This is a genomic window from Photobacterium satsumensis (assembly GCF_050336935.1).
Lineage (GTDB): Bacteria > Pseudomonadota > Gammaproteobacteria > Enterobacterales > Vibrionaceae > Photobacterium > Photobacterium satsumensis.
The window spans coordinates 1,151,847-1,209,517 of sequence record NZ_JAKJSK010000006.1 but is presented as its reverse complement, the minus strand read 5'-3'; the positions used below and the strand labels follow the sequence as shown (position 1 = coordinate 1,209,517).

The 57,671-nt window shown below is 45.4% G+C and carries 50 protein-coding genes and 2 pseudogenes (2 of these 52 cut by a window edge); 35 read left to right on the top strand and 17 right to left on the bottom strand.

Annotated features, from left to right (window positions below; all coding sequences use genetic code 11):
• A protein-coding gene (locus L4D79_RS05655; protein ID WP_428648525.1) for an acyloxyacyl hydrolase crosses the window boundary here: on the top strand, positions 1–82 show its 3' portion. It extends 464 nt beyond the left edge of the window; the window shows 82 of its 546 coding nt (coding positions 465–546); the start codon falls outside the window, past its left edge; it ends in the stop codon at positions 80–82.
• 59 nt (positions 83–141) lie between these two features.
• Here the strand turns inward: L4D79_RS05655 and L4D79_RS05650 are convergent, their stop codons facing one another.
• Genes L4D79_RS05650 through L4D79_RS05625 form a run of 6 tightly spaced genes read right to left on the bottom strand, consistent with a single transcriptional unit; the run spans position 142 to position 9,259 of the window.
• Positions 142–2,283: an ATP-binding cassette domain-containing protein gene (locus L4D79_RS05650; RefSeq protein ID WP_428648522.1), complete on the bottom strand. Its 2,142-nt coding sequence runs from the start codon at positions 2,281–2,283 to the stop codon at positions 142–144.
• Positions 2,280–3,887 (bottom strand): ATP-binding cassette domain-containing protein, encoded by a 1,608-nt coding sequence (locus L4D79_RS05645; protein ID WP_428648519.1) that lies wholly within the window; start codon positions 3,885–3,887, stop codon positions 2,280–2,282. The genes L4D79_RS05650 and L4D79_RS05645 overlap by 4 nt, the downstream gene beginning before the upstream one ends.
• 11 nt (positions 3,888–3,898) lie before the next feature.
• The gene (locus L4D79_RS05640) at positions 3,899–5,236 is read right to left on the bottom strand and encodes a TolC family protein (RefSeq protein WP_428648516.1); all 1,338 of its coding nucleotides are present in this window, start codon (positions 5,234–5,236) and stop codon (positions 3,899–3,901) included.
• Positions 5,237–5,276: 40 nt separating this feature from the next.
• A complete protein-coding gene (locus tag L4D79_RS05635) occupies positions 5,277–7,538 on the bottom strand; it encodes an ATP-binding response regulator (protein ID WP_428648513.1) in 2,262 nt (753 codons plus the stop codon).
• A gap of 6 nt (positions 7,539–7,544) precedes the next feature.
• Entirely contained in the window at positions 7,545–8,882 is a 1,338-nt protein-coding gene (locus L4D79_RS05630) for an HlyD family type I secretion periplasmic adaptor subunit (protein WP_428648511.1), read from the bottom strand.
• 44 nt (positions 8,883–8,926) lie between these two features.
• Entirely contained in the window at positions 8,927–9,259 is a 333-nt protein-coding gene (locus tag L4D79_RS05625; RefSeq protein WP_428648508.1) for an Hpt domain-containing protein, read from the bottom strand.
• Positions 9,260–9,564: 305 nt separating this feature from the next.
• Here L4D79_RS05625 and L4D79_RS05620 point away from each other — a divergent pair.
• From L4D79_RS05620 to dcuC, 5 genes and pseudogenes are all read left to right on the top strand, one after another.
• Positions 9,565–14,325 (top strand): annotated as a pseudogene (locus tag L4D79_RS05620) (tandem-95 repeat protein); the annotation flags it as partial.
• Positions 14,320–15,501: pseudogene (locus L4D79_RS29915) on the top strand (cadherin-like domain-containing protein); the annotation flags it as partial. The pseudogenes L4D79_RS05620 and L4D79_RS29915, both read left to right, overlap by 6 nt.
• Entirely contained in the window at positions 15,481–16,722 is a 1,242-nt protein-coding gene (locus L4D79_RS05610) for a cadherin-like domain-containing protein (RefSeq protein WP_428651714.1), read from the top strand. The pseudogene L4D79_RS29915 and the gene L4D79_RS05610, both read left to right, overlap by 21 nt.
• A gap of 512 nt (positions 16,723–17,234) precedes the next feature.
• Positions 17,235–18,386 carry a beta-aspartyl-peptidase gene (gene iadA / locus L4D79_RS05605; RefSeq protein WP_428648506.1) on the top strand — a complete coding sequence of 384 codons (1,152 nt, stop codon included), beginning with the start codon at positions 17,235–17,237 and terminating at the stop codon, positions 18,384–18,386.
• A gap of 211 nt (positions 18,387–18,597) precedes the next feature.
• Positions 18,598–19,962, top strand: a complete 1,365-nt coding sequence (gene dcuC, locus L4D79_RS05600) for a C4-dicarboxylate transporter DcuC (protein ID WP_428648504.1) — start codon at positions 18,598–18,600, stop codon at positions 19,960–19,962.
• A gap of 464 nt (positions 19,963–20,426) precedes the next feature.
• Here dcuC and L4D79_RS05595 read toward each other — a convergent pair whose 3' ends face one another.
• The gene (locus L4D79_RS05595; RefSeq protein WP_428648501.1) at positions 20,427–21,365 is read right to left on the bottom strand and encodes a DUF3179 domain-containing protein; all 939 of its coding nucleotides are present in this window, start codon (positions 21,363–21,365) and stop codon (positions 20,427–20,429) included.
• Between the two features lie 132 nt (positions 21,366–21,497).
• Positions 21,498–22,289 carry an AraC family transcriptional regulator gene (locus tag L4D79_RS05590; RefSeq protein WP_428648499.1) on the bottom strand — a complete coding sequence of 264 codons (792 nt, stop codon included), beginning with the start codon at positions 22,287–22,289 and terminating at the stop codon, positions 21,498–21,500.
• Between the two features lie 161 nt (positions 22,290–22,450).
• On the opposite strand from L4D79_RS05590, the gene L4D79_RS05585 reads away from it, so the two are divergent.
• A complete protein-coding gene (locus tag L4D79_RS05585; RefSeq protein WP_428648497.1) occupies positions 22,451–23,308 on the top strand; it encodes an MBL fold metallo-hydrolase in 858 nt (285 codons plus the stop codon).
• Positions 23,309–23,496: 188 nt separating this feature from the next.
• Complete coding sequence (locus tag L4D79_RS05580) at positions 23,497–24,465, top strand: DUF4382 domain-containing protein (protein WP_428648496.1); 969 nt, start codon at positions 23,497–23,499, stop codon at positions 24,463–24,465.
• Between the two features lie 37 nt (positions 24,466–24,502).
• Here the strand turns inward: L4D79_RS05580 and L4D79_RS05575 are convergent, their stop codons facing one another.
• Together L4D79_RS05575 and L4D79_RS05570 are read right to left on the bottom strand one after the other, a co-directional pair.
• Positions 24,503–26,287, bottom strand: a complete 1,785-nt coding sequence (locus L4D79_RS05575; RefSeq protein WP_428648493.1) for a DUF1501 domain-containing protein — start codon at positions 26,285–26,287, stop codon at positions 24,503–24,505.
• 5 nt (positions 26,288–26,292) lie between these two features.
• Positions 26,293–27,795 carry a DUF1800 domain-containing protein gene (locus tag L4D79_RS05570; protein WP_428648490.1) on the bottom strand — a complete coding sequence of 501 codons (1,503 nt, stop codon included), beginning with the start codon at positions 27,793–27,795 and terminating at the stop codon, positions 26,293–26,295.
• Between the two features lie 519 nt (positions 27,796–28,314).
• Between L4D79_RS05570 and L4D79_RS05565 the strand changes: the two genes are divergently transcribed.
• The 13 genes from L4D79_RS05565 to L4D79_RS05505 all read left to right on the top strand — a co-directional run bounded on the left by L4D79_RS05565 (position 28,315) and on the right by L4D79_RS05505 (position 36,591).
• Positions 28,315–29,196, top strand: coding sequence for a mechanosensitive ion channel family protein (locus L4D79_RS05565; protein ID WP_428648488.1), 882 nt, complete (start codon positions 28,315–28,317; stop codon positions 29,194–29,196).
• Positions 29,197–29,298: 102 nt separating this feature from the next.
• Positions 29,299–30,492, top strand: a complete 1,194-nt coding sequence (locus tag L4D79_RS05560) for a DEAD/DEAH box helicase (protein WP_428648486.1) — start codon at positions 29,299–29,301, stop codon at positions 30,490–30,492.
• A 421-nt stretch (positions 30,493–30,913) separates the two neighbouring features.
• The gene (locus tag L4D79_RS05555; protein ID WP_428648483.1) at positions 30,914–31,315 is read left to right on the top strand and encodes a GFA family protein; all 402 of its coding nucleotides are present in this window, start codon (positions 30,914–30,916) and stop codon (positions 31,313–31,315) included.
• Positions 31,316–31,328: 13 nt separating this feature from the next.
• Complete coding sequence (locus L4D79_RS05550) at positions 31,329–31,790, top strand: NUDIX hydrolase (protein WP_428651713.1); 462 nt, start codon at positions 31,329–31,331, stop codon at positions 31,788–31,790.
• Between the two features lie 41 nt (positions 31,791–31,831).
• Positions 31,832–32,257, top strand: a complete 426-nt coding sequence (locus tag L4D79_RS05545) for a VOC family protein (RefSeq protein WP_428648480.1) — start codon at positions 31,832–31,834, stop codon at positions 32,255–32,257.
• Between the two features lie 21 nt (positions 32,258–32,278).
• A complete protein-coding gene (locus L4D79_RS05540; RefSeq protein ID WP_428648478.1) occupies positions 32,279–32,638 on the top strand; it encodes an MmcQ/YjbR family DNA-binding protein in 360 nt (119 codons plus the stop codon).
• A 26-nt stretch (positions 32,639–32,664) separates the two neighbouring features.
• Entirely contained in the window at positions 32,665–33,033 is a 369-nt protein-coding gene (locus L4D79_RS05535) for a MazG nucleotide pyrophosphohydrolase domain-containing protein (protein ID WP_428648475.1), read from the top strand.
• A gap of 198 nt (positions 33,034–33,231) precedes the next feature.
• Complete coding sequence (locus L4D79_RS05530) at positions 33,232–33,801, top strand: GNAT family N-acetyltransferase (RefSeq protein WP_428648472.1); 570 nt, start codon at positions 33,232–33,234, stop codon at positions 33,799–33,801.
• 20 nt (positions 33,802–33,821) lie between these two features.
• Positions 33,822–34,217 (top strand): ACT domain-containing protein, encoded by a 396-nt coding sequence (locus tag L4D79_RS05525; RefSeq protein ID WP_428648469.1) that lies wholly within the window; start codon positions 33,822–33,824, stop codon positions 34,215–34,217.
• Positions 34,218–34,251: 34 nt separating this feature from the next.
• On the top strand, positions 34,252–34,716 hold the full coding sequence (locus tag L4D79_RS05520; RefSeq protein WP_428648466.1) for an HAD family hydrolase: 465 nt from the start codon (positions 34,252–34,254) through the stop codon (positions 34,714–34,716).
• A 15-nt stretch (positions 34,717–34,731) separates the two neighbouring features.
• On the top strand, positions 34,732–35,262 hold the full coding sequence (locus tag L4D79_RS05515; protein WP_428648463.1) for a GNAT family N-acetyltransferase: 531 nt from the start codon (positions 34,732–34,734) through the stop codon (positions 35,260–35,262).
• A 129-nt stretch (positions 35,263–35,391) separates the two neighbouring features.
• Complete coding sequence (locus L4D79_RS05510) at positions 35,392–35,931, top strand: 3'-5' exonuclease (protein ID WP_428648460.1); 540 nt, start codon at positions 35,392–35,394, stop codon at positions 35,929–35,931.
• A 237-nt stretch (positions 35,932–36,168) separates the two neighbouring features.
• Positions 36,169–36,591 carry a hypothetical protein gene (locus tag L4D79_RS05505; RefSeq protein WP_428648457.1) on the top strand — a complete coding sequence of 141 codons (423 nt, stop codon included), beginning with the start codon at positions 36,169–36,171 and terminating at the stop codon, positions 36,589–36,591.
• A gap of 49 nt (positions 36,592–36,640) precedes the next feature.
• On the opposite strand, the gene L4D79_RS05500 is transcribed toward L4D79_RS05505, so the two are convergent.
• Entirely contained in the window at positions 36,641–37,099 is a 459-nt protein-coding gene (locus L4D79_RS05500; protein WP_428648455.1) for a hotdog fold domain-containing protein, read from the bottom strand.
• A gap of 376 nt (positions 37,100–37,475) precedes the next feature.
• Between L4D79_RS05500 and L4D79_RS05495 the strand changes: the two genes are divergently transcribed.
• The 10 genes from L4D79_RS05495 (at position 37,476) to L4D79_RS05450 (ending at position 49,646) form a co-directional block, all read left to right on the top strand.
• On the top strand, positions 37,476–38,384 hold the full coding sequence (locus tag L4D79_RS05495) for a DMT family transporter (protein ID WP_428648452.1): 909 nt from the start codon (positions 37,476–37,478) through the stop codon (positions 38,382–38,384).
• Between the two features lie 130 nt (positions 38,385–38,514).
• On the top strand, positions 38,515–38,925 hold the full coding sequence (locus L4D79_RS05490; protein ID WP_428648450.1) for a VOC family protein: 411 nt from the start codon (positions 38,515–38,517) through the stop codon (positions 38,923–38,925).
• A 114-nt stretch (positions 38,926–39,039) separates the two neighbouring features.
• On the top strand, positions 39,040–39,753 hold the full coding sequence (locus L4D79_RS05485; RefSeq protein WP_428648447.1) for a GntR family transcriptional regulator: 714 nt from the start codon (positions 39,040–39,042) through the stop codon (positions 39,751–39,753).
• Complete coding sequence (gene prpB / locus L4D79_RS05480) at positions 39,750–40,622, top strand: methylisocitrate lyase (protein WP_428648444.1); 873 nt, start codon at positions 39,750–39,752, stop codon at positions 40,620–40,622. Before L4D79_RS05485 ends, prpB begins: the two co-directional genes overlap by 4 nt.
• A 153-nt stretch (positions 40,623–40,775) precedes the next feature.
• On the top strand, positions 40,776–41,951 hold the full coding sequence (prpC, locus tag L4D79_RS05475; protein WP_428648441.1) for a bifunctional 2-methylcitrate synthase/citrate synthase: 1,176 nt from the start codon (positions 40,776–40,778) through the stop codon (positions 41,949–41,951).
• An 82-nt stretch (positions 41,952–42,033) separates the two neighbouring features.
• Positions 42,034–44,619 (top strand): Fe/S-dependent 2-methylisocitrate dehydratase AcnD, encoded by a 2,586-nt coding sequence (gene acnD, locus L4D79_RS05470; RefSeq protein ID WP_428648438.1) that lies wholly within the window; start codon positions 42,034–42,036, stop codon positions 44,617–44,619.
• Between the two features lie 12 nt (positions 44,620–44,631).
• On the top strand, positions 44,632–45,849 hold the full coding sequence (prpF, locus tag L4D79_RS05465) for a 2-methylaconitate cis-trans isomerase PrpF (protein WP_428648435.1): 1,218 nt from the start codon (positions 44,632–44,634) through the stop codon (positions 45,847–45,849).
• A gap of 146 nt (positions 45,850–45,995) precedes the next feature.
• Positions 45,996–47,870 carry a propionyl-CoA synthetase gene (locus tag L4D79_RS05460; protein ID WP_428648432.1) on the top strand — a complete coding sequence of 625 codons (1,875 nt, stop codon included), beginning with the start codon at positions 45,996–45,998 and terminating at the stop codon, positions 47,868–47,870.
• A gap of 144 nt (positions 47,871–48,014) precedes the next feature.
• Positions 48,015–48,323: a hypothetical protein gene (locus L4D79_RS05455; protein WP_428648430.1), complete on the top strand. Its 309-nt coding sequence runs from the start codon at positions 48,015–48,017 to the stop codon at positions 48,321–48,323.
• 480 nt (positions 48,324–48,803) lie between these two features.
• A complete protein-coding gene (locus L4D79_RS05450) occupies positions 48,804–49,646 on the top strand; it encodes a (2Fe-2S)-binding protein (protein ID WP_428648427.1) in 843 nt (280 codons plus the stop codon).
• A 2-nt stretch (positions 49,647–49,648) separates the two neighbouring features.
• On the opposite strand, the gene L4D79_RS05445 is transcribed toward L4D79_RS05450, so the two are convergent.
• Complete coding sequence (locus tag L4D79_RS05445; RefSeq protein WP_428648425.1) at positions 49,649–50,470, bottom strand: bestrophin-like domain; 822 nt, start codon at positions 50,468–50,470, stop codon at positions 49,649–49,651.
• A gap of 202 nt (positions 50,471–50,672) precedes the next feature.
• Here L4D79_RS05445 and L4D79_RS05440 point away from each other — a divergent pair, with 202 nt between their 5' ends.
• The gene (locus L4D79_RS05440) at positions 50,673–51,104 is read left to right on the top strand and encodes a universal stress protein (RefSeq protein ID WP_428648423.1); all 432 of its coding nucleotides are present in this window, start codon (positions 50,673–50,675) and stop codon (positions 51,102–51,104) included.
• A gap of 8 nt (positions 51,105–51,112) precedes the next feature.
• Here L4D79_RS05440 and L4D79_RS05435 read toward each other — a convergent pair whose 3' ends face one another.
• Positions 51,113–51,640 carry a GNAT family N-acetyltransferase gene (locus L4D79_RS05435; RefSeq protein ID WP_428648420.1) on the bottom strand — a complete coding sequence of 176 codons (528 nt, stop codon included), beginning with the start codon at positions 51,638–51,640 and terminating at the stop codon, positions 51,113–51,115.
• A gap of 275 nt (positions 51,641–51,915) precedes the next feature.
• Between L4D79_RS05435 and L4D79_RS05430 the strand changes: the two genes are divergently transcribed.
• The 3 genes from L4D79_RS05430 (at position 51,916) to L4D79_RS05420 (ending at position 55,200) form a co-directional block, all read left to right on the top strand.
• The gene (locus L4D79_RS05430) at positions 51,916–54,174 is read left to right on the top strand and encodes a glycoside hydrolase family 3 protein (RefSeq protein WP_428648417.1); all 2,259 of its coding nucleotides are present in this window, start codon (positions 51,916–51,918) and stop codon (positions 54,172–54,174) included.
• Positions 54,175–54,323: 149 nt separating this feature from the next.
• Complete coding sequence (locus L4D79_RS05425; RefSeq protein WP_428648414.1) at positions 54,324–54,806, top strand: NanQ anomerase/TabA/YiaL family protein; 483 nt, start codon at positions 54,324–54,326, stop codon at positions 54,804–54,806.
• 1 nt (position 54,807) lies between these two features.
• The gene (locus L4D79_RS05420) at positions 54,808–55,200 is read left to right on the top strand and encodes a hypothetical protein (RefSeq protein ID WP_428648411.1); all 393 of its coding nucleotides are present in this window, start codon (positions 54,808–54,810) and stop codon (positions 55,198–55,200) included.
• A gap of 162 nt (positions 55,201–55,362) precedes the next feature.
• On the opposite strand, the gene L4D79_RS05415 is transcribed toward L4D79_RS05420, so the two are convergent.
• The 4 genes from L4D79_RS05415 to L4D79_RS05400 all read right to left on the bottom strand — a co-directional run.
• Complete coding sequence (locus L4D79_RS05415; RefSeq protein ID WP_428648409.1) at positions 55,363–55,863, bottom strand: YgjV family protein; 501 nt, start codon at positions 55,861–55,863, stop codon at positions 55,363–55,365.
• A gap of 49 nt (positions 55,864–55,912) precedes the next feature.
• The gene (locus L4D79_RS05410; RefSeq protein ID WP_428648406.1) at positions 55,913–56,563 is read right to left on the bottom strand and encodes a hypothetical protein; all 651 of its coding nucleotides are present in this window, start codon (positions 56,561–56,563) and stop codon (positions 55,913–55,915) included.
• Between the two features lie 75 nt (positions 56,564–56,638).
• Positions 56,639–57,265: a bifunctional 4-hydroxy-2-oxoglutarate aldolase/2-dehydro-3-deoxy-phosphogluconate aldolase gene (locus L4D79_RS05405; protein ID WP_428648403.1), complete on the bottom strand. Its 627-nt coding sequence runs from the start codon at positions 57,263–57,265 to the stop codon at positions 56,639–56,641.
• A 16-nt stretch (positions 57,266–57,281) separates the two neighbouring features.
• On the bottom strand, positions 57,282–57,671 hold the end of the coding sequence (locus L4D79_RS05400; protein WP_428648400.1) for a sugar kinase. It continues 573 nt past the right edge of the window; 390 of the gene's 963 nt are visible here — the last part of the coding sequence; the start codon falls outside the window, past its right edge; its stop codon occupies positions 57,282–57,284.

Here is a 57,671-nt window from a genome sequence, read left to right as displayed (position 1 = left end):
TCACTTCAGTAACGCTAATTTAAAAGAGCCGAATGATGGCTTTGACGTACCGCTCAATTTATCGGTTGGATATCGATTTTAAGGGCAATGGCTAACGGTTAATAATACAGGCAGCCAAAGCTGCCTGTATGACGTTGAAGGCTAGCCTTTCATCGTTTGAATCACCTTGTCTGGGAAGCCGAAATACTTTTGCGCCCCATCATTGTCGAGCAATAAGCAACTGGTGGAGGCCGCAATGTAGGCCTTGTCATTGGTGGTATAGATCACCGTGGCATGAGCCAGCTTTTCTGTAAATAGCTTGTTGATGTACTTGGTGTACTCCTTCTCCCCGCCGACGAAAGGCTCATCGATAATGATGATACCCTGATCGAAACTGCCTAGTCCGAGTGCCATCCGTAACAACTGCTGGACACCATTGGGTAACTGCTGGACAAATTCCGAGGACATCTGTGTTTGTAGCCCCTCTGGTAGCCAAGGGTGCAAGTTGAAGAATTCTATGGTCTCTTCCATTTGCTCCGAGGAGATCACACCATCATGAATAATGAAATTTGATTCCAAGGTGCCATCAAAGATATGCAGTTCGAAAGGAATGTAATTGATGGCTTTTCTATAGCGGAAATTATTGAATTGTTTAATGTTATAGCCGTCTAATAAAACATTGCCTTGATAACGGTCTTCTAGCCCTGCCAAAATAGTCAGCAAGGTGGTTTTCCCCGAGCCCGAGCCGCCGGAAATCGAGATTTTATCGCCGGGCTGAGCTGTGAAAGCTAAGTTGGTTAGTCCCGTTGCTGCCCCTTGGTAGCGGTGGGTAAGGCCAGAGATAGTGACGTTGCCTTTGAACTGACGAATAGGTGGGCTGCTTTCCAGTGAATGACGGTCATCATTCAAGGACATCAGTGCATTGATCTGAGAGCTGGCTGACTTTATTGTTTTGAATTTAGTGATGGAATTATAGATCCCCATAATTGGTCCAAGCGCCTTCCAGACCAAGATGATGATTGCCAGCATGGCTCCGGCATCGGTCTCACCAGCCATCACGCCAATCACTGCGGTGACAATGCTGGCTGTACCGATAGCCTGTATCAGTCCTTGACCCATGGCTTGGATCTTACCATTGGTCACAGATACGCTCTTGGCGTCCTCCAGGCTTTGCTCGTGGGCTGCTTGGAAGCGGGAGCGGATCACCCTGATTAACGGTAGCCCCTGAATACTGCTGATACTTCTTAGCAGCTCATTCCACTGATAAGACACCATGGCGTTGGCACGAGAGCTTCTTGACGTGGCTTGGTTGTAGATATAGCGGGCGTAAACACAGAAAAGCAGCATCAGTACGATTCCTGCTAGCACTGTGAGTGCCGCTGTACCCGAAATAATAGTGATTGCCACAATGAAAATGATCACGAATGGCATGTCGAAATAGCTGAGCGAAGACTCTGCTGTGACCAGCTTCCTAAATTGATCGATATCCTTCAGCCTTGCCAACTGAGAGGAGACGCCAGCGGATGAGGTCATAGAGTAGGGAAGCCACAATAGTTTACTAATGACATTGCGCGATATATGGGTGGCAAGATCTTTGCCCGACGTTGCCAGTATATTCATCCGCATCCGTTTGAAGGCGTATTCAGACAGCGCCAGAAAGACAGCAAATCCTGTTAGCCAGTACAGGGTTGTCTCTGAGCCGGAGCTCAACGCAAAACTGTAGACGCCCATGATAAAGAAGGGTTGCATCGCACCAAGTACGTTAATGATTAAACTCAGTAACAGCAGGCTTTTGATTTCATTGTTGTAGCGATAAAACGCGTATTTTATCCAATTTGATTTGTCCTGAGATTCTGGTGGTGGCTCGCGGAATATTTTCGAGTAGTTTGAAATTTCACACACGGTGCAGCTATCGCTTGTCAGCGGGTGCTCTAGCATCACATTGTTGCGGTAATCGAACAGTTTGGCTTGGCCGTTTTCTATGCCAAGGAAAATGGTGCAGACGTTATCGAACTGGACAAAAGCGGGTGTCGATACATGTTCAAGCTGATGCATTGATGAAAGCTGCAGGATGTTGCACTCGTAATCAAGCCGTGACAAGGTGTCGGCAAAGCTATCAACATCTTGGCTTCTGGGGACAAAGGCATCACTGAGGATCTCTGGCGTTCCCTCCCATTGCAAAGTCACAAGGGTATAGGCCAAACCAAGCAATGTCGGAGATCCTTTATATCGTTCCCTGAACTTGGCAGAGCCAAAGTCGCCCAGCCGTTCTTCGATATTACTAAAATCAATTAATACACTCATGCGGCAACCCTAGAAGCAAGTTTGTGGCGAACCAAGCGGGGATCGAGCGGTCCCAATTTATTACTGACAATAATACAAATGAAGTTGTTGGCTTTGGGCGTGAGACAAGCTAGCAATAAGCGGGCAAACTGCTCGTCATATACCATATCAATATCGTCAATGAGCAATACCGGCTTATTGCTTAACAAGGCCCGAATAATTAGCAGTGCAAAGAGCACCTGACGGGAGAACGGCAGCTGGCTATGGCTTGAAATCTTGGTATAGAAACCGTTTTTAAGGCCATCAATTTTATGCTTGATGGCGAGATTCTCGCAGAGTGAAAAGGCAGCGCTATTGAGGTGTGGCTGGAAACAAGTGAGGTTGTCAATAATTGTCCCTTCGACCAGCGCTGAGTTTTTATCTACCTTAATCACGTTGTTTCGCCAATCCCCATAGTCAATCTCACTGGCTGCCTTGTCATTGATGGTGAAAGTGAGGTTATCGTCATGGCTGTCCCGGGTTAGGCACCTTAGTAGGTGGCTTTTACCACTTCCGCTAGGTCCGGTTAGCAAATTTAGCTGACCTGTTGCCAGAGAAATTGGTGGGATGCCTGATGTTACATCGCTGCCTGATGGGGTGATAGATATTGTGCTGATAACGTCTTCTGTTTGCGAAGTGTGATTGAATGATTCCAGCTCGAGCACTTCAGCTATGCGCTTAACATTCAGTTGATTGGTTCGCCAGCGACTAAGCGTGCGCATGACTTGTTGGTAGGGGGCGAAGTAGCGGTTGGTCAGTAGGATCACTGCCGCCATGACCCCTTGGCTAATCTCCATGTTGATAACTGCTAATGCACAAAGAACGACGACGATTGCAACGGAAAGTTGTTGGATCACGTTAAGGGTTAGATTAAATGACGATTCCAAACGTTCATAGGTAATGCTTTGCTCTTCCCGCTCACTGATCATTTCGACCATCACGCTTTCAATGCGGTACTCCATAGTGCGGCTTTTGATATCCAACGGGTTTGAAACAATCTCGATAATTTTGGAATTTGTCAGTCCTTCAATATCTGAGCGTTGCGAAAGCACGTCGACACGGCGTTGTGATAAATGGCGGGCAGCAAAAAATAGGACAGTGGATGCCGCAATGAGCGCGAACCCCGCCCAGAAATTGATCAGTAGAATAATCAATACCGTGATGGCACTGGTGCCTGTATTGATCATCGCTTTTATGGTTTCACCGCCGAAAAACTGCTTAATATCGGAAATGGTTGCGATACGTTCTAAATATTCCCCCATTTCCAACTGGTTGAAACGCTCAATATTGGCAGCACAGATAGCTAAGAAAACCCGGTTGGTTAGCTGGCCTTCAAAGCGCTTCATTATCACTGAGACTAAATGTTCCTCTTGCCGTTTTAGTTGGTAGTCGAGAAAAATAGCCAGCAAAATGATGGTAAAGAGCAGCATCAGCGAGTTGGTCGACTGGTTTGGCAAGATGCGGTCAAAAATGATCAGGATAGAAAAAGGCAGTACCAAGCCCAACAGAGTCGTCATCAACGTTGAGAACAGTAAATAGAGTTTGTCCAATGGACTTATTTTGCGAGTAAATGGCTGGCTTTTCATTACTTACTCCGTCATTGGACCATCAGATGAAGTGGAATAGGCGATTGGGAGCTGTCGTCATTCATTGGCGACATCTGCTCGGCTATCTTGCCGACCGTTGCCATATTCAGGTTACCGATCCGTTCGTTGAGTTGAATGAGGTTGATGACATAGTCATAGCGGGCACTCTCATAATCTCGGATGCTGCTATACAGCTTGCTCTCAGCTGACAGTAGGTCAGTAATAGTACGCGTCCCTAATTTGTGGGCTTTTTGGATACCGATATATGACGCGTAATTAGCCTGAATAATCGTCGTCAGGCTGGTTAGCGATGCTGAATAATCATTAATGTTATAAATAAACTCTTCAAACTGCTGCTGGCTGACGTTTTTACTATCTTGTAGGTCGATTTCTGTTCGGTCGATATCGACTTTATTTTGTTGGTAGCGATAGTAATCACGGCCACCGTTTAAAATCGGTACATCCAACGTGAGGGTATATACCGTCTCTTCTGTGACGCCTTTGTCAGGATATAGCTTGGCCGATGCATCATTGGTATCGTCATAGGTGTAGCCAATACTACCTTTAACAGAAGGGACGAAAGTCGCGCCAGTTTCCTTTAAGACCTGACGGCTTTTGTTGACCGCTTGCTTGGCAATTAACAAGCTGAGATCAGACGAGTACATAATGTTATTGAGTTCTGTTTGGCGACCCGGGGGAATAGCTTCAAATTGTATGCTTGATTGCAGATCGAAATCAGGTTTTAGAGGCTGCTGAATAATGTTAGCGAGCTCGTTAAGCAATATGCGTTGATCTTTCTTCAGGGTGCGTAGGCTATCTGCGGTCCGCTCTTTTTGCGCTAACACTTCATAACGTTCGGTACCTGCGACATTCCCTAACTCAATATTGCGGCTGATAAGCGTCAACCGGGATTCTGATGACTCTAACTCAGCTTGGGTTGCCCGGATCTGGGCCCGGTTTTTTAAATATTCGAAATAGGCGGTAGCGGCCTCGCGGATAATTTGTTGTCGTGTTTGCTCGGTCCTAAGCGATTCAATATTAATATCTGTCTGGGTGCTTCCATGTGAGTAGATATCCCCAAGGTCAAACAGGCTTTGGGTTAAGGTAACGTTCACACCGTGGCTGTTGTAGCTATTTCTGCTATTGGCCCCGCTGTATTTATGCGTCGTGCCATCATTCCAGTTGGTATTTGCAGACACATTGAGCGAAGGCAGGAAGTTACCTCGGTTTATATCCAGATCATACTCAGTGGCAGCCAAATTAGCTTGGGCGCTACTTAGTGATAAATTGCGTTGCACCGCCACATCGACCACATTGAGCAGATCGGCTGCATTTGCCGTGGCTGCCACAGATGCCCCGACAAAGGCAGCTAACAATGTGCTTGCAGGATTAGCAGATCTTTTTAATCGCCATGTATTTTTTAATAACTTTGATAATTTCATCATTTTTATACGGCTTACTGATGACATAGTCCATTCCTGCTTCAATACATGACTTGTGTTCGCTGGCGCTGGTCAGTGCTGTAGCGCCAATAATGGTGGCGGGGTGGAAGACGTCCAAGTCTTGTTCCCGTTGGCGGATTAGTTTTGTGGCTTCAATACCGCCCATGCCGGGCATGATGCAATCCATAAAGACGATATCCGCACCATGTTCTTTCATATATTCCACGGCTTGCGCACCATCGCTGACGGTATGTGCTTCATAGCCTTGTTTGCTAAGCAGCTTTTTCAATAAAAACTGCTGAACTTTGTCATCTTCAACAATAAGGAAGGCATTTTGTGTTTGCTCGTTGGCTTCCTCAGTGGCTTGCATGGCCTCTGTGAGGTTGGGAACAAGTTCGTAAGGGACGAAAGGTGTAAAGAAAACCCGGTCAACATACTCATGGGTGTCTTGCACCGTACTTGATTCCGACGCGGCTAAAAAGAGTTTGGTCTTGTTGTTCTTTTTCAACCTTGAATGCAAGGTTTTGCAGAAGGACTTGAGCTGAATACCCTTGATCGTGTCGGTAATGATGATCCCATCGAAATCATTTATCCGAGACAAGGATTTAAAAATTTCGTTCGCCGAGCGGATAATTTCAATCGTTGCGCCATATTGCGATAGCATTTGGGACATTACGTCAATTTGCAGCTGCGAATCGGTGCAGATCATCAAGTGTTTATTTTCAAGCGAACGCTCAACGTGATGGAAACTTTTTGGCGTAATATCAATAGCAATACGCAGTTTTTGCATGTTGATAGGTTGCTGAGTGTGGTCATCATTCTGAGGTGGAAGGGCAAGTGCGGACTTCAGCCAGGCTGATTCAAATCGTGTTACCTTGCTAAGGATGGCTTTTGACCACTCATCATTAATACCGCTTTTCTCATCGATTAATTGCCAATTGGCGTTCTTGATATCTAGTAAATTCAATGCATTCGTGGGCAGAAAAACGATTTCAAAAACCAGCCTGGATTGTTCTACCTCATCGGCTGCTTCGGTATGAATATGAAATAAAATATGAGGTTCATTCTGAGCTGATATGGCATTGGAAAGCTGCAAAAACAGTACCCAAAATAAACTGGTTGGGTTGCCTTCTATTTCGCCGGGTAAGTGGCTGCCCAGATGGCATTCCAAGTGTCGCTGGGAGTGTTGGGTTTTCGCACTGAGGTGAACCAATAATTCGGACATTAAGGGAAGGAAGGTGACATTACCAGAAGCCGCGCTGTTACCTCCGGAGATCAGGCGATTATAGTTATCCGCTAGTTCAGATAAGGTATTGGTCGCTAATGTGATATCTCGAGCTAAAACGGCACCGTTTTCACCGGCTTCTTGGGCTATGAGCCTGACCCCGCCTTGGATTGTGTTAGTCATGCCGCGGATTTCGTAACCAATCAAGGCATATAGCTGGCGGTATAAGTCGGCATTGCGCTTTTGCTGTTCAACATCCTGATACATGGTTGAAAGGTTGGCAAAAATACGCCTCTGCTCTGGTGGCGTGTTAATGTCGTTGAGCATTTGAGTGATCTCGTTGGCAGAGATATGCTCAAGTTGGTTGGCAAGCTCACTGACACCTGATTGCACCTGTTTAGATTGGTAACCTTTACGTTTGGTTGCTGTTGCTAGTAGTAACAAGAGAGCGCAAAAAACGAGGCTGAAAATCAGGAAAACCATCATTGAGCGGAAGAAAAGGGTTTGCTGGGCTTGCTGAGCGTCATTGTTGATGGCAACTATCAAGTTTTGCTGTGACGCTTGCAAATCCGGCTGTAGTTGAAGCAGCGTATTTTGCAGTTGTTGATAGTTACTGTTGGCGTTAAATCTGGCAATTGCAAGCTCAAGCTGAGGGTAGAGCACATTGCCGACAAGGCTGATTTTCACTTTCTCCGCTGATGCCGCCTGCTTAAAGTGGGCAATATCTTTTTGCAACGTATCAACTTGCGGTTGGATGGCTGTATTTTGGAGGCAGGAATCAGCTTGGCAACGACTAATCGTTGTCAATAGTGCTTGGGTTGTTCGGGTCAGTTGATGGCTGCTGCTAACCAGTTCTGAATTTAACATGCTGTTATATTCGGTTGTTTGGTTATGCCATTGCAGGCCAATGATCATTTGGCTGCTAACGCCGATCACCATGAATACGGCGATAAATCGAATAGTGGCCTTCCTCGACAATTTCACTGCTGCTTACCTCTCGTCAAATGCATCTTCCATGGCGCTGACCACGGGTTTCAAGGCGTAATCAATCGCGTAGCGTGAACCTGTTTTAATATCAGCAGTAAATTCCATATAGGGTGACAAAGTGTATGTTGCCCCACCGTTTTCTAAGAAGTCTTTCTCAAGCGCTATCTTGGCAATATAAAATTCGTTTTCTTCTTCTTTGTAAGATGAGCGGCTGATGGAGTTGATCGTGCCACTGATAAAGCCATATTTTGCAAAATTGTAGGTATCTAATTTGAGTTTGACTTCTTGGCCGACCTCGACGAATCCCAGATCTTTTTTGGCAATTTTTGCTTCAGCGTGCAAGGTGTTATGGATAGGGGAAATATCGGCGATGCTTTCGTTTGCAGGGATAACCGCAGATTTATAGTTAAAATGAATTTTATCGACAATGCCATCGATAGGGGAGTAGACAGTCAAGCGCTCAACTTTATCGGTATGCTGGGGAAGCTGGGCTTTTTTTAGTGAGAGATCTTTTTCCAGTTGGTTTATTTGGGCTTGGTAACCGGCATTTCGACTGGCGATGGTGTCTTTCAGTTGTTTTTCTAACCGCGTGAACTGAAACTTCTCGTTCATGACGGCTTCTGATAAGTTTTCAATCTCTCTCACCATATTGGCTTCCTGCACTTGCATGTTAAGTACATCGACATAAGAAGCCATTTCCTCTTTGTAGAGGGTTTCTTTAATGTTTAACTGTTTTTCAATCAGGCCAAGCTGTTTACGCGAACTGGTTATGCGTTTTTGCATGGAGTTAATCAGCTTTTGCTTATGTTCAATATCCAGTGCGATTAGGGCTTGATTAGAATTGTTTTTCTGAAATTCTTTTTGCCAAGATTCGGTGTACTGAGTAACAAGCTGCGGGAAAGATGAGTAAGCAGAATAGTCCGGCTCGGTATGGCGGATCAGCGACGCGTAACGGATGATATCCATCTCAAGGCTGGTTATATCAAGTGTTGCGGATTTGAGCTGAGTATTTCTATCGACTGAACGTAATTGGGCAATAGGTTGTCCGGTATAGACATAATCACCGGTTTTTACCAGTATCTGATCAAGGATCCCACCTTCAAGGTGCTGGACCCGCTCAATATCAGAATCAAGCAGTATCTCCCCACGGGAGGAAACGACAATATCAATCTTTGCCTGTGCGGCTAATATGATGAGCAGCAGCACGACGACAAACAGCAGCAGAAGAGATTTGTGCACTGTTGTCATTGCACTTTGGATATATAAGCCATCATCGTTGTCAGCCTCTTGGCTGTATTTGGCCTCCACGAGTGCATGCTTGATATGTTTCTCTATTCCCATTGCATCGACTCCCTGAAGCAATGCTGTATTCAGTAGCGGTGTTATTAATTTGCCAGTGATAATGACTCGACTTGAGAATTGACGTTGGCAACCTCGGCCAGCATGTTGTCTAACAGATCTTTACTCGGTAGTTCACCTTGCTTGCAAAGGCGCTCGATTGTTTCTAGTTGTTGGGATGCATTGTCCTCGCACAGCGTTAGCAGGACGCCTTTTAACGAGTGAACAGCTTGATACAAACCTTCTATGTTGTTGCTGGCATATAGTCCTGTGATCAGCTCGATATCTTCACCATGCTCTGCACTGTAGAGGTCGATGATCATAGACATCATGTCCTCATCGCCATCCATTGCTTCGGTAAACGCACTGTAATCAATCATTTTTCGAATCCTGAGTTTGTTGTTACATCCAAGTCACTGAAAAAACAAAGTTTGATACTAGTAATGTATGGGCTAGGTTGAAGGAGATTACAAGGTGCAATTGTTATTGAATGTTTGATTTATTGATCAATATCTCATCGTGGTAATTCTAGAGGTTTAGTGCTAACTGTGCGCTGTATCTATGTTTTTTGATTTTTTTGAAAAAACCTCGTTAATCACTTGGTAGTTAATCTTTAATCGATCTATTTATAAGTTAGAAAACTCTTATTTGTATAGAAGTACCGACAATTGCACGGAGGCAAATTATGGCTCAAGACAACCAACAGCAGGATCAAGGTAACCCACTTAATGATGCGGTCGAGCATAATGCCACACCCGATGGAAATACTGATGAGCACCGTGCGCAGGACAGGCAAAACCAACAAAATACGATGGCGGCAACAACCGCTACAGGCGCTGATGCGGCAGAACAAAATGACCAAACTAACAATGGTTCACCCGAATCAGCCCCAGAGAGCAGCGAAGACGCTGGCAGTCAGCCAAGCGAAGCAGCCTCCGATAATGGAGGTAATAGCGGAAGCCAAAGGCAATCTGGCAATTCAGATTCAAGTGTTCAGGGTGATACTTCGCAACAAGATGAAGGTGGTGTCGATGGCGGTGGTGCCCCTCAGGCGGTAGGAGGGGGCGCTCAACAGAGAACGCCATCACGGCCTGATGGGGAAGGACAAAATAGAGCCAGTCAAGAGTCAAACGAACAAAACCCGCAAGCTCAGTCGGCTGGTGGCGGTGGAAATCAGGCTTCGAACCAGAGCGTTGAACAAACATCGTTTGATACTGAAACAACCAGTGAGACTTTCCAAGTTGACGTAGCTAATGCAACCAGCAAAGAATTGGTTATTGATGGTGATTTTGATACCGAGACTGTTTCTGAAACTTTCGAAATACAAGTCGACAACGTCAATGATGAGGTTGTGGTTGATGAGCAAGCAATACCGACTTTTGAGGCCAATGAGGATGGTCAGATCGTTCTCAGCGAGGCGGATTTACTCGCCAATGCCAGTGATATTGATGGTGATGATTTAAGTGTACTGAATCTCTCTATCACCAATGCGTCTTTTGAGATCCACATTGATCCGGATACTGGAGAAAGATCGTTTGTTGTTACTCCAGATGAGAACATAAACGGGGAACTGGCGATATCTTTTGATGTGACTGATGGCCAAGGGAGTGAAGTCGCCTCATCAGCCGTTTTGAGCGTGGCTGCAGTAAATGATGAAGTCGATATTGATACCAGCTCGCCGCTTGCGTTCGATACCCAAGAAGACAATCAAATTGTTATTACTGAGGAGCAGCTGCTTGCCAATGCCAGTGATGTTGATGGTGATGATCTTTCTGTGATCAATTTGAATATTGCAGATGCATCGTTCACTACACAAGTTGACCCTGATACCGGTGATAAGTCTTTTGTGATAACGCCAAACCAAGACGTAAACGGCGATTTAACGATCACTTTCGATGTCTCAGATGGGCAAGGTAGTCAGGTTGCTTCAGGGGCGACACTGCAAGTTGCAGCTGTTAATGATGCCGTGATAGCGCAGGACGACTCAAGCCTTGCGGATGGTGATGCACCGTCTATTGCAACCTTCAGTGCATTCTCTTCGGCTGAACCGGAAGCGATTGAAGTAGAAGAAGATGGTCAGTTAGTTATCAGCCCGTCAGACTTGCTGGCGAACGATACCGATGTTGATGGCGATGTGCTGACCATTACTGAAGTAACAGCAACAGACGATACCCACGGCAGTGTTGAGCTGGATGAAAATGGCAATATTGTCTTCACGCCGGATGCTGACTACAACGGGCCTGCCACGTTTACCTACACCGTCACAGACGGTAACGATACGTTTGATACTGCGACTGTCTCGGTTGATGTTACGCCACTGAATGATGCTGCTGTTGTGGGCGAAACGAATATTGATGGTACGGAAGATACCGCAATCATCTTCACTCAGGACATGCTGCTGCAAAATGCCAGTGATGTGGATAGCGATAACCTGACAGCAATAAACCTTCAGGTTGAGCCTCAATACGGTTCGTTGACCGATAACGAAGACGGCACCTTCACTTTTACCCCTCAAGATGACTTCAATGGCGAGGTTCCATTCACCTTTGATGTGGATGACAACGATGGGGCGGTAACCCCGGCCTCGGGCTCGTTGAACCTTGAAGCGGTCAATGATGTACCGGTGTTTGCCGAGACGTCTTACACCATCACCGAAGATGGCTCGATTACCATTTCTGAAGCGTCGTTGCTTGCCAATGTTACCGATGTCGATAATGATGACCTGTGTATTACTGATATCAGTGTTGAAGGCAATGGAACAGTAACCCGAGATGAAGAAAGCGGGGATTGGACTTTCACCCCGGATGCTGATTACAGCGGTGATGCTGCGCTCAGCATCACAGTAAACGATACCAAGGTTGATGCTGTATTTACTGCGCCGGTGACTATTACGCCGGAAGCTGACGAGCCTTCGTTAACCGTATCACTGACCGACATGAGTCTGATTGATTACGGTGTTGGGCAGGATACCACCCTAACGGGGTGGCAGACTGATAACGTCAATAACCATATCGAAATCCATCAGGACTATGTCTACGGTGTCGGTGACAACCGTGGTGGGGTGATTGAGCTGGAAGCCAACCGCGGTGATGAGTCCAACCTCTATACCAATTTGGATGTCAAAGCTGGCGAAGTGGTCACACTTGAATTTGATATGTCGGCACGAAAAGGCTGGGAAGGTGAAGATTCGCAGGTTGATATTTACTTCGAAGGCCAGTTGATTGATTCCTTGGCACCTGAGGATATCGGCTGGAACCATTTCTCTTATCAATTCACCGCGACTACCGATAATCCTAAGCTGGAATTTGACTCGCCGGATGATAACAGCCTGGGCGGAATCCTCGATGCGATAACCGTGGTCAAAGAAGTTGCTGAAGACCAACCGACCCCGCTTAATATTGACGCTGCCTTGAATGACATTGATGGTTCTGAATCGCTGGCTTCCCTGGTGGTGGATGATTTGCCCGATGGCGCAATATTGACCGATGGCGAGAAAATCTTCATTGCTGATGGTGAAAGTAACAGCGTTGATATCAACGACTGGGATCTGAGCCAGCTGACCTTTCAGGGCGGTGAGAACTTCCATGGTCCTGTTTCACTGAATGTGACCGCGACATCAATTGAAGACAGCACGGCAGAGAATGATTCGCCAGAAACAGCCTCGACCACGGCAAGGCTCGACTTCACGGTGGTGCCGGTTAATGACCCGGTCGTTATTGATGAAACCAGCCCGCTGCAATTTAATACCGATGAGGACACCAGCCTAGTTATTACCGAGGCAGCACTACTGGCCAATGCCAGTGATGTTGACGGCGATGATTTATCGGTAGTTAACCTCAATATTGCCAATGCCTCGTTTACTACCGTGGTTGATCCCGAGACAGGCGAGAAGTCTTATGTGGTGACGCCAGATCAGGATGTGAATGGCGATTTAGCGATAAGTTTCGATGTTACCGACGGCGAAGGTAGCCAAGTGGCTTCAGGCGCTATGCTGCAAGTTGCCGCCGTCAATGATGGCCCACAGGTTAGTGAGAACCTGACGTATACCATCGATGAAGATGGCACGATTACGCTGACTCAAGAACAGTTGTTAGCGAATGCCTCCGATGTTGATGGCGACGAACTGACGGCGGAAAACCTTCATCTTGAAGGGGAGGGTGACGTTGAAAGAAACGCCGATGGCTCTTTCACCATCACACCGGCCGAAAACTTCAATGGTGAGCTGAACCTGACCTTTGATGTGAGCGATGGCCTAGAGACCGTTTCGACAGGCTTGGACCTTACTGTCAATGCGGTTAATGATGAGGTTGTTGCTGTAGATGATGACAGTATGTCTGCCCAAGCACCGCAGATCCGCCTTGATGTCGCTCCTGAGAACGGCTCGGTTCAGTGCATGAATGCAGAGGGTGAATGGGAAGATATGGTGGTTGGCCAAGAATATCCCGCAGAAGCCCAAGTGCAGTTCGTCCCTGATACTGAAGAGGTGCAATCCGGTACCCGTGATATTCGGGTAGGAAGCTTTGATAGCGATACCTCTACGACAGTTTTTGATGGTACTGCCCGTGCCGACGACTGGGGGGCTGTTGATGGAAATACTGCCGTTTATCAAGAAGATGGCGTCACCATTACTACAGAAGTTAGCAGTGGCGAACTGACGGCTTGGAATGGTGCGGGTAGTGCTAAAGGGGCCGGGATTGGTAATGGCACCAAGAACGGTTTGAGCGGTGATGAATATCTTACAGTGACGGTCGAGGGGGAGGATGTCAACCAAATCACCTTCCAGCTTGATGGCTTGGGTGGCTATTTCGATGAATCAAGTAGTCAGGCAACAGAAGTCATTATTCAGGCTTATGATGCTGAAGGTAACCTCATAGATAGCCAAGGTGGCTTCCGTGAATCCGGTGAATTCCAAGACACCTATGCATTTACCACTGATGTGCCGGTACACCATTTCACCCTAGGTACAGAGGGAGGCAAAGGGACATATGTTGTTCAGAATATGACCGTCTCCCGAACCATGTCTGAAGATATTCAGATGACAACAATTCAGGGTGATGGCAGTGAGGTGACTAATACCCTGTCTCTGGATCTCAACCACAGTACTGCCGATCAGCCTCTGGATGTCACCGATCAACTTGTAGAGGTACAAGAGGGGATTACCAGCCGGGCAATTGAAGTCGAAGAAGATGGCCAGTTGGTGATCAATGCTGCAGATCTATTAGTAAATGATAGCGATGCCGATGGTGATGTCTTATCTATTACCGCCGTCGAGGCAACGGATGATACCCATGGAACTGTAGAGCTGGACGAAGATGGGAATGTTGTCTTCACGCCTGATGCTGACTACAACGGCCCTGCTTCATTTACCTATACCGTTACCGATGGCAATGGCTCATTTGATACGGCTACGGTTTCTGTCGAGGTTAAGCCGGTCGAGGATATGCCGGTTGCGCCCACCCTGAAGCTTGATGTCGATGAAGATCAAGTTTTAGAAATTGATCCAGCGTTTATCTTAAGTCAGGCGACGGATGCCGATGGTGACAAGCTCTCATTAGAGAGCCTGTTATTGAAGCAACCGTCAAACGGAAATTTGCAGTTACAGCAAGATGGGATGTATCACCTGATCACACCACCGGATTTCAATGGTTTGATTGAATTGGATTATTCAATTTCCGATGGTGATAACATCGTAGACGGTGCCCTCAAAGTCGATGTCATGCCTGTGAATGATGCGCCATTTAATGGTGGTAATGCACACTTAACAACCTATGAGGACGGTGCTTTTACTTTCAAAGCCGAAGATATGCTTGATTTGTTCGGCGATGTTGATGGTGATGAGTTAGTTGTCTCCCGCGTTATTACCGTGGATGGTGAAGATGCAGGAGAGGTAGCGCAAAATGAAGATGGCAGTTGGACCTATACACCGTCTGATGATTATTCGGGTACCGCAGAGCTTCAGATCGAAGTGAGTGATCCCAGTGGGGCGACAACGATACTGGATATGCCGGTCTATATCCGCCCCGTCGCTGATGGTGCGGTGATCACCACAGATCATGAGGGGCCATTAGTCTTCGATGAAGATACGACCGGTTTGCTTGGCCTGAATGTTGATATGCTCGATACCTCTGAGCAATTGAGCCATTTGGTGATCACAGGCTTCCCTGTTGGCTTTGTCGTTTCTGATGGGGAAAATACCATTACAATTTCCGAGCCAGGACAAGTTCTTGATGTAACAACTTGGAGTTTCGATGATTTATCCCTCACGCCCCCCGCAGACTTTTCCGGCAGTTTCTTCATTACTGTTTCTGCCACTACCGCAGACTACGGCGATGAATCTTCCAATATGTTGCCCGAGGCAACAGAAGCCTATGCCGATTTCGATGCTGTTCAAGGTGAGACGCTGCTGCTGACAATGGATGACTTGTTGGAGATGGCTGAGGGATTAGAGGCCGTTGAAGGTGATGAAGTTCAAGGTGTTCACCTCATTGACCGCTCTCAAGGTGAACTGGTTGATAATGGCGATGGTACTTGGTCATTCACCCCTGCTGAGGGCTTTGAAGGGCAAGTAGATTTTGCTTATCAGGTGGACCACAACGGTAGCTTGGTCGATGTACAGAGTAGTATCGCTGTTGCTGCCTCAGATGCAGGCGATATTGATGGTAATGCAGCGCCTTCGGCTGATGCCATTGTGACCACTGAGCTTGGCTCTGGAAATGATTTGTCCTTCACTGATGCCGATATGCTTGCCCAATTGACAGATGCTGATAGTGCTGAGCTTACTATAGAATCTGTGCAATTGGTTGGTGGGCAAGGAGTATTGGAAACCAATAGTGAGGGACAATACACCTTCTCGCCAGCAGAAGGTTTTGCTGGACAAGCGCAAATAGCTTTTGTGGCTACAGATGGTGAAAACAGTATTCAAACTCATTTCAATGTTGATGTAGCCGAGCCGGAAGGCTCAGCATTTATGCTGGATGAAATGGGGTCACTGGAACTGTCTCAGGATGATTTATTAGCTGCACTGAATGTAGGGGATGAATCGACAGTTACTGCCGTTGATTACCATGGTGAACAAGGTACGTTAATAGAAGAGGGTGATGGATGGGTATTCTGGAGTGATGATGACTTTGCCGGTCAACTACCGCTGGAAGTGACTACATCTAACGGGCAAACCTCATCAGTAGAGCAAATCACTCTTGAGGTTGATGAATACCAAGATCCTGAAACAAGTCCTAAGTCGGCACAAGCGGATGACAACTCACAACAGAATGTTGATATCCAAACTACGGTTATCGAAAACGCTGCAGAGAGTAATGATATTTCGGAGAGTGGTGAAGAGGGCAGTGACAGCGATCTCATGGCGGCACCTGGTAGTAACGTTCATTTCGAGGTCCCTGATGATGTGGCAGAAAACCCAGATGTGACACAAGTAGAAATTAGTGAGCTTCCTGATGGGGCGACGATTGCCAATGCATTACTGAATCCTGATGGCTCTTATACGGTAAGCGGTAATCTATCCAAGCCTATTTTGATGAAGTTATCTGATGAGTTTGAAGGTGAGGCGACTATTCAGTTTGAAGGGCAGACCGAGCTAGGAATTGCTGTAGAAGGGGCATCGGCAACCGTGACGATTGAGGTTGATGATGAACATGCCATGCAAGCTAATCAGGGTAACAATGCCAACCAACCAGCGATGCAAGACGAGCGTGGACAAAATGGCGATTGGACCCAAGGGGATAACACCAATCAAGGTGTTGATGTTATGGATGATAGCTCATCATATGATAATGATTCTTCTGGGTCGCAACAGGATGATACGGCAATAATGGATGAGAATATTTAGTTATATACCCAAGTAACTTGAGGTCACTTGGGTGTTTATTTGTAAATGAGCTGTAGTTAATTTATTTAAATAAAAGTAAGCCAGTAGTAATGCTGGCTTATTTTTATCATTTAATAATAATACTTTCTTAAAGATCGATACACTCTGAAATACATTTATTTGTGAGGTGAAAAGTTAAGAAGCGTTTATTAGCTGCGCTATGCATTTTCGGCATGATGAAGCCATATTCGGCATTTCACAATATCTTGGTTAAATATGATTATTCATGTGAATTAATCTTTGGTGTTTGATAATCAAATATTAATAAAAAGTCAGCTAGCTCAGCGATTTAATTATTGCTAATAATCGTATAGTGGCATATTTACTGGATGGTGTTTTTGTTATCATTTGTGATAAACATAACTTTAATTAAAAATAAAATCGCACAAGATAAATAACAATGCTAAAAATGGTGTTAAATATAAAAATAAAACTGTGATGCACTTAAAAAATTCATAATAGGAAACAAAAGAATGACAAACCTTACTCTGATCAAAAGTGCCAATGTTTATGCTCCAGCCCCACTGGGTATCAAAGACGTATTAGTCGCCGGTAACAAAATTGTTGCTATTGAAGATAGCATTAATGTCAGTAATCTTGGTACCGAAGTTAACACTGTTGATGCTGCTGGTAAGCTGATGATCCCAAGTATCATTGATCAGCATGTCCATCTAACTGGTGGAGGAGGTGAAGGAGGTTTCAGTAGCCGTACTCCTTCAATCACTTTCTCTAAACTGATCCAAGCTGGTGTTACCTCTGTTGTTGGCGTAATGGGGACTGATGGGTCTACACGTTCGCCGCAAGATTTGTTTGCTAAGGTTATGGGGTTGCGTGCGGAAGGCCTTTCTGCCTGGATGCATACTGGTTCTTATCAAGTACCGACGGTCACTTTAACTAATAGCATCCGTGATGATCTTGTTTTTCTTGAGCCTGTGCTAGGCGTTAAAATTGCTATTGCTGACCATCGAGGTTCATTTCCGACGACAGATGAACTGTTGCGGATTACGTCTGATGTGCGTATGGGCGCAATGCTCGCAGGGAAGAAAGGTGTTCTACATATGCACATGGGGGGATTGCCAGATCCTTTCAAGCAAATAAACGAGCTAGTAGAACGAGGCATTCCGCACAGTAATTTTTCTCCTACCCATGTTGCGAGAACGATTCCTTTATTTGAAGAGGCTGCGAAGTTTGCCATTGCCGGTGGTGTTATGGATATCACTTCTGGTGGTAGCTGTGCTTTCACAGACCCTGGTGAAGCGGTATTTGCTGCATTGGAAGCTGGCGTTCCAACAAAACGTATTACTATTAGTTCAGATGGTAATGGAAGCATGCCAAAATTCAATTCGGCTGGGGAAATGGTAAATATTACAGCCGCTGCCGTTGACGCCAATATTAACTTGCTTCGTACTCTGATTGACCGTGGCTTAGCCGTGGGACAAGCAAGTGCGATGATGTCAGAAAATGTCGCTATGTCTCTGGGGATTAATAAAGGTGAATTGGCAGTTAATGCTGATGCTGATTTTCTTTTATTAGACGATAACCTCGATATTGATTCTGCATTCTCAATGGGTAAGGCAATTATATTAGGCCGAGAGCAACTTGTTATCGGTAATTTTGAAGAATAACTTAAATGCTTATAATTAGAGCAATATAATACTGTTAATATACAAAGAGCAAGTGGTTTTAATCTTGCTCTTTGTATTGCTGAGATGTTCTCGTGACTTAACTATAAATTTGATGTCAGCTTTTCTCAAGTTAATTATAACAATACTTCCTTGATGCATTAACGTTGTCTATATCTTGCTTCTATATTTAATCTTGTACACGGAGTAAACCATGCTCGCGCTTCTTGCCATTCCAATAGTTGTTACAACTGGTTTTTTCATTATAAAAAAATATAATACCCATGCAGCCTTGTTTACTGCAGGCTTACTAATGATGTTATTAGGTGCACTGGGTGGAAATACAGACTTCTTACCTAGCAATGCAACATCAACTGGCGCTGTGACTTTTGACTTCTTCATCGTCATTAAAGCACTTTCATCATCGACGTTGGCTAACCTTGGTTTAATTATCATGGCTGTCGGTGGCTTTTCAAAATATATGAGCCATATTGGTGCAGCAAATGCCATGGTGGAAGTTGTCACCAAGCCACTTTCAGTCTTTAAGAGCCCTTATGTTGTTCTGGCATTAACCTATATCATTGGACAAATTCTCAATATCTTCATTCCTAGTGCCGTAGGCCTCGCAATGCTGCTGCTGGTCGCACTGTATCCTGTCTTGGTACGGATCGGTTGTACCCCTGCAGCAACAGCCGCTGTACTGGCAACCACTGCTTGTCTTGATTTAGGACCCGGCTCAGGTAATTCAAACCGAGCTGCGGAAGTGATTGGTGTTGATGCTGCTAACTATTTTGTTGCTAACCAGCTAGTCGTTGCGCCAGCAGTGATGGCGGTAATTGCCATTTTGCATTTTTTCTGTCAGCGCTATTTTGATAAGCGAGATGCAGCTGCGGGCGTGAAAGCTGAAGATCTGAAGATTAATGATGAAGAGACACGTAAAGCGCCGATCTGGTTTGCTGTTTTGCCGGTAATGCCTCTGGCGATATTGCTCGTATTCAGTGAGTTTATGATCAGCTCTATTAAAGTCGATGTTGTTACCGCAATGTTCTTCAGTTTGTTTATTGCGATGGTTGCCGACTTATTTGTGAATAGAGATCTTAAAGCGGTAGCTGATTCAATCAAAGTTTACTTAACTGGCATGGGAACAGTCTTCTCAAGTGTTGTCGCCTTGATTATTGCGGCAAATACATTTGTTGTTGGCTTGGGAGCAATAGGCTTTATTGACTTGCTATTAGGTGCGGGTAGTAACCTTGGCCTAGGATATATTCCGATGATGCTGATGATGGTTACTATCATAGGTTTGACGGCACTATTATCTGGCTCGGGTAATGCGGCCTTCTTTAGCTTCTCACCATTAGCCCCTTCGGTCGCAACGACGGTAGGTACATCAACCGCCTCTTTGGCAGTACCAATGCAGTTGTCAGCTGGCTTATTCCGCTCTTTCTCTCCTGTTGCTGGTGTTGTTATCGCTTGCGCAGGTGCTGCAAACGTGTCACCAGTCTCTGTTGTTATCCGAACAGCCATTCCTATGATGGGCGGTATAGTCACCTTACTGCTTATGACTATGATGCTGATGTAACCGACTACAGCGACCAAAGATGAATAAGCCAGCATGTATGCTGGCTTATTCTTTTTCTAGTTTTTATTTTTGTTGAGCAATGGTTCTGAAGGCTTCAGTGGATGGGTTTAGTATTAAAACCGGAATACCACGCGGAAGACTTGTGTCCAGCCCCATAGGCTAAAGCCGATCACGGTTGATAAGAACAATGCAGGAAAAATCATATCAATCATAGTTGTATTACCTAGCTAATTGGCGTTTTTGTGGTTTTATTATCTGGTTTTCTGTCTGTGGTTCAAAGTAAAGCTCTGCTCTGCGTTCTGTTTTTGTGATATGCAACTAGGTTTGTTTGTTTTATGGGCGTTGATGCCTATGTTGTTGCTGTTTTTTTAACCTTTTTAAAGGTTGTGAATGAGTTAATGCATTGTTTGTATTAAATAAACCGACTATGAAAGGTTTAAATGTCTCAATCAACCATGATTACTTCAGCGGGCCTTGAATATTTGAGTGTCTGGATAAAAGGCATACCAAGCGAACCAATATAACAACGTGCTGGTGAGCACTTGCCCTTGGTGGTTTGTTATATGGGCTGATTGACTTTTTTCATCCCAGTGGATGGTGAGTGTTTGTTGTTCAAAATGATAGGTAAATTGGGTTTTTCCCTGTTTCTTCAACTCTGTAAACGGAAAAGCGATGACCCCGTTTTGTCCTTTATATCCCATGACGGTTTCCTTGGTGTTATAGATAGATGGCGCTTGGTTGGCGACAGGGAAATATAGACGTGGCGTGCGGCTGTAGCCCGCATAGGGGTCGTATTGGTAATTGCGTTGATAGCCTGTATTTGTCGATAACACGTCTGTGTGTGGGTGCTGTTGTTGCCACTTTCCCCAGCGTGTCAATGTCAGAGGATATTGGGTTAAGTGCTTCCCGACGGACTGGCCAGATATGGCTGACCCTTTGATTTGCGACCATAGGGACTCAGTTTGATGGTCGTACAGTAAAACGTCGGAATTATAGAGTAAGCCAGATACACCAAACGTCAGGGGGTGGCCATTAAGCGTGGAAGAAAATGCCATCCCCGAGCCGCAAAGCGGGCAATAACTGACAATAAAACGTTTTCCCTCAATTTGATCATTAACGACTTCATGCCAGTTAAGGATCTTGATAGGGTATGCTCGGTACCTCCCATTGATTTCAATGCCGAGTACCGGATCGCTTGCTACCATGAAGTTGGCTTGATTAGCAGAGACAAAATGGGGACGGAGAATCGCAGGAATGCCGTCCTTCCCCGGCCCACCAGACAGTATTTGCTCTGAAGGAACAGATGAGTTAGATAAATTAAAGCCGTTAAGCGATGCAGCCTGCATGCTTAACGGCAAAGTGAAGATAAGTCCGTATAAAAGAATAGCAATGAGCTGTTTCATTTCCCCCTCCAACGCGCTTCAGATATACAGACCGCAGCGAAGAGGGATTCTTTCAATATCCAGCAGGTTTATTTCACATAGCTAGTTACACCACACATTTTGCCGTTATTTGATAGCTAATTCTTTACTATCTTACTCTTTATTGGCAAAGAAGCGCTGGCGGTATTGTTCCGGTGTACAGTGGGCATGGCGCTTGAATAACGTGATAAAAGGTGAAGCTTGATGATAGCCCAGCGTTAATGCGACCTCTTTGACAGAAGCCCCCTTCCTTAACAAGTGCAAAGAATATAAGAACTTACGTCGTTGTCGCCATTCGGTAAAGCTCATTCCTAGCTTGTCTTGGCAGTGCCTGGCCAGCGTACGCTCTGTGGTATGAAGAATTTGGGCCCAGTCCTTCAACGTTTTTTCTGACATCGGCTGGCGCTCTAGTTCATTAAGGATAGGCTTTAGAAGCTTGTCGTTACTTGTCGGGAGAAACTGCTCATGCTCCTTGGCCTGGTAGACTTGATCGAGCAGTACATTGATCAGCCTTTTATCTTGTTCGGACTCGGCGACAGTAAGTTGACGGGCTTTCAGATCATTAATGATCGCTTCCATGATTGGGCTGACCTCCAGTAAGCAAGGGTAATTGGGAAGTGGAGAAGCCAGCGGATGGGTGATATTCATCGAACAATAATTCAGGCTGCGCCGCATGAAGCTCTCATGCTCAATCCCCGCCGGGACCCATACCGCATACTGTGAGGGCGACAGAAAACGTTTTCTTTCAGCCCTAAGCTCCAAAATACCACCGTTGATTATCTGGAGTTGCCCCCACGGATGGCTGTGGCTTGGTGTCGTTGTATTGGGCAAAAAGATTTCATGACCAAAAAATATCTCTGCGGGAGGATTGTCGTTATCGAAAAGCGGCTGGTAAATCTTATTCATCTGTTAGAGCTTAGGCGAGGTCATTTGTAGGTATACAGTATATGCCGCAGGTGTGGAAGGCAATGATTACATTGTTGTTGCTTGTTTAGATCTGAAAGGGTGTATAACAAGGCTAAAATAAAGGGGTTATGACTAAAAATACTGAAGATAGGAGGCCAGTGATGACCGCTTCAATCGAGGCTTTTTTTCATAAGCCGACATCGACGTTAAGCTATGTTGTTTATGACATGGCGGGTGGGCACTGTGCTGTTATTGATAGCGCATTGGATTTTGATTTGTCTTCTGGGGTAGTGAGCACAGAATTTGCCGATGAGCTAATTGATTTTATACGGTCTCACCAACTTCAGGTGGATTGGATTTTAGAAACCCACGCCCATGCTGATCACCTTACTGCTGCCAGCTATATTAAATCGAAGTTAGGTGGAAAGATTGGTGCAGGTAGCCACATCGATGATGTGCAAGCCATCTTTGAGTCAGTGCTTGCGATGGATGATGATCGTAATGCTGGTGGTGTTCACCGCAGTAATAGCTTTGACCATCGCTTTCACGACAAAGAAGAGTTCTCAGTTGGTATGTTAACAGCGACCGTTTTAGAAACGCCGGGTCATACCAGTGACAGTGTCACTTACTTAATTAATCAAAATGCGTTCATTGGTGATACCTTGTTTATGCCTGATTTTGGCTCAGCACGGTGTGATTTCCCTGGAGGAGATGCGAAACAGTTATTCGATAGCATACAAAGAATTTACGAACTGCCTGACTCTACCCGAATTTACGTTTGTCATGATTATCAACCCGGTGGTCGGGAGCTGAAATACCAAACAACCGTGGGAACGAGCAAAGAAGATAATATTCATATAACAGGTGAGACTCCTGAAAATGACTTTGTTCAGTTTCGCTCTGATCGCGATAAACAATTGAATGTACCCAAATTATTGTATCCCGCTATTCAAGTTAATATTAGGGCAGGCCAATTGCCCGAAGCATTCATAAAAATACCAATATCGAAGACATTTTGAAGCCGGTTGGTGGGTTGTCTACATATTAAGACTTGAAGGTATGGTTATTTGAATAATCAAGATTAAATATTTTGATCCATATGATGAAAATGTTCAAAGTGTTTTGTCAGTTAATTGTCAATTCAGCGTTGGTTTATTGAGTTGATAGTTGCTGGCGCATAAAATTGCCTCCAGAAATGGAGAACATCATGTCAATTTATAAAACCTTACCTGTACTAGCAGTGGCTACTTTGCTTTCCGCGTGTGGAAGTGACAGCAGCAGCGATTCTACCCAGTATGCCAAAGTCTCTTTCAGCGTATCCGATGCACCGGTTGATTCGATGTCTGAAGTGGTTGTGGCGTTCGATAAGCTTGAGCTTAAGCATGAGAATGGAAACACTTATATCATCAACGTTGACACTGATGATGAAGGAAATGAGTACCAGCAAATCGACTTGCTTGATTACCAAGGTACAGATGCGGCACTGATTATCACTGAGCACACTCTTCCTGCCGGTGTGTACAAGGAAATGATTGTCCACACTAAGCCTGGCGATATGAACTGGGTAAGGGATGATGAAACCTCCGGTGAGTATGACCTAAAGATTCCAAGCAATAAACTGAAGCTTGGTGGCTTTGAAGTTATTCCAGAAGATGACAACACGGTCCAAGGTTTCACTATTGAATTTGATCTTCGCCAATCTCTAGTCGAGCGCGGAAATGCAGGTAAAAATGGTTATAACCTAAAACCTCATGGTGTGAAAATTGTAGACAACCGTCAAGCAGCATCACTTTGGGGAACGGTAGACTTAGCTTTGTTTGATGCAGTAGATGGCTGCGATTATGACACTGGTAATTTTGTATATCTGTATCCAAAGCACGGTTTAGATAGTTACTTGTTAGTGGATAACTATGATCCATTTGATGATGACTTTAATGGTAACTATCCACCGGAGAGCTCTATTTCACCATATGCATCAGCAGATGTTGATCAGGATGGTGACTATGCGTTTGGTTATATTCCAGCGGGTGACTACACCGTTGCATTTACCTGTAATGCGGTAGACGATGACCCTATTCAATATGATAGTGAAATCAAGATAGCAAACCCAGAAAATCAGCGTCATGAAATTACACTAGATAAAATGCAAGAAAAAATCTTCAATTTTACTCTATAAAAAGAAAGGGCCTTACGGCCCTTTTTTTCTTTCTCTTCTAATTTCCCCATATTTCTATTTCACGGAAGTTATTCCATCCAACCCATTTTCCGCCGGCGGGATCGTTATTACCGTTACAGGTCAGTTGGACATATTTAACATTCGTAGCTGAAACTGGGAATCCGATTAGGGCTGAAGTATTTCCCGGGGTGGTAATATTACTGATGGTTGTATAGTTGACACCATCTTCACTCACGGCGATATCAACAAAGTACTGGCGAATATCCCCTTTTTGCTGCGACCACTTAATTTCTGAGAGTGTTGCCGGGTTCGATAACTCAAGTGTGTAGGTGATGCCGAGGCCATGCGCCGTCCAGCGTGTTGTATCATCCCCGTCGACGGCCATTTCTGGAGTGTGATCAACCCGAGTATCGGATGCGGTTACACCCGCAATAGCCAATTTTGCTGGTAGCACTGGTGGCTCTGTAGCATCCCCTAAGAAACCAAGGTAGCGGCTTGGAAACGGGTTCTCATTGGCTGGGTTGAGGCTTGGGAAAATATAATCGACGCTGTTGTCTGACAACCCAAACCATTTACATAGAGTCGCAGCCATTTGTTCTGAAGAGGTCGACGGAATGAATTTGTTCCCTGTTGCGTCTTGTCCGTCATTGGCAATGAACTCGGGTAATGTCCCGTAGGTCATACCACCGTTGACTGAACCGCCAATGATTAACTGGTTACTGCCCCAGCCGTGATCGGTACCACGGTTACTGTTATTGGCGATGGTGCGGCCAAAGTCCGACATGGTGAAGGTCACGACTTTATCTTGTAGGCCCTCGGCTTCTAACGATTGATAAAACGCACTCAAGGCGGTGTCTATCTGTGCTAGCAGTGAGTCATGCTTACCTGGTTGGTTGAGGTTGCGCTGGTTACTGTGATTGTCGAAACCGCCAAGGCTAATGAAAAACACTTGCCGTTGGTGGTTGAGTTGTTCACTGGCTTGGATCATACGTTTTACCATCCGGCACTGGCCACCTAGGTAACTTGCGGGAATGGTGTCATCTTCTGGGAAAGTGTTCATTACAGCGTCGAGCTCAGCCTGAAAATCAATGACTCCTCTCAAACGGGCAATATATTCTTGTGAAAACGCGGAGCCATAGGGCGCATCCGTCAATTTGATGAAGTTGTTATTGACGGCATTGGAGTGGCCTAGTGCATCCATCGCTCTGACGCCATCACTACTAATACGCAAATCTTGACTGTTTTGCCCACCGAGCAGCTCGTTTCCAGAAAGTGAGAGGCTTTCAGATACTGTCGCAGCTTCATTGGCCAACAGGTCCATCATCATGCCAGCCCAACCGTAAGAGTGGTATTCAGAGGTATTCCAAGCAATTTGCCATGCTGATTGCTGCTTGTTGTGAGCACCAAGGTTTGACGGTTTCTTAACGCTGCCAATGTTCCCTTTATTTGTTGGCTCGAGCAGGGGACCCACATTCACAACGGCTGTGGCTTTATTGTCTGTCATTAATTGAGCGATGTTAGGCATGCTAGCGTTGATGCCGATTGATTGCCCGCTTGCTGTTACCGGGATAGGCAGTATTTCTGAAGCGCTTAGGTGGATATCTGGCCGTGCGTTGACATAATTATCATAGTTAGTGCCGGAAGCTGGCATGATCATATTGAAAGAGTCATTGCCGCCATAGAGGAAAAGACAGACTAACGCTTTGTAATCGTCACTACCTGCGGCAAACGCATTGCTTGGCAGTGTCAGTGATAGAGGAAGGGCGGATGAGGCTGTAGCAATGGCAGAGCCCTTTAAGAATTGTCGACGTGAGATGCTCATAGTTGCTACTCCTGTACCATGAAGTTAGGGGAAATAAGGGCAAAGAACACCATTTTAGGAACAGCCCAATATTTCCTGTCGTGGATGTCATAAATGGAGCCGATTCGCGCCTCAAGTTCAGGCACCATTTCCCCGTGGAGGAAGCGATTTTTGATGAGTGTCATCATTGCTTCCTTATCTTCATTGTTTGCCGCTTCTTCAATATCAACAGGCGCCACATACATTTCTTGTTTGTTATTGGTTTTATTCCGGTCTTGGCCGTAATTAAGTACGGTACGATAAAAGACGTTGCTTATTTTGATGACCTGGCTCCAGTCGATTAATTCCAGCTCAGGTGCCGTTAGGTTTGCCTCGAGCAATGCACCCTGTGGGCTATGATCCGGAGAGTAAAAGTTGAAGACTGATGGTGAGCCGAGTGGGTACTGACCGAACGTGTCAGCGTAGTTCATTGGGTTATAGATGATGTCACCGCTTTTCCCCGGATAGGCATCCATTGCGCGATAAAAATAGGTCATGGCAAGGATAGGCTCACGCACTTTGGCGACATGCAGGTCGTTTTCTTTCAGCACTTCACTGTCGGTCAGGATAGCTGTGATGACTTCGCCGAGGTTACCCCCTGTATTGCGAAAAACGGAAGCCACCCTAGCCACATATTCAGGCCTTGGGTTTGAGGTAATAAAGCGTTTGATTAATAGGGTACTGATAAATGGCGCGGTATTAGGGTGATTGACGAGCAGGTCAAGTACTTGATCGAGCTCTGCTTCAGCACCAACGCCTTCCGGAAGTTCCGTGCCGAGAACCGTCTTGGCTTCCATGTCGTGGGAGTCATCATAGGCAATCATGGGTTTTTCCATGCTGCTACCATCCATGAACCAACCCGTAAATACACGCGCCATATTCTCTATATCATTATCGCCATAGGTTGGAATTGGCTGGTTGTTCTCATCAAGCTTGGGCGTCCCGTCGATATTAAGTTGCTCCAACCCAATCGTAAACAGCTGCATAACTTCTCGGGCATAGTTTTGGTCGGGGTTCACTCCGGTGTGGCTTTTGGGTAGGTTGCCAACCATGGTGAGGTAGTGGCCCATAATCGGAGAGCGGGTTACATGATAAAGTAAGGTTTTGTAGTCACTGAAGGCATATTCGGTAAGAATATCGTAATAGTGGGCCAGCGCTTCCGGGTAGGGAGCCAACTGGGCATCTCGATCGCCAACGACGACTATTTGGCTTAGGGCAAATGCCATGCGCTGGCGTAATTGCGCCCCCTTCCATAACGCGATATCAAACCAAGCGCAAACCCGCATTTCCTGTGTTGTCGAGGAACTTCCACGCTGTTGTGCTTGGTAAAGTGTACGTTCTTTGTGACTTTCATAAGGTTCAGAAAATTGGCTGTTAATCCAACTGGTACGGTTGTCGAGAGTAAGGAATTCTTCAATCTCGCCTTTTTTTATACCCATCGTAGCCATATCCAAGAATCTGGATGCTTGTCGGTATGTTAATCCTTCCATAGATGCTCACCTTGTGATGAAGAGTTTTTTTCCGGTATATCTAGCTTGGGATTAATGCATTTGTATGGGGAATAATTTGTATTGTTTTATTTGAATTTATGATGTTGTGGCGGGTGATAATGAAAATGCCTTGAAACCTAGCCACAGGGTAAGAAATATTAGCATTTTGCAAAACTGCTATAGGCTTATGCATAGGATGTAATATTGGCGGAGCTTAATTCGCGATTAGATATCATCTTTTCGAGTTATTCTCTGTTTGAATACATGTAGATAGGAAATACTAGAGGTGATCATTGTCCCATGCATAATAATGCTGCGCGTGACTTAGCGCAGTGGTTTGTTTGTACCTGTTGGCTCTGGGGGCAATAAAATGCTGAGGGTTACGTGTTAATTTTAACTCGCCAGCGTTTTAAACAGAGGTATTTGTATTCCGCTGGATTTTAGGTGGGATCTGTGGGAATTTAGCCAAGCATCACGCGGATATAGCAAAGTGATAAGTAAGAGTGAGAAGAGGCGCTCATGCCAGAGAAGTTGTTACCGGTTATTGATTTTTTTATTGAACATAAAATATTGCTCAGTGTACTGATCATTGCGTTAGTTCTGATGTTCAGGCGGTTAGTCCTAAAGCAGATACGCGGGGATGTAGCGTTTGTATCTGAGCACCAGCGCAAGTGGATGTCACGGACTAAAAATGGCACCTTCACCTTGATGGTGGTTGTGTTGTTCATGCTCTGGCAGTCTGAAATCAGTGAATTCGCTTTATCTGTAACAGCCATTGCCGTCGCGATTGTTGTTGCATCCAAAGAGATTATTCTTTGTTTCACCGGTTCAATTCAACGAGCCAGTGCGCGTTCGTTCAGGATTGGTGATTGGATCGAAGTCGGCTCCCTGTGTGGTGAAGTCATTGAGCACAATATGATGGCAACAGTGATCCAAGAGATCGACCTTCATCATGGGCAGTATCATTTCACGGGTAAAACCGCGACCTTGCCGAACAGCATGTTTTTTACTTATCCAGTAAAGAACCTTAATTTTATGAAACGCTATGTTTACCATAGCTTCAGTATTACGGTGAAAGAGTTCGTTAACCTTTTCGTGCTAGTGCCAGAACTTGTAGAACAGATTGAAAGCCACTGCGAAGAGTTTATCGATGTTGCCAGACGCTATAACGGGGTAATCGAAAAACACGCAGGGGTTGATCTTCCTGGCCCGGATCCACATATCCATATCACCACGACATCAACCGGTGAGCAGGTGGTGCATGTCATGTTGTTCTGTCCGACAGAAATGGCGACTCACCTTGAGCAGCAAATACGCGAAGACTTTATGCAGATCTACCAAGAAACCTATGGTAAGAACAATTTGAATGAAGAGCGAAACCCGAAAGTTAGCTTTATGTAAGTAGGAAAGTTGTCACTTGGTAACGGTGTTCGTGATAAACTCCCGCGCTTCATGTAGAGGCGGCTCTACCATATTTAGTTAAAGTACAATTAGAGGCGATTCATGCCATTCTCTAAACTTGGGCTCAGCGAGTCATTAACCCAAGCGGTTAATGAACTGGGCTACAGCAAGCCAACAACGATCCAGACTAAGGCTATCCCTGTTATTTTGCAGGGTAAAAACCTAATTGCAGCGGCGCAAACGGGTACAGGTAAAACTGCGGGCTTCGTTTTGCCAATCCTTGAAAAATTAAGCCAAGGAAAGACGCAACGTAAAAAACGTATTCGCTCACTGATACTTGTTCCTACCCGTGAATTGGCTATCCAGGTTGAAGAGAAGATCACCCTGTATTCTAAGCATCTAGGTTTAACGTCGCTGGCGATGTACGGTGGTGTGGATGAGAAGCAGCAGAAGCAAAGCCTGATTGATGGTGTGGATGTATTGGTTGCGACTCCTGGTCGTTTGCTTGATATGTACGGCCAGCGTGCTGTTCACTTTGAAGAAGTGGAAACGTTAGTGCTTGATGAAGCTGACCGTATGCTGGACATGGGCTTTATTGACGACATCAACAAGATTATTGACCGCCTGCCTGAAGAGCTGCAATTCTTGCTATTCTCAGCGACGCTGTCTAATAAAGTGCGTGATTTGGCAAAGTCGGTAGTCGACAACCCACATGAAATCAGCATTGCAGCTAATGAAGCGTCCAAAGCTAACATTGAGCAGTGGTTAATCACAGTCGATAAAGATAAAAAGTCGGCGCTGCTTAGCCATTTGATCAAGGAGAATCAGTGGGATCAGGCGTTGATCTTCATTGAAACCAAGCACGGTGCTGCAAAACTGGTGTCTCAGCTGGAAAAACGTGATATTGCGGCTGAAGCATTCCACAGTGGCCGTAGCCAAGCGATTCGAGTTCAACTGCTTGAAGACTTTAAAGCCGGCAAGATCAAATACCTGATCGCAACGGGTGTTGGCGCACGTGGTATTGATATTGAAGAACTGTCACGTGTGGTGAACTATGATCTGCCATTCCCAGCTGACGAATACGTTCACCGTATTGGCCGTACTGGCCGTGCGGATGCTTCAGGTGAAGCGATCTCGTTTGTATCGAAAGACAACTTCAAAAATCTGTGCATGATTGAAAGTCGCTTGGGTCATTTGATTGAGCGCCGTGAAATTGAAGGTTTTGAGCCTAGAAAACCTGTGCCGATTTCAATTTTGAATTATGTGCCAAAGAGCAAACGTCAAAATAAAGACTGATCTCTTCTAAAAGGAATACTCAAGCCTCTGCCATTATGGTGGGGGCTTTTTTTTGCTTTGATCTTTCATCAATCACAGAATCTAATGGGGCCTGCTGTCATAATATACCCAAGCTACTTCAAGATGCTGGTTCAGCGAGAGTTTCTAAGCTTATAGGCTAGGCATTGTTTTGAAGATCTAGCGGCCCTAAATCAAGAAACAATAACGCAGTATAGAAGCTTATAAAACTCGCCCTTCGGGAGGGTGTCAGCCCATCCACTCCTTCGTTGAAGCTTTTTAAAAGGGAATACCATTCTTGCAAATCTTCGCCTTGCATTGAATGAGCTGACAACCCTCTGAATCCCGCACCTTGAGGTAACTTGGGTATATCTAACCATTCAAGATAGACTTGATGTGTGGCTTGGAGCTTAAGGAGGGAAGGATGAAAGGACAATGTTTATGTGGCGCTATCGAACTGACGGCTGACGATCAACAAGAGGTTGGGCTTTGTCATTGCACCATGTGCCGTAAGTGGTCGGGCGGCCCCTTGTTTGCTGTGCACTGCAATTCCAATGTTGTAATAAAAGGCGATAAACCTGTAGCGTATCGCTCGTCTGAATGGGCTGAGCGGGTATTTTGCGGTAAGTGCGGCACACATCTTTATTATCACCTGCTGCCGAGTAATGAATATATTGTTTCTGCCGGGCTATTTCAGGATCAAGACTTCACGCTAGTCAGTGAAATCTTCATAGATGAAAAGCCGGATTTCTATGAACTGAAAAATGACACCCATAAAATGACAGCTCAACAAGTGTTTGAGCAATATGCACCTAAAGAGGAATAGATAGAAGAATATGATGATACAAAAAATTCCGGTAAATACCTCTATAGTTTCAGGCGTCGCTTTATCTGAAATAGACGGTGATATGAAAATGTTATTGATGAAGCGAGTGAAAGGTGGATATTGGTGTCATGTTGCAGGTTCGATTGAAGGTGAGGAAAAAGGCTGGCAGGCGATAGTCCGAGAGTTTTTTGAAGAAACACAAATTGCTGTATCTGAACTTTATAATGCCCAATTTTTAGAACAGTTTTTTGAAGCGGATGTGAATGTGCTGCAGATCATTCCGGTCTTTGCCGTGTTATGTCCACCGGATCAGTCTGTCACTCTTAACGAAGAACACACGGAATACCGCTGGGTTGGCCTTGAAGAAGCGAAGGCCTTGGTACCATTTCCGGGACAGCGCAACGTGTATGACCATGTGTGGGCACATTTTGTCGATCATACACCTTCAATACATATGAAAGTAAATATATCTTAGTGTCATTAAAATACCGTCAAATACAGTGATAGGAAAACAGAGTGAAGCAGAACATTGTTAACATTGCCCTTGTGGTAAAAGACTATGATGAAGCGATTGATTTTTACGTTAATAAATTGAAGTTTGAATTAATAGAAGATACTTACCAGCCCGAGCAAGACAAACGCTGGGTGGTAGTCGCTCCGCCTAACTCCACTGGTGCCAGTTTGCTGTTGGCAAGGGCATCGAAGCCTGAGCAGCTAGATTTTATTGGTAATCAAACAGGTGGACGCGTATTTCTGTTTTTAAACACTGATGACTTTTGGCGCGATTATAACCGTATGGTTGCCGATGGCATTAAGTTTGTCCGTGAGCCGAAAGAGCAAGATTATGGCACGGTTGCGGTATTTGAAGATCTTTATGGTAATTTGTGGGATCTCCTTCAAATGAACCCTGATCACCCTATAGCAATGCGTACAAGTCACTAAGCCCATGCCCTAGAGGTTGTTATGAACAGACAAGAGATCGTCGACTTTATTATGACGCTACCTGAAGCTGAATTGGATTACCCCTTCGGTGCCGATGTTATGGTGTTCAAGGTACTGGGTAAGATGTTTGCGCTGTTATCGGTGAACGAGGGTGTTGTCGACATTAACTTGAAAGGGGCCCCGGCTGACAATGAGGCGCTTACGTCGATGTTTACGGCTATACGTCCGGGATACCATATGAACAAAAAACATTGGGTAACCGTGTCAGTGACAGATGAAATCGAAGATGGCATGTTGAAAGGCTTGATTGATCGTTCTTACGAACTCGTGGTCGCTAAATTGAAAAAATCCGATCGGGAAAGGTTAGCCATTCAACGATAGAGAAGTCGTGTCGGGACAGGGAATTGATGGAAGAACTGGGTATATTGTTGCAACTGGCGCGGCGCAAGGCAGAAATTGATAGAACTTCGACGTGGTCAGAAGGGGCTAAAACCTACCTTTCTGAGTTAAAGGCTGAAGTCGATGAAGTGACTGATGAAATAGCCAACCAGAGACACTGTCATCTTGAAGATGAGTTGGGTGATGTTCTGTGGGATTATCTTAATGCGTTGGTTGCATTAGAAGACGAGGCAGGCATTAAGATCGAGTCAGTGCTGAAACGGGCATGTAACAAGTACCATGAACGTATATCGGGGATCGAAAATGGCGTGTCGTGGCAAGCGATCAAAGAGCGGCAGAAAATGGCGTTAGAGGATGAACAATCAAGCTGTGAATAAAACTCTTTTCGGATCAGGCCTGCCACCGTAGCGGATCTAACAGCACTTACTGTTTTGTTCATTACCGAGAACCGCCACAATGCAGAAATAGCGCCGGATGTCGTCGAAATCACCGAGGATGTGCTGAATCCAGCAAGTTGAAGTCACTTGGGTATACTGAGTTAAATATTGAAAGTCAAAAAAGGAAGTCGACGTTAGATGGTACACCAGTTAGAAACAGACAGGTTGATTCTCCGGCAGTGGAAGCGGGAGGACTACCCGGTTTACGCCAAGCTCAATGCAGACCCCGCTGTGATGAACTATTTTCCTGCCGTGTTATCCCCGCAAGAAAGTGACGCCCAAGCGGCTAGAATCACCCAGCTTATCGCTGAAAGAGGGTGGGGTTTCTGGGCAGTCGAGCTAAAGGCAACCGGGCAGTTCATTGGTTTTGTCGGTTTACATAGCCAAGATGAGCACTCGGGGATCCCAAATGCACCATTTGTTGAAATTGGTTGGCGGCTTGCCAAAGAGCATTGGGGCAAAGGCTATGCTCCCGAGGCGGCAAGCAGGGCGCTGCAGTTTGCTTTTTGTGAACTATCGGCACCAAGTATCTACGCTTTTACTGCTTTACCTAATACGCCCTCTCAACGGGTGATGGGCAAAATCGGTATGGTAAATATTGGGCAAGATTTTGATCATCCCAAGCTGCCACAAGGACACAGCCTTCAGCGCCATTGTTTATATCAGATCACTAAAGAAACTTGGTTAAACAATAGCAGTAAAAAATAGGGCACTAATGAGGAGGAAACATGGCTGGGATCACTGATCTACAAGAGCTGCTTGAATCTATGTCTCCTGAATTACAAGCAGGGGAATTTGTATTTTGTACGGTGGCTGGTCAATTAGCCGAATACGTAGGCTTATCACCGATTTCAGCCTTTCAAGAGTCGGAAGGGCTAACGCTGGTGCTCACTAGGAAAAAGGCGGATAGTGCAGGGCTGGACTACGAAGCAGTGTTTAGGATGATCACGCTAACGGTTCATTCCAGCCTTGAAGCGGTAGGTTTAACTGCTGCCATTGCCACTAAGCTTGCTGAACAGGGAATAAGTGCCAATGTCATTGCAGCTTATTACCATGATCACGTGTTTGTACAGAGCGAGAAAGCCGATGAAGCGTTAATTGCGCTACAGTCATTTTCTTCTTGAAGTAGCAGGGTAAAGTAATAAGAAAGGACTCTAAATGACAAGAATATACCTGTTTGATTGGGGAGATACCTTGATGGTTGATTTCCCGTACTACCAAGGGCCAATGTGTCAGTGGCCAGATGTTCAGGTGGTACAGGGAGCACTTGAAGCCCTTCAGCACCTCTCTTTAAACGCCTCCATCTATATCGCAACCAATGCTGAAGACTCATCACTGGAAGAGATAAAACAGGCATTTACCAGAGGTGGATTAGCGCCGTTTATCACGGGCTATTTTAGTAAAGTTAATGTGGGAATAGCGAAAGGGACGCCAGATTATTTCCAGCGTATTGCCGCTCAGTTGGATGTACAACCCCATGAAATAACCATGGTTGGGGACACCTTAGAGAAAGATATTAAGCCGGCTATTGCCGCAGGGTTACAGGCCGTTTGGTATCAACCGTTTGGTGAAAATGATGACGAGCAATATCATAAAATCAGTAGCTTAGAAGAACTATATTAACAAGGAGTTGTAGTTATGAGGTTAGTTTCACCGTCCTTAGCGTTTAAAGAGGCATTTAAGTGCTTCTATGACGATTTTGCCTGTAATGATCCGGAAAATGCCCAATATTACGCCGATGGAAAAGCGCATTTTGAATCTTATATCCAATCTTTAATTGATGAATCTAATGGCGTGAATTTACCGGAAGGGTATGTGCCTTGCCACCATTATTGGCTGGTTAATGCAGATAACGCCATTGTTGGGGTAATACGTATTCGGCATAACATTGGTACGCCATTCTTATCAAAAGAAGGAGGGCATATCGGCTATGATGTTGCGCCAAGCTATCGTGGCCAAGGGCATGGAAAATCAATGCTGAAACAGGCGTTGCCAAAAGCTTATCAGCTGGGTATTCAGAAAGCCCTGATCACAGCCGATGAAGATAATACGGCCTCGCGCACCGTGATTGAGCGTAATGGTGGGCAATTTGAAAGTCTTGTACAAGGGCAGGTCTTCCCATACCCTATCGCCCGATATTGGGTCGATTGTTGTGCTACAAACAATTGAGTGTTTAAACCTCTTTATTACTCAATGATATCCGGTTAGTCAAAAGAGGGTTATTACGTTTCATTTTTGGCTAACCCGCCGCTAAATGCTATCCTTCGTGCCAGTTATAGCGTGATATCCGGAAGTGAGATGAATTTTAACCGTATTGTGTGTTTTGACCTCGAAATGTGCTGTTGGAACGATGGCCGTGAGTCAAGGACAGGTGAGATCATTGAGATTGGCGTCGCAGAGCTTGATCTGACCAACGGTGAGATAGTGCGCCGAGCTCAACATTTTGTAAAACCGGATCATGATGAAGTATCACCCTTCTGTACCGAATTGACCGGTATAAAGCCTGAGGTGATTGAGAAGAACGGCAAGCCACTTGGGCATATCCTGAAATCGGTAGAGCAAAAATTCGGTGGCCGACATAAAATTTATGCTGCCTGGGGGCGTGATGACATTATTCTTCGTAAAGAATGCGAAGAAAAAGGTTTGAAAGTGCCTTTCGACGAATACCTAAACTTGGCGACCTTGTTCAGGCTGCAGCGTCATGTCACTAAAAAACGTTGTGGACAACGAGCAGCGATGGAAATGGCTGGTGTCGAGTGGGAAGGGCGTCAGCATTCTGGTTATGATGATGCTTATAATTTGGCTCGATTGGCGAAAACACTTTTCCTCAACGATTAAGAGAAAGCTGTAATCGGTCGTTTTTGTCTTTTATCGGTGAAGATATGTCCTAAAATTGTAAGTTTTGACGTAGAAGTCAGAGTATATTTTCGATAAGGCTATAATTTTTCAAGATTTTCACTTCAAAACTAATTGACAAAAAAATCATGATGGTTAACATTATGCAAAAAATAACTATGCAAATTGTTGGCTATGGATTTTACAGCGTGTCAGATTCCGGTTCGGAATAGACTCAACATGGACGAGTTTCCCTATTCAGATAAACTCAACGAGCATCGTTCATGTGAAGAGATCATTCGTTGGTGGAATGTCCCTTATGTGGACGAACTAACGTATGAAGAGTCAGGGGAAATAGGTGTGTGCGTGCTTGATGGTGCAACTTGGGATGGGCCTAGGTTGATATCTGAGCATGCCACGTTTGAGGAGGCAGTGGCTGCTGCTAATTTCTATGTCAATCATTCTGATATCTGGCGCCGATTCAAGGAGCCTTATAAGCCGCTTGCGAAAGTGGACCATTTGATTGATATGAGTTCCTTCATTCATGGCAAATTAGCAAAAATGGATGAAAAGCAGCTGTTTGACTATATGTTTCATTGGTTACCTGACGCGAACGAGAACCAAGCTGGACAAGTTGAAAGAGAAGCCTCTTTGGTGGGCTAGTTAGTTTGTTAGCAAAGCGCAGATAATCTATTCCTGCGCTTTGTTTGTATTAATCCGTAAATCTCACATTCATTGTAATATCAGCCCGAAAAACCAGATTACCCTCTGTGTCCTTTACCTCTACGGGTACAACCTTATCCCCTTCGGTCATCCAATCTATATTTTCACCTTGTGCATAGGCGATAAGATCGGTTTTCGCCTTCTTTAGATACTCAACCGTCATTCCTACGGGGATCCAGCGGCTTTTTACCGGTACCGACACATCCGTCATCATTCCGCCAGCAAGCTCAGCCATGTTGCACATGGCGATGGCATGCACAGTATTTAAATGGTTTGTCACCCGACGGCGTTTTTTAATTGTGACCTCGGCATAACCGGGTTGTAATGCTGTCACCTTAGGTTTGATTGAACCGAAGTAAGGGGCAAGGCGGCAGACAACAAAGCTGAACAGTTTGTCACCAAAGGGCAGGCGGCGCATATGCTGATAGATCTTGAGGTTCTTGCGCATTGAAACGTCCTTTTTCAATTTGTCATTGCTTCTTGTATTTATAGTCTGGTCTGACCAGAATGCAAGATAAATCTAGAGCTATAACTCTATAAACATATATTTTCCAACTTGGGTATATGAGTACTGATTTCCTGCGAGGTGGATCACTCTTTCTTTTTGGGAATTAATGAGTGATAGTTGAGTGGTGTTTGATTTTTTTGATTTATTTTTCAATGTGTTGAGATGGTTTACTTTGCTTTTTATAGAGGCTTTTTAGTTTGCAAATCGAGCGTAAAAAAACAAATGTCTGACAATAGACTCACGATGTCTGTTTAGAGATATTTGTTTGTAAGCTGACGTGCCACAATTCACACGTAATCAAATTAAAAGGCAAACCATGTTCTACTTATTTCCTCTATTGACTGTCATTATCTGGGCAGGGAATGCCATCGTTAACAAAATGTCTTACAGCGTGATCGACCCTGGTGCGATCTCTTTTTATCGCTGGTTTTTTGCCATGATGGTATTAACACCCTTTGTAATGCCTTCTGTATGGCGCAAGCGTCATGAAATTAAACCGCACTTAACCAAGCTGGCTTTTTTAGCCTTGCTGGGCATGGTGCTCAACCAGTCACTGGGCTATTTTGCAGCAGCGACAACCACAGCTACAAATATGGCACTCATTATTTCACTTGTGCCGTTGTTGAGTATGTTCTTGAGCGTTCCGATACTGGGGCAGCGTCTGCTACCACTAGCTATGGTTGGAGCCGTTTTATCGCTGGCTGGCTTGGTCTTTATGCTGGGGCACGGTGATATCCGTACATTAACATCGCAAGGAATTAAACAAGGTGATGCGTTACTGATGATAGCAGCCTTTGTTTATGCGCTTTACTGTGTGTTGTTGAAACGCTGGAAAATGCCATTGAATAACTGGCAGTCTGTTTATGTGCAGGGGCTTTTCGCCGTCATTATGCTAACGCCGATGCTACTTAGCAGTGAACGCATGGCGATCTCAGGCGAATCATTGCCATTAATTATGTATGCCGCATTACCGGCTTCGGTATTGGCACCATGGTGTTGGTTAAAAGGCATTGAAATCTTAGGTGCTGACCGAACAGCCATGTTTATGAATTTGATGCCTGTCCTTACGGCTCTTATTGCCAGCGTGACATTAGGAGAGCAGTTAGCGGTTTACCATTACATTGGCGGTGGTATGGTTCTCTCTGGTGTAATCCTTGCCCAGCGTAAACCAAAGTTGGAGATTTCCACCGAACATTTGGCAGGTAATGCTAAACCGACAGCGTAACCTGTAGGTGATCAATTAAAAACGGCAGTGGCTGAGAAGTCACTGCCGTTTTTCTTTTTGGCTATTATTAATCAGGGACTTGCTTCGAATATAACGAGTTAATTGATGGTTTTTAATAAGGAGATTAATTATGCAAGAGATAACACAGGTCAATCACCTTGGCATACGGGTCAGTAATCTAGAGCGGGCCATCGCTTTTTATCAAAAGTTGGGTTTTGAATTTATCACTGGGCCTTCCGGACCTGAGCCTGTCGCAATCTTACTTCACCCTTCCGGTATCAATATCAACTTAATCCTTAATGCCAATGATCCTTCTGGCAGAAATATTTTGATGGATGACCCCATTAAATACACTGGCTACACCCATGTAGCGCTTGAAGTAACAGATATGTCTGCCGTGTTGGCTAAGTTACCGAGTTTGGATATCTCTCCAAGTAGTGGACCGGTCTCGCATCCAACAGGCATTTCACTCTTTCTGCGTGATGATGACAATAACGTCATTGAGCTCATTGAATATGCTGGTTTGGATGCGTTGAAGTGATGGATTGTCGACAATCTATACTAAGGTCTAATACAAATTGTTAACAATCGGCTTGTAAAAGCGAATGTATAGCGCTAAATTTGTTCACGAGTTACGAAATTGTTGACAATAAAGATGAGTGAACAAAATTTGAAATTAAAGAGTGTCGACAGTCACAGCGTAAAAGAAGGGACAAAATCTGAGAGCCTGACAGAGCAGTTGATTGATCAGATTGTGAATGGCACCTATTTGGCTGGCAGTAAGATTTCTGAGCCAGAGCTGGCCAAGCATTATGGTGTCAGCCGGGGGCCACTCCGTGAAGCTATGATGCGCTTGGAGTCAATGGGGTTGGTTGAGCGTATCCCCCATGTCGGAGCGCGGGTGGTTGCCTTAACGAAAGAAAAACTGATCGAGATTTATGCGGTACGTGAAGCTCTCGAGGGCATGGCGGCAAGGCTTGCTTGTGAACATATTACAGACGAAGAGCTAACCGGATTAGAAGCATTACTCGATGCCCATCATCAACATATCGAACAAGTTGAGGGGGCATCATATTTTCATCAGCAGGGTGATTTTGATTTCCATTACCGGGTCATTAAAGCCAGTCGAAACACTAAGCTGATCAACCTGCTTTGTGATGAGCTTTATCACTTGCTGCGAATGTACCGGTATCAGTCACAGCGCTCCCATTCTCGGCCAGAGCAGGCCCTTAAAGAACACTTTCATCTTCTCAGTGCGCTAAAAGAACGCGATGGGGAGTTGGCAGAAATGTTGATGCGGCGCCATATAATGAGAAGCCGCCAGTTAATTGAACAGCAGTTGAAGCAGGATAAGGAGAAAATCTCATGAGTCCAGGGAAACGCTTCCGCCAAGCGGTAGCCAACAACAACCCGTTACAGATTGTCGGAACGGTCAATCCGTATTGCGCCATGATGGCAGAGCAGGTGGGTCACCAGGCGATATACCTTTCTGGCGGTGGAATAGCCAATGCATCATATGGTCTGCCGGATTTGGGTATTACGACTCTTAATGATGTAGTGGAAGATGTCCGGCGGATCACTGCGGCCACGACTTTACCTTTGATGGTCGATATTGATACCGGGTTTGGTGGTGCATTCAATATTGCGAGAACCATCAAAGAAATGGAGCGTAGTGGGGCCGCGGCGGTTCACATGGAAGATCAGGTCGCTCAGAAGCGCTGTGGGCACCGCCCGAATAAAGCCATTGTTAGTCAGCAGGAAATGGTCGACAGGATTAAAGCCGCTGTTGATGCGAGGGTAGATGCTGACTTTGTGGTCATGGCACGAACCGATGCATTGGCTGTTGAAGGGATGGAGTCAGCTATTGAGCGAGCGCAAGCTTGCGTCGAAGCAGGGGCTGATATGATTTTCCCTGAAGCGATCAATACGTTGGAACAATATCAGCAGTTTTCAGATGCGGTAAAAGTGCCGATTTTGGCGAACATCACTGAGTTTGGTCAGACGCCGTTGTTTAGTACTGATGAACTCGCTGAGTGTGGGGTCGATATGGTGCTTTACCCGCTGTCTGCATTCAGGGCAATGAACCAAGCGGCGTTGAACGTCTATCAACATTTATTGCAAGACGGCCACCAACGTAACGTCGTCGATCAAATGCAAACCCGTGAAGAGCTATATCAATATTTGGGCTATCACGATTATGAACAAACACTAGATAAATTATTTAAACAATCCGAATAAAGCTTTTAGGTTAAAAAAAATAATAAAAATAAAGACAGGGTGAAAATAACCTCTGGGGATTTCTTTATCTCTAGAAATAATGGAAATAAAGAATTACCTAAAGAAGGCACCATCCATTCAATATCGTGAATACAACTGAAGAAGGAGTCTGCTATGACTGCTATAGCCGTAGCTGATGTAAAGAAGGACGGAAAAGAACCTAAAGAAAACGCCATTGGTGGTGCAGGGCTGAGAGGGCAAAGCGCCGGCTCCACGGCACTATGTACGGTAGGAAAATCAGGTACCGGGCTCACTTATCGTGGCTATGACATTACCGATCTTGCTAATAACGCAGAGTTTGAAGAAGTCGCCTATTTATTATTAAAAGGGGCGCTTCCGAATAAACAAGAATTACAAAAATATAAACAAGCGTTAATCGCGTTTAGGGGATTACCAGAAGCTTTAAAACTGGTATTAGAAGCAATTCCTGCCGATGCTCATCCGATGGATGTGATGCGAACCGGTTGCTCCATGCTAGGTAACATAGATCAGGAAGTCGATTTTTCTCAGCAAGATGAGAAGACAGACAAGCTGCTGGCGATGCTTCCGGCTATGATTTGTTACTGGTACCGCTATAGCCATGACGGTGTGCGTATTGATACCGCAAATAGCAACGAGGATAGCATTGGAGGATATTTCCTCGAAATGCTGACCGGCAAGTCGCCGTCGGAGCTGCATAAGCAGGTCATGCATTGTTCCTTGGTGTTGTATGCTGAGCATGAATTCAATGCTTCGACATTCACCGCCCGTGTCTGTGCGTCCACATTGTCCGATCTCCATTCTTGTATTACCGCTGCCATCGGTAGCTTGCGTGGCCCGCTACACGGCGGGGCTAATGAAGCTGCGATGGCAATGATTGAGCAGTGGCAAACACCGGATGAAGCAGAAGCTGGCATCATGGAGATGCTCGCAAACAAAGACAAAATAATGGGCTTTGGTCATGCAATTTACCGTGAATCTGATCCCCGCAATGCTTTAATTAAAACATGGTCGGAAAAACTTTCTGCCGATGTTGGTGACACCCATCTGTATGCGGTTTCTGAACGTGTTGAGCAGGTGATGAAGCGGGAGAAAGGACTATTCTGTAATGCTGATTTTTTCCATGCCTCGGCCTATCACTTCATGGGGATCCCGACCAAGCTTTTCACCCCGATTTTTGTCATGAGCCGAGTCACTGGCTGGGCGGCCCATGTATATGAGCAGCGTGCCAATAACCGAATTATACGACCGAGTGCGGATTACGAAGGACCGGAGCATCAGGATTGGCTGCCGATTGAATCGCGCAGTTAACGCTTAATTCAGACCTTGAGAAAAAAGCCAATGCCTGCTGACATCTCAAGGTCTGTGAGCAGGACATTCACGGATGTAGATTATGAATATTAATACAAAATACCGTAAGCCTCTTGTAGGCAGCGGACTTGATTTCTTCGATACCCGAGAAGCCGTCAATGAGATATCGGCTGGTGCTTATGACACCCTCCCTTACACATCACGGGTTTTGGCTGAGCAACTGGTCAGACGCTGTGATCCTGAATCGTTGACCGACAGCTTGAAGCAGATCATCGACCGAAAGCGCGATCTTGATTTTCCGTGGTACCCGGCGCGAGTGGTTTGTCATGACATCTTGGGGCAAACGGCCTTAGTTGACTTGGCGGGCCTTCGGGATGCCATTGCTGCACAAGGTGGTGATCCAGCAAAAGTGAATCCGGTGGTGGAAACGCAATTGATCGTTGATCACTCTTTGGCTGTCGAACATGCGGGCTTTGATCCTGAGGCATTTGATAAAAACCGAGCCATTGAAGAGCGGCGTAACGAAGATCGTTTTCATTTTATCGAGTGGTGTAAAACGGCTTTTGAAAACGTCAGTGTGATCCCGGCCGGTAATGGCATCATGCACCAGATCAATCTGGAGAAAATGTCTCCTGTGGTACAAGCCAAAAATGGCATTGCTTATCCAGATACCTGTGTCGGCACTGACAGTCATACACCGCATGTCGATGCCCTAGGCGTGATTGCTATAGGCGTCGGCGGGCTTGAAGCAGAAACGGTCATGCTGGGTCGTCCTTCTATGATGCGTTTACCGGATATTGTCGGTGTTAACCTGACAGGAAAACGCCAGCCGGGTATTACCGCGACCGATATCGTATTGGCAATTACGGAATTTTTGCGTAATGAGCGTGTCGTTTCTTCCTACTTAGAATTCTTTGGTGAAGGGGCAAGCGATCTCACAATCGGTGATCGGGCAACTATCTCTAATATGACACCGGAGTATGGCGCAACGGCGGGGATGTTCTATATCGATGAGCAGACCATTAACTACCTAAAATTAACCGGTCGTGACGAACCGCAAGTTGAGCTGGTGGAACAATACGCCAAAGAAACGGGTTTGTGGGCAGACTCTCTCGAAAATGCCGTTTATGAACGTGTATTGGAATTCGACTTGTCGTCAGTGTCACGCAATATGGCTGGGCCCTCAAATCCCCATCGTCGCTTACCGACATCTGAACTTGCTTCCCGCGGGATTGCCGGCAAATGGGAAGAGAAAGAAGGCGAATTGCCGGATGGCGCGGTCATTATTGCGGCCATTACATCTTGTACCAATACCAGTAACCCGCGAAACGTGGTCGCAGCGGGCCTGTTGGCCAAAAAAGCCAATGAACTTGGGCTATTACGTAAACCGTGGGTGAAATCTTCCTTCGCGCCGGGTTCGAAAGTGGCCAAACTGTATTTGGAAGAAGCTGGCTTGCTCACCGAGCTGGAACAACTGGGTTTTGGCATTGTCGGTTATGCCTGTACCACTTGCAACGGTATGAGTGGTGTCTTGGATCCTGACATCCAGCAGGAAATCATCGACCGTGATCTCTATTCAACCGCAGTACTGTCGGGAAATAGAAACTTTGATGGTCGTATTCATCCTTATGCTAAACAAGCGTTTTTGGCATCACCGCCCTTGGTCGTTGCTTATGCGCTAGCAGGCTCGATTCGTTTTGATATCGAACGTGATGCTCTGGGTTCTGATCGTCATGGTAACCCCATTTACCTTAATGACTTATGGCCAAGTGATGAAGAAATTGATGCGGTAGTTGGCAAGCATGTTAAGCCGGAACAGTTCAATCAAGTCTACATTCAAATGTTCAAACTACATGACGAGCAGCACAATAGTAATCCGCTTTATGACTGGCGTCCGATGAGTACCTACATTCGTCGACCTCCCTATTGGGAAGGGGCACTGGCCGGTAAGCGAACCTTGTCTGGCATGCGCCCGTTGGCGTTATTGGGCGATAATATTACGACAGATCATTTATCTCCATCTAATGCCATTCTGGCTTCTAGCGCGGCGGGTGAGTATCTAGCCAAGATGGAGGTACCTGAAGAAGACTTTAACTCTTATGCGACGCACCGCGGTGATCACTTAACCGCTCAGCGAGCGACGTTCGCCAATCCAAAATTGTTTAATGAGATGGTTAAAGACAATGGCGAAGTGGTGCAGGGCTCACTGGCGCGTATCGAGCCGGAAGGTAAGGTCACTCGTATGTGGGAGGCGATAGAAACCTATATGAATCGCAAGCAGCCTCTGATTGTAGTTGCAGGCGCTGATTATGGTCAGGGTTCGTCCCGTGACTGGGCGGCGAAAGGTGTTCGTCTTGCTGGTGTCGAAGCCATTGTTGCTGAGGGGTTCGAGCGTATCCACCGTACCAATCTGGTGGGAATGGGCGTGTTGCCATTGCAGTTTAAGCAAGGTGTTGATCGTAATACCTTAGCGCTTGATGGGACTGAATTGTACGACGTTGTTGGGGAGATCCAGCCGGGCGCTGATTTAGCCTTGGTCGTAACGCGCACTAACGGTGAAAAGGTTGATGTACTGGTTACCTGTCGCCTTGATACGGCTGATGAAGTGTCTGTATATCAAGCCGGTGGTGTTTTACAGCGCTTTGCCCAAGACTTTTTGGCTCAGTAGGGGGAGATGAATATGACAAATCCAGCCTCCCAACAACACGGGCAGATGCAACCACAATCTCAAATTAAGGTTCCTGCTACCTATATGCGGGGCGGAACCAGTAAAGGTGTGTTTTTCAATATGGCTGATTTGCCGCCTGATGCTCAGGTAGCAGGTGACGCCAGAGATCGGCTTTTATTGCGGGTTATCGGCAGCCCGGATTCCTATGCAAAGCAAATAGATGGGATGGGCGGGGCAACCTCAAGTACCAGTAAGACAGTGATTGTTTCCAAGAGCCGCAAGATGGATCACGATGTTGATTACCTGTTTGGGCAGGTATCGATTGATAAGCCGTTTGTTGACTGGAGTGGCAACTGCGGGAATTTATCGGCGGCGGTAGGGCCTTTTGCGATTCATGCCGGCTTGATCGCCAAAGATCGTATTCCCGCCAACGGTGTCGTTACCGTTCGTGTTTGGCAGGTCAATATCGAGAAAACCATCGTGATACATGTGCCTGTTGTGAATGGCTTTGTGCAGGAAACTGGCGAATTTGAGCTCGACGGTGTGACATTCCCAGCTGCTGAAATTCAGGTCGATTTCATGGCTCCGGCTGGTAGCGCGGGCTCGATGTTTCCCACGGGTAATCTGGTCGATGATCTGGAAGTACCTAGTATCGGTACGTTCAATGCGACCCTGATCAATGCCGGGATCCCAACTATTTTTATCGATGCTGAGTCATTGGGGTATGTCGGTACCGAGCTTCAGGATGATATCAACAATGATGAAAAGGCGTTGGCGATGTTCGAGCGTATTCGTGCGTATGGAGCGTTGAAAATGGGGCTAATTTCGCACCTTGAAGAGGCCGAAAAACGGCAGCACACCCCGAAAGTCGCATTCATCTCCAAACCCAAAACATACCTGTCATCGAGTGGAAAAGAAGTGGCTGATAGCGAGGTTGATGTATTGGTCAGAGCGCTGTCGATGGGCAAACTGCATCACGCCATGATGGGAACCGCAGCCGTTGCTATTGCTTCTGCTGCCTGTGTACCGGGCACTCTAGTGAATTTGGCCGCGGGTGGCGGTGAGAAAGAGTCAGTAACGTTCGGTCATCCGTCGGGGACGCTGAAGGTCGGGGCACAGGCGAAAGAAATGCAGCAAGGTTGGATGGTTGAGAAAGTCACCATGAGCCGCAGCGCGCGCATTTTGATGGAGGGCTTTGTCCGTGTTCCCTCCACTGTTTTCGATAAATAGCGTTAATACCAAGCATCTTGACGTCGCTGGGTATAAGTACAGCCTTTTAATTACATGTCTTTTAATTTGCAATATCAGGATATATATCCAAGTAACAGAAAAGTGAACTGCGCTTGATGTTACTTGGGTGAACTTGAGGAAGCACTATGTCTGCATATCAGAAAGAATATCAATTGGCACAAACTACGCCGCAAACGTTTTGGCGGGAGCAAGCTCAAAAACTACCGTGGTATCAATTTCCGCAAACCATTTTAAGTAAAGATGAAAATGGCATCGAACGCTGGTATGCCGACGGTGAGTTAAACACCTGCTATTTGGCGCTAGATCAGCATGTGGAAGCTGGCAGGGGCGATCAGACAGCCCTGATATATGATTCTCCGGTTACCGGTAGCAAAGTTCAGTACAGCTATCAGGTATTGAGGGATCAAGTTGCTAAGACCGCGGGTATGTTGGCGGAGTTAGGTGTGTCGAAAGGTGATCGCGTGGTGATTTACATGCCGATGATCCCCGAAGCGGCGATGGCCATGTTGGCTTGTGCGCGCATCGGCGCGATTCATTCAGTGGTATTTGGTGGCTTTGCCCCCAATGAGCTGGCCGTTAGGATTGAAGATGCAGAGCCGAAAGTCATTCTTACTGCCAGTTGCGGTATTGAAGTATCCAAGGTTATCCCTTATAAGCCATTGGTTGATAAAGCTATTATGGACAGCCGTTGGAAACCCGAGCATGTGGTTGTATTCCAGCGTAACGCTTGCCGTGCTGAATTATCTGAAGAGAGGGACTGTGATTGGCAGGCTTTGAAGCATAAAGCTGAAATGCACCCTTGTGTACCCGTAAAGGCGACAGATCCTCTTTATATTCTGTATACCTCGGGTACGACAGGTAAGCCCAAAGGTGTGGTGAGGGACAATGGTGGTCATGCTGTCGCGATGAAATACAGTATGGAGACAATCTATGACGTAGAGCCCGGCGATGTGTTCTGGGCGGCTTCAGATGTGGGTTGGGTCGTTGGCCACTCTTACATTGTCTATGGCCCGCTAATTCATGGCTGTACGACGGTAATGTTCGAGGGAAAACCCGTTAAAACGCCAGACCCAGCGGCTTTTTGGCGAGTGTGTAATGATTATGGCGTAAAGGTGCTCTTCTCGGCCCCGACGGCTTTCCGAGCAATCAAGAAAGAAGATCCAGAGGGAGTATTACTGGCTGATTACCCAATGGTCAGTTTGCAAGCGATTTATATGGCAGGGGAGCGATTGGATCCGCCAACACTCGAATGGGTACAAGAGAAAACGGGTCGACCGGTCATTGACCACTGGTGGCAAACAGAAACGGGCTGGGCTATTGCAGGAAATCCGGTTGGCCTTGAGAGTTTTGACATAAAGCCTGGCTCAGCAACCATGCCAGTCCCAGGCTATGGTGTGGTGGTGCTGGATGAAACCGGCGAGGAAAAAGCGACCAATCAGCAAGGGTACATTGCCATTAAAAGACCATTACCACCGGGTTGTTTACCGACGGTCTGGCGCAATCACGATAGGTTTCAGTCAGGCTATTTGAGCCAGTTCCCAGGATATTATGTGTCAGGTGATGGTGGTTATCTTGATGAAGAGGGTTATTTATTCGTTATGGGACGAATAGATGATGTCATCAACGTTGCTGGACATCGGTTATCAACCGGTGAAATGGAAGAAGTCGTGGGCGCTCATGAAGCGGTTGCTGAGTGTGCGGTTATTGGTATTCATGATGAACTGAAGGGCCAGTTGCCTTTGGGTCTGGTGGTACTGAAAGATGGCTATTATTCAGTTGACGGTATAATCGAAAAAGAGCTGTTGCAAAAAGTGAGGCACGAGATAGGTGCGGTCGCCTGTTTTAACCGTGCGCTGGTGGTTGATAGGTTGCCAAAAACGCGCTCAGGCAAGATCTTGCGCCGGGTAATAAGGCAAATTGCCGATGGTGAGCAGTATGTGGTGCCGTCTACTATTGATGACCCATCGAGTTTAAGTGAGATTGAAAAAGTGCTGGGTTAATTCAATGGCTGGCTATTGAATAGGACGAGGCGAGCGTCACCCTATTTGGCAGAGATTAATGCACTGGAATGTCCTATGTGATCTTGATCATGTTTGGATTGTGGACTATCAATAGAAACAGTGCATTGCGAAAAGGAGGATGCTATGCCTTTCAACTATATAATCATTGGGTTCGCGTTTGCCGCCCTTGCGCTTGATAAACTTTCTATTTTTGATGATGACACGGCGGATTATGTTAACGTGCCTACTTATCAATTGAATAGTCACCTTGATAAAACACCTGATTTAGCATCGGAAAATAAAAGAAACGTATCCTACCCTGTAGAGCCAATATCGCCGCGAAACAGCATTGATGAATATGATGCGATGATGACACCAAGTGGTACGCCACATGCGTCGTTGAATGTAAAACAGGTTGTTTTAGGAGGGATGGTGGTGCCTAGTGATTATTAAAAAAGCCACTTACGTGGCTTTTTGATAGTCCTTTAAAAACGCCAATCGCGCTTTGCTTAGCGCTGATTGTGTTTCTGATTTTAGTTTCTGCCTAACCAGTTTGGCATCCTTACTCATAGTAATGTTCCTATGCAATCCATGCACGCTTGACCAACGTTGCTAATTTATTGATTTTATCAGCATGTAGTGTGACACCCGTCCCAACTACAGGCTGCTTTTGCAAGTGAATATATACAAAACTGTCAGATAATTAAAGCTTTAGAATATTACGGGTTGATGAATCCCAGTGTTCCGTGATCTTTATCAACTTTATGCCTATTGATTCTTATGCTGTTATGGAGTACTTGCCCGTTCACTTTACGGCCACGCTACGTAACAACAGTGCCTCTTAAGGTAGCTTGGGTATAATTACTCGGGTATATTCGGCTTTAGGTGATCATAATATCGCCTGCCTGCGTTTTTTTCGAAGTAGACTTAAAGATGACATTATCAGCGGAATTGGCTCCTTTCTGGCTCGGAGAGCCAGCACACCCAACACTTGTATCTCAATTAGATTGGCTGTTTCAGCGCGAGCCTTTCTTCCGCCTTCAATATGGTGAAGTGGGTCAGCCACTGCCAGAGTGGATGGAGACCCATCTTGATACAACCATTCAATCATTTAGCCAAGATGTCGACACACGGCAAGCGGTAGGTGCGTCCTTGTGGTTGAAAAGCTTCACTGCCCACCTGTGTTCTGGTTTAGCAGCGTTAAGGCTCAAGTTTAATCGCGTTCCGATGCTATCTCTTGAACAAATAAGCCTTGATGTGGCGCCTAATGGAAAGTTAAAGCGAGTTGGTATCCCCGCGGACAGCGTTTTTTTCTGTCTTGAGGATGATCCTCTGGCACATAGCCCACAGGCAAAAGTGGTTGAATCAGAACAAGTGCTTGACCAGAAGTTATCTCATTTTGTGCAAGCGATCGGCCAGTCTATAGCGCCCAAATTTAAAGATCAAAAGGTCAATACACCTCAGTTCTGGGGAGCGCTTGGTTATGCGTTAGGATTGGTTTTTCAAAAGCTTACCCAGCATGGCTATGATAGAGCGTTAATTGAGCGCCTACAGCCTAAAGCAGATGCGTGGTTGGCAGGGATATTACCGGATTTTGCAGAGTTGAATAGCGTGAAGGCTGCAAGCTTGGAAAATGTGGGGATTTACTATATTCGTCGAGAGACGTGTTGCTTGAAATATAAATTGGATGGTAAGAAAAATTGCGCGACTTGCCAGCAACGTGAACCTGATGAGCAACTTGCTCTTTATCAATCAAAAGTACCCACGGGTATGTAGCTTTACTCGCTGAGTTTGAGTTTGCCCACATCATCGGGGTATAGCACTTTGTCCAAACTGTCGCGAAGGTCTATAAGGGGCTGTTGGCTAATCTCGATGATACTTCTTACGGGTCTGTCGAGTTCGACAATTAAAGTTAAAACCAAGGAAAAGGCCATGGCAAAGGGGAGGGCGGCAACCAGTGCCCTGCCTTTGTTTTGTGCACCAACTTGGACGCCGTTCAATGCTATGGTCAGGAATGTCAGTAGCCCCAGCGTAAACCAGATACTCACCGGGATCCTTCCTCTTATTCCTTTGTTTACCCTTTCGGTGTGAATATCGATCACCTCGTTGAGTGAATTGATATACAACAACAGTAACTCCGGTGAAGTGCTGCCATGCGCGTCAATAGCTTGGTTCCATAGCTTGAGTTGTATTATTTCGCTTTCCTTGATGATGCTATTTACAAGCCGCTTTTGGTCCTTTTTATTCTCGACGACGCGTAACGTGACATATTCACGCAGTAATTCTCGGCTGCGTGAACGATAAGGTTCGGCCAGTAAACCGGTACGAAGGATGGTCGTACCAACTGTATTGGCTTCAGTGAGCACCAGTTGCTTTCTTTCTCCTGATTTTGCCGCCGCCATGCTAAAAGTGATGGCGAGAATGAAGGCGAGTAAGCTGGCTAGCCCTGTAGCCATTGGACTAATAGATTGGCTGTATTCGTTGGATGGAAAGCGAAGAGCCAAGCGATATCCGAACTCGAACATCAGGGCAATAGCCCCGAAAATCAGCCCTAGGATGATAAAAATTGACAGAGAATCGATGAAGGATTCTTGATACATACAGTAACCTTGAAAAGAAACTCAACCAAACATATTTGAACGGCACTTGGCCTGATAGGGTGAAACCAGTGATACATCAGGCATCTGGCTAACAGTATAGCGGCTCATGGTTGTCCCGATTCTTAGATGCGCAAGTCTTTTTCAATTTGGTATAAGCTAAACTCTTAGTGTTCTTACATCATATTCTCCCGAGGGATAGCAAATGAAATATAAGCATGTTTTGTTAGCTGTTAACTTTGATGCGAATGCGGAATATTTGGTGATGAAAGCCGCCGAGCAAGCGAAAGCCCATCAAGCGTTGCTGAGTGTTATCCATATTGACCCTGATTTTACGGAGTTATATGAAGGGGTCAGAGAGTTTAATCCGGCTGAGTTTGATGAATCTGTACATAGTCAGTCTGTCCAAGATATGACGGAGTTGCTGAAGGAGGCCAATTATCCAATCTTCAAGCACATTTTTTATGCTGGTTACGTAGAAGATCAAATCATTAAAGCCATAGAGGAGTTTGATGTCGACCTTCTGGTGTTTGGCCACCATGAATCAAGCTGGTTCCATCAATTGACTCTATCCAGTAGTGAGCCACTATTGAGGAAAATGCCTTGTGACTTACTCTTTATACGTGTTGAACGCTAGTACGGCCGTTAGCGTTTTAAAATTACTGATGCTGATGGCCAGCCGTAGACCAGTTCATCAACAAGGCTACCTTCTGGGGCTTGCCATTGCTGGCTAATAATAGGCGTGCCGCCCATGTAGTCATAAAAGCGTTGGGCGCTGATATTCTGCCTCAGGACTTCAAGGTAAGCACCTGTATGGTTTGCTTCTGACTGAATAATGCGGCAGGCATGCTGAAGTAAGGCCTTACCCACTCCTTTTCCTTTGGTATCCTTGGAGACATGAAGATTTTCTATTAACGTTCCCTGCTCGGTATCCTGATCAAGATAAATACAAATAAAACCGAGCAGTTTTTGTTTTTCTAACGCCACGAAGATCCGCTGGTTTTCGCTCGGTTGATTAAATCGATGCTGCCAAATAGTCCCGCGTTCCTGAAAGACGTCTTCAGCAAGGTACTTTTCATCTAATAGCCCAGCGTAGACTGATTGCCAGCTTGTGGCATGCAGTTGGGTGATAGCGTTTTGGTCTTTCTGTTGCGCTGGTTTGATAGTAATCACGAAACCTCCTTGTCTTCTCTGTAAATCTTATTTACTACATTGATATTACTTCAAAAAACGCCATCTGCAATATCAGTTTTATTGTGTGCGTTCTGTGACCTCATAGCAAATAAGATGAATAATTTTATTTGTAAATGCTTTATCGTGATCAAGGTAAACCAAAATGAGAAACTGGTTGATCTAGATCGATTTATTAACATTAATTGGTTAACCAATGACCATCAAAGAGTACTCTTTATCGTGTTCCCAATATTCTAAAAAGATAAAGGCGCATAATGAAAAAAACACTCTTTACCCTAGCTCCTGTAGCAGTGGCGCTCATTCTAGCTGGTTGTAATTCATCTTCTAGCTCCAAAGATGGTCTTATCCAGCCGGTTGTCCAATCTCGTGTTCATGATCTACTCGACGTTGATGGTTACCAATTCCGAGATGCCAATGGAGATGGTGAACTCGCTCCTTATGAAGATTGGCGTTTAACCTCTGAGGAGCGTGCAGCTGACTTGGTCAGCCGTATGACTCTTGAAGAGAAAGTCGGCATGATGCTGATTGATACGTTGAATGCAGAAGCTTACGGCTATATTGGCAGTCAGCACCAAGACTTTGTTAACCGTCAGAAGATGAACCGCTTTATCTTCCGAAATAATATCCTGACTCAAGAAGAAATTGATGCGCTTACAGATGAAGAGCGCCAAGATGGAGGGGCCGCAGGTGGCCCTGGTGGGCCTAATTATGTCATTAGCCCAATGGAAGCTGCTCAGTATATGAATACGATGCAAGAGATGACCGAGCGGACACGCTTGGGTATTCCTGCACTGTTTAAATCGAATGCACGTAATCATATCGACCCGAATGCGAAAGCGGGTATCAACGTCGATTCCGGTGCTTTCTCGGCATGGCCGAAAGAAGGCGGGCTTGCGGCAACGGGTGACATGGAGCTGATAGCTGAGTTTGGTGAAGTGATGCGTGCTGAGTGGAATGCGATTGGCTTGCGCGGCATGTACGGCTATATGGCTGATTTGGCAACCGAACCACGTTGGTACCGTGTGCATGAAACCTTTACTGAAGATGCAGATCTAGCATCCGATATTATGACGTCTTTGGTCGGAAACCTGCAAGGTAAAGAAGTTACCTCAGACAGTATCGTACTGACAATGAAGCACTTCCCTGGTGGCGGGCCACAATTCCTTGGCTCAGACCCACACTACATAGCGGGTCAGCACCAGAGCTACCCAGCCGGTAACTTTGATTATCATGTTCAGCCTTTCAAAGCTGCAATCAATGCTGGCGTGGCCGCGATGATGCCATATTACGGTATTGTTGGTGGTGGTGAGTGGTCAATCAACGAGCCTGATAATGAGACGGAGATGGATGCGGGTGGCGTACCTCTTGGTGAGCTCTTACATGACCGGGTGAAAGACACTGTGCGTGTACCAAACAACGATTACTCAACAAACGTAGGTTCTCCGGCGGGTAATGTTGGTGTCGCTTTCTCTAAAGGTATTTTGGACGGTCTATTACGCAAAGAGCTTGGGTTTAGCGGTGTGATTAACTCTGATACCGGCATCATCAATGATCAGAACAATGTTCATACTGATTACGAGATGATGCACAATAATCGTGCTTGGGGGCTACAAGATAAGGACAAGACTGAACAATTTGTTATCGCCATTGAGGCTGGTACCGATGTTTTCTCGGGCTTTAATCGTAACGATGAAATTCGTACCGTTGTAGAGCAAGGGCTGGTATCGGAAAAGCGTATTGACGAGTCTGTTAAACGCCTATTGAAAGTACAATTTGATTTAGGGTTGTTTGAAAATGCCTATGTTGATGCAGAGAAAGCGAATGCGATTGTTGGTAATGCTGACTTCCAAGAAAAGGCTCAGTTAGCACAGCGTAAAGCCGTTGTTTTGCTTGAAAATACGAATGCGACTTTGCCACTGTCGACGACATCAAGCCTATTTACCATGGGTATGGAAGGCGAAATCGCTGAAGAGTACGGTTATGATGTGACGATTGGTGATGATGACGATGGTAATAAAGTCGCTGATGCAACAGGTATTGATCATGCGTTAATTCGTGTACGTGTTGATAATATTCCAGCAGTGATTACAGGGGATATCCCAAATAATCGTGCATTGGTGTTTGGTGGTTCTGACTTTGATGAACTATCAGTACTCGATTTCACGGGTATGGCGGGTTCAGAGTCTTGGGTAATTACACCATCTCTTGAAGATATCAAAGAAGTAATGGCAGAGGTAGGCGCTGAAAATACTGTACTTTCTGTCTACTTCCGCCAACCATATGTACTTGATGAAACCAGCGGTCTGAAAGACGCAGGTGCGATTCTCGCAACGTTTGGTTCTGATGACCGTGCGGTAATGGATGTTGTCAGTGGCGAGTTTAACCCACAGGGTAAACTACCGTTTGCGCTTGCCAATAGTGCCCAAGCAATTATCGACCAAGATTCGGATGCTCCGGGTTACAAAGGCGGTGATACTTTATACGAGTTCGGATATGGCTTGAACTACAAGTAAAAAATATAGCGTTAGTCTTTAATCGTTAAGAGCCTGATTATATCAGGCTCTTTTTTTGATCTTGGTCTACTAATTAACATGAATTGGTCAACCACTACTCATGGTTAGTATATAATTATTAAAATATTATATGCTTTAGTGAGGCTTCAGTGTACAGAGGTAATTTATGTTCTCTGGAAAGTTATCGTAATATTCCATTTAAACTGATCGATATTGTTCAACTTGTAAAGCGAAAAATTCAGGCCAACAGTGAAGTGGGAACATACCCTGTTATCGGTGATGATGCTTTTTACTTTATCGTCGAGGATAAAACAAAGCACTTTTTAGAATCGAGAGCAGAAATACACGATAAATATATAGATGTACAAATTGTATTAGAGGGAACAGAGAGGTATGGATATAGCCTTACTCCATTTAATTCAATTGATGAAGACTATATTGACGACAAGGATGTTGCATTTAGCAGTGATATCAATGATGAGCAGTTTGTTACGTTGAATAAAGATGACTTTATTATCTTTGATACTAAGCAGCCGCACCGTCCATTAGTTGCTGTGAGTAACCCTGAACCCGTAAAAAAGGCTGTAGTAAAAATCAATAAACAGTATTTGAGAAAATTTAGCGAGGTGTAATATGAATACCTATATGAACATGTTGGAGTGGGAAGATGATGCGATTCCACATCGACTGTGGATTGAGCGGCTTGATAATAACCATACTCGGCTTTGCATGAAAGTGATTAAAGATGTTGACCCAGAGATGTTGTACCTTGAACTACCGGTCTCGCAGGAAAAAGTGATAGGTGCATGGCAGGGAAGGGCTGCTGCTGTTTCAGATGCTTATGATGATGGCTGTTTATACTCACAAGTTCGTAGCTTGTTTAATTTAGATAATGGTTGTGTTATTTGGAACGTTACTCATATACAACTGACGGATAAAAGAAAGATGTCAGCGGATAAGTTAGCTTTTATCCCAGGTATGACACATGATCATGGTCTATTGAAACCTATTCTAGAAACTGTTTAACAGATTATTCTCTGTTTATTTTATAAAAATACGCTGAACCTGAACCTGCACCTTGAGGTAGCTTGGGTATACATGTAATTGTCATCATCGGTGATAGATAATAATATCGTGGTTAACTATATTTATATTTTAAAGTACACCAAGCTTTACTTGGTGTACTTTTCATATGGCACGCTTAGAAAATTTCATTTTTGATATGGTGTATAAATTAACGATAATGAACGTTGACTCCATTAGCGTTCCACCAATTGAGCCTAGCAGTAAGTTATTCGTTAACCAGCAAAAGGAATTAAAGAGTATCAGCACTCTAAGTTTAATGCCATCAGCTTTGAATAATCCCCATGTTGCAACTGAGGCTCCAAATATTGTTAGGATCTCATAACTGTTTTGCAGGCTAGGTAAACCCATTAACCAAAGCAAACTGATAAAAAACCACATTACTTTGTTTGATTTTGTTTTGGTAGAAGCATAACTTCTCAGTGCACTTATTCCACAGCCAAACGCTGCTGTGAATGCACCCATCAAAATGAAATGACTGCATAAAATAACTTGGAAAATAGTGAGGTGTAAGCGGAACCGGTTTCCATTTTGATGAAGAAATGCTGATGCTCCGACAAGAAAAGCAAACAATCCAATACTCTGGGCGAAATCAAGCTCTAACATAATACCCCTTTAAAAAACTCCGTGTGTTGATAGCCAAGCTTTTGTAAACCTAGCCGTTTGGTATAAGAGCGGCGATAACTTCACAGCACAACTCTGGGCTGGAAAGTACATGAGCTGGTGCTTGGTTGATGTATGAAAGTGCTGGTGCCATTGAAGCTTGGGCTAGAACGATGGTATCGGTTCTGCACGTTTCCCGTTCGATATATTCTGCGATGACTCTGGCATACGAATCTGCATCGCCATTGGCATAATAGTGCCAAGCGCCAGGGATAACGGCATAAGTGACATCAGGTGATGTTCCTTGCTGCTGGGCACACTGCGTCAACAGATCTAAGGTCGGTTCAATGGTGCTTTCGAGAGCAGCGAGAACATGGATTTTTTGTGTAGAGACGGCTTGTTCAGCCATTGGACGGTCAACACGGATCACTCTAGAGCGAATATTGCCAGTTTGCTCTGCGGCATCACCAATGGTTGAACAGGTACAGATAATAATATCAGCGCCATTAGCGGCAATATTTTGGATGGCTGTTTGAACAAGCTTAATAACAGTATCTGTCAGGCCTTCGCTCATCGCTTTTTGTAGCAACTGTTCATCGACATGGTGGGAAATGGTGACATCCTTCGTTGTCAGGTGCTGCTCTATATATGGGTGAAACAGCTGTTTGTTGGCTTCTAGAGTGTAGAGAAAAGCTATTTTCATTGGTGCAATCCTTAGCAAAAATGTGGGAAAAAGAAAGGCTTCCCAAAGGAAGCCTCGGCCATCAAAAGTGATTGATTATGCTACTAGATCTGCAGCTTCGCGTGCAAGGCGGCCGATTTCATCCCAACGGCCTTCGTTAATCATCTTCTTATCAACCATCCATGTACCGCCACAAGCGAATACGCGATCAATCGCGAGATAGTCTTTCACATTCTTGGTGTTTACTCCGCCAGTTGGCATGAATTGGATTTGCGTGTACGGGCCGAGTAGTGATTTCACCATATTGATACCGCCAGAAGCTTCTGCCGGAAAGAATTTCAGGGTTGTGATGCCCATTTCAATTGCGGCTTCAACTGCACTTGGGTTATTAACACCAGGTACGATATCAATGCCCAGTTCTTGGCAGGCTTTAACCGTATTTGGGTTGAAACCAGGAGAAACCACAAACGTTGCCCCTGCTTCTTTAGCGGCGATAGCCTGCTCGCGGTTCAATACGGTTCCGGCACCGATTAGCATGTCAGGTTGGGCTGCACGTAGCAGACGAATAGCTTCTGCGGCGGCATCTGAGCGGAAGGTGATCTCTGCTGCCGGTAGACCGTTTTCAGCCAGTGCTTTACCTAGGGGAATAATATCTTCCGCGCGATCGATAGCAATCACGGGAATGACTTTAATTTGTGCGAGTTGTTGTGCAGTCGTGCTCATTGTTGAGTCTTCCTTATTATTGCTCTGATAGAGCAGGTTGTTCGTGGTTGAACTGAATATGTGCCATTGCATCCGCAGGGATAATTGCCCCTTTATGCTGGATCACCGTACCAGCTAGCTGGTGGCCTTGTTCGGAACACACTACAGGCGATTTGCCTGTCAGCATGCCTGCCATGAAACCGGCATTGAATGAGTCACCTGCAGAGGTCGTATCGATGACTTCTTTAACGGGTGTTGTGGCGACAAACGTGCGAGTTTCAGTAGTGAAGTCCTCAAAGTAGTTCCCTTTGGCGCCCATTTTCACCACGGCTTTTTTGACCCCGGCTGCTCTCAGCCTTTCCAAAGTGATTTCTTCGCTAGCATCACCCCATAGGTTGGCTTCATCATCGTTGGTAACAAGGGCGAG

Bases quoted from the DNA above. Each gene is read 5' to 3' on its own strand.
- L4D79_RS05650 (WP_428648522.1), bottom strand. From the start codon at position 2,283: ATGAGTGTATTAATTGATTTTAGTAATATCGAAGAACGGCTGGGCGAC.
- L4D79_RS05645 (WP_428648519.1), bottom strand. From the start codon at position 3,887: ATGAAAAGCCAGCCATTTACTCGCAAAATAAGTCCATTGGACAAACTC.
- L4D79_RS05630 (WP_428648511.1), bottom strand. From the start codon at position 8,882: ATGGGAATAGAGAAACATATCAAGCATGCACTCGTGGAGGCCAAATAC.
- L4D79_RS05625 (WP_428648508.1), bottom strand. From the start codon at position 9,259: ATGATTGATTACAGTGCGTTTACCGAAGCAATGGATGGCGATGAGGAC.
- iadA (WP_428648506.1), top strand. From the start codon at position 17,235: ATGACAAACCTTACTCTGATCAAAAGTGCCAATGTTTATGCTCCAGCC.
- dcuC (WP_428648504.1), top strand. From the start codon at position 18,598: ATGCTCGCGCTTCTTGCCATTCCAATAGTTGTTACAACTGGTTTTTTC.
- L4D79_RS05595 (WP_428648501.1), bottom strand. From the start codon at position 21,365: ATGAAACAGCTCATTGCTATTCTTTTATACGGACTTATCTTCACTTTG.
- L4D79_RS05590 (WP_428648499.1), bottom strand. From the start codon at position 22,289: ATGAATAAGATTTACCAGCCGCTTTTCGATAACGACAATCCTCCCGCA.
- L4D79_RS05585 (WP_428648497.1), top strand. From the start codon at position 22,451: ATGACCGCTTCAATCGAGGCTTTTTTTCATAAGCCGACATCGACGTTA.
- L4D79_RS05580 (WP_428648496.1), top strand. From the start codon at position 23,497: ATGTCAATTTATAAAACCTTACCTGTACTAGCAGTGGCTACTTTGCTT.
- L4D79_RS05575 (WP_428648493.1), bottom strand. From the start codon at position 26,287: ATGAGCATCTCACGTCGACAATTCTTAAAGGGCTCTGCCATTGCTACA.
- L4D79_RS05570 (WP_428648490.1), bottom strand. From the start codon at position 27,795: ATGGAAGGATTAACATACCGACAAGCATCCAGATTCTTGGATATGGCT.
- L4D79_RS05565 (WP_428648488.1), top strand. From the start codon at position 28,315: ATGCCAGAGAAGTTGTTACCGGTTATTGATTTTTTTATTGAACATAAA.
- L4D79_RS05560 (WP_428648486.1), top strand. From the start codon at position 29,299: ATGCCATTCTCTAAACTTGGGCTCAGCGAGTCATTAACCCAAGCGGTT.
- L4D79_RS05555 (WP_428648483.1), top strand. From the start codon at position 30,914: ATGAAAGGACAATGTTTATGTGGCGCTATCGAACTGACGGCTGACGAT.
- L4D79_RS05550 (WP_428651713.1), top strand. From the start codon at position 31,329: ATGATACAAAAAATTCCGGTAAATACCTCTATAGTTTCAGGCGTCGCT.
- L4D79_RS05540 (WP_428648478.1), top strand. From the start codon at position 32,279: ATGAACAGACAAGAGATCGTCGACTTTATTATGACGCTACCTGAAGCT.
- L4D79_RS05535 (WP_428648475.1), top strand. From the start codon at position 32,665: ATGGAAGAACTGGGTATATTGTTGCAACTGGCGCGGCGCAAGGCAGAA.
- L4D79_RS05530 (WP_428648472.1), top strand. From the start codon at position 33,232: ATGGTACACCAGTTAGAAACAGACAGGTTGATTCTCCGGCAGTGGAAG.
- L4D79_RS05525 (WP_428648469.1), top strand. From the start codon at position 33,822: ATGGCTGGGATCACTGATCTACAAGAGCTGCTTGAATCTATGTCTCCT.
- L4D79_RS05520 (WP_428648466.1), top strand. From the start codon at position 34,252: ATGACAAGAATATACCTGTTTGATTGGGGAGATACCTTGATGGTTGAT.
- L4D79_RS05515 (WP_428648463.1), top strand. From the start codon at position 34,732: ATGAGGTTAGTTTCACCGTCCTTAGCGTTTAAAGAGGCATTTAAGTGC.
- L4D79_RS05510 (WP_428648460.1), top strand. From the start codon at position 35,392: ATGAATTTTAACCGTATTGTGTGTTTTGACCTCGAAATGTGCTGTTGG.
- L4D79_RS05505 (WP_428648457.1), top strand. From the start codon at position 36,169: ATGGACGAGTTTCCCTATTCAGATAAACTCAACGAGCATCGTTCATGT.
- L4D79_RS05500 (WP_428648455.1), bottom strand. From the start codon at position 37,099: ATGCGCAAGAACCTCAAGATCTATCAGCATATGCGCCGCCTGCCCTTT.
- L4D79_RS05495 (WP_428648452.1), top strand. From the start codon at position 37,476: ATGTTCTACTTATTTCCTCTATTGACTGTCATTATCTGGGCAGGGAAT.
- L4D79_RS05490 (WP_428648450.1), top strand. From the start codon at position 38,515: ATGCAAGAGATAACACAGGTCAATCACCTTGGCATACGGGTCAGTAAT.
- L4D79_RS05485 (WP_428648447.1), top strand. From the start codon at position 39,040: ATGAGTGAACAAAATTTGAAATTAAAGAGTGTCGACAGTCACAGCGTA.
- prpB (WP_428648444.1), top strand. From the start codon at position 39,750: ATGAGTCCAGGGAAACGCTTCCGCCAAGCGGTAGCCAACAACAACCCG.
- prpC (WP_428648441.1), top strand. From the start codon at position 40,776: ATGACTGCTATAGCCGTAGCTGATGTAAAGAAGGACGGAAAAGAACCT.
- acnD (WP_428648438.1), top strand. From the start codon at position 42,034: ATGAATATTAATACAAAATACCGTAAGCCTCTTGTAGGCAGCGGACTT.
- prpF (WP_428648435.1), top strand. From the start codon at position 44,632: ATGACAAATCCAGCCTCCCAACAACACGGGCAGATGCAACCACAATCT.
- L4D79_RS05460 (WP_428648432.1), top strand. From the start codon at position 45,996: ATGTCTGCATATCAGAAAGAATATCAATTGGCACAAACTACGCCGCAA.
- L4D79_RS05455 (WP_428648430.1), top strand. From the start codon at position 48,015: ATGCCTTTCAACTATATAATCATTGGGTTCGCGTTTGCCGCCCTTGCG.
- L4D79_RS05450 (WP_428648427.1), top strand. From the start codon at position 48,804: ATGACATTATCAGCGGAATTGGCTCCTTTCTGGCTCGGAGAGCCAGCA.
- L4D79_RS05445 (WP_428648425.1), bottom strand. From the start codon at position 50,470: ATGTATCAAGAATCCTTCATCGATTCTCTGTCAATTTTTATCATCCTA.
- L4D79_RS05440 (WP_428648423.1), top strand. From the start codon at position 50,673: ATGAAATATAAGCATGTTTTGTTAGCTGTTAACTTTGATGCGAATGCG.
- L4D79_RS05430 (WP_428648417.1), top strand. From the start codon at position 51,916: ATGAAAAAAACACTCTTTACCCTAGCTCCTGTAGCAGTGGCGCTCATT.
- L4D79_RS05420 (WP_428648411.1), top strand. From the start codon at position 54,808: ATGAATACCTATATGAACATGTTGGAGTGGGAAGATGATGCGATTCCA.
- L4D79_RS05415 (WP_428648409.1), bottom strand. From the start codon at position 55,863: ATGTTAGAGCTTGATTTCGCCCAGAGTATTGGATTGTTTGCTTTTCTT.
- L4D79_RS05410 (WP_428648406.1), bottom strand. From the start codon at position 56,563: ATGAAAATAGCTTTTCTCTACACTCTAGAAGCCAACAAACAGCTGTTT.
- L4D79_RS05405 (WP_428648403.1), bottom strand. From the start codon at position 57,265: ATGAGCACGACTGCACAACAACTCGCACAAATTAAAGTCATTCCCGTG.